At 59.7% G+C, this 57671-nt stretch carries 42 protein-coding genes and 3 pseudogenes (1 of these 45 only partly in view); 10 read left to right on the top strand and 35 right to left on the bottom strand.

Annotation, left to right across the window (positions count from 1 at the left end):
* Positions 1-137 precede the first annotated feature (137 nt).
* The gene (locus tag AC56QX_RS08175) at positions 138-281 is read right to left on the bottom strand and encodes a hypothetical protein (protein ID WP_497115104.1); all 144 of its coding nucleotides are present in this window, start codon (positions 279-281) and stop codon (positions 138-140) included.
* Between the two features lie 225 nt (positions 282-506).
* Here AC56QX_RS08175 and AC56QX_RS08170 point away from each other — a divergent pair, with 225 nt between their 5' ends.
* Together AC56QX_RS08170 and AC56QX_RS08165 are read left to right on the top strand one after the other, a co-directional pair.
* Complete coding sequence (locus AC56QX_RS08170) at positions 507-1442, top strand: XRE family transcriptional regulator (RefSeq protein WP_497115102.1); 936 nt, start codon at positions 507-509, stop codon at positions 1440-1442.
* A gap of 191 nt (positions 1443-1633) precedes the next feature.
* Entirely contained in the window at positions 1634-2755 is a 1122-nt protein-coding gene (locus tag AC56QX_RS08165; protein ID WP_497115100.1) for a hypothetical protein, read from the top strand.
* 195 nt (positions 2756-2950) lie between these two features.
* Here AC56QX_RS08165 and AC56QX_RS08160 read toward each other — a convergent pair whose 3' ends face one another.
* Together AC56QX_RS08160 and AC56QX_RS08155 are read right to left on the bottom strand one after the other, a co-directional pair.
* Positions 2951-3310, bottom strand: a complete 360-nt coding sequence (locus AC56QX_RS08160) for a hypothetical protein (RefSeq protein WP_497115099.1) — start codon at positions 3308-3310, stop codon at positions 2951-2953.
* 710 nt (positions 3311-4020) lie between these two features.
* A complete protein-coding gene (locus tag AC56QX_RS08155) occupies positions 4021-5130 on the bottom strand; it encodes a nucleotidyltransferase family protein (protein WP_497115097.1) in 1110 nt (369 codons plus the stop codon).
* Between the two features lie 427 nt (positions 5131-5557).
* On the opposite strand from AC56QX_RS08155, the gene thyX reads away from it, so the two are divergent.
* Entirely contained in the window at positions 5558-6505 is a 948-nt protein-coding gene (gene thyX, locus AC56QX_RS08150; RefSeq protein WP_497115096.1) for an FAD-dependent thymidylate synthase, read from the top strand.
* A 17-nt stretch (positions 6506-6522) separates the two neighbouring features.
* Here thyX and AC56QX_RS08145 read toward each other — a convergent pair whose 3' ends face one another.
* The 5 genes from AC56QX_RS08145 to AC56QX_RS08125 all read right to left on the bottom strand — a co-directional run bounded on the left by AC56QX_RS08145 (position 6523) and on the right by AC56QX_RS08125 (position 12059).
* Positions 6523-7458, bottom strand: coding sequence for a hypothetical protein (locus tag AC56QX_RS08145; RefSeq protein ID WP_497115095.1), 936 nt, complete (start codon positions 7456-7458; stop codon positions 6523-6525).
* Positions 7439-9289, bottom strand: a complete 1851-nt coding sequence (locus AC56QX_RS08140; protein ID WP_497115093.1) for an ORC-CDC6 family AAA ATPase — start codon at positions 9287-9289, stop codon at positions 7439-7441. The genes AC56QX_RS08145 and AC56QX_RS08140 overlap by 20 nt, the downstream gene beginning before the upstream one ends.
* Positions 9286-10359: an HD domain-containing protein gene (locus tag AC56QX_RS08135; protein WP_497115092.1), complete on the bottom strand. Its 1074-nt coding sequence runs from the start codon at positions 10357-10359 to the stop codon at positions 9286-9288. Before AC56QX_RS08135 ends, AC56QX_RS08140 begins: the two co-directional genes overlap by 4 nt.
* Before the next feature lies 1 nt (position 10360).
* Entirely contained in the window at positions 10361-11428 is a 1068-nt protein-coding gene (locus AC56QX_RS08130) for a DNA cytosine methyltransferase (protein ID WP_497115090.1), read from the bottom strand.
* A 160-nt stretch (positions 11429-11588) separates the two neighbouring features.
* Positions 11589-12059: a gamma-glutamylcyclotransferase family protein gene (locus tag AC56QX_RS08125; protein WP_497115088.1), complete on the bottom strand. Its 471-nt coding sequence runs from the start codon at positions 12057-12059 to the stop codon at positions 11589-11591.
* Between the two features lie 614 nt (positions 12060-12673).
* Between AC56QX_RS08125 and AC56QX_RS08120 the strand changes: the two genes are divergently transcribed.
* From AC56QX_RS08120 to AC56QX_RS08110, 3 genes and pseudogenes are all read left to right on the top strand, one after another.
* Positions 12674-13279, top strand: coding sequence for a hypothetical protein (locus AC56QX_RS08120; protein WP_497115087.1), 606 nt, complete (start codon positions 12674-12676; stop codon positions 13277-13279).
* A gap of 596 nt (positions 13280-13875) precedes the next feature.
* Positions 13876-14468: pseudogene (locus AC56QX_RS08115) on the top strand (hypothetical protein); the annotation flags it as partial.
* Between the two features lie 201 nt (positions 14469-14669).
* Positions 14670-15053 (top strand): restriction endonuclease, encoded by a 384-nt coding sequence (locus AC56QX_RS08110; protein WP_497117712.1) that lies wholly within the window; start codon positions 14670-14672, stop codon positions 15051-15053.
* On the opposite strand, the gene AC56QX_RS08105 is transcribed toward AC56QX_RS08110, so the two are convergent.
* From AC56QX_RS08105 to AC56QX_RS08065, 9 genes are all read right to left on the bottom strand, one after another.
* Positions 15050-17131: an AIPR family protein gene (locus AC56QX_RS08105; protein ID WP_497115085.1), complete on the bottom strand. Its 2082-nt coding sequence runs from the start codon at positions 17129-17131 to the stop codon at positions 15050-15052. The genes AC56QX_RS08110 and AC56QX_RS08105 overlap by 4 nt on opposite strands.
* Positions 17128-18105 carry a PD-(D/E)XK motif protein gene (locus tag AC56QX_RS08100; RefSeq protein ID WP_497115083.1) on the bottom strand — a complete coding sequence of 326 codons (978 nt, stop codon included), beginning with the start codon at positions 18103-18105 and terminating at the stop codon, positions 17128-17130. Before AC56QX_RS08100 ends, AC56QX_RS08105 begins: the two co-directional genes overlap by 4 nt.
* Complete coding sequence (locus AC56QX_RS08095; RefSeq protein ID WP_497115082.1) at positions 18102-20876, bottom strand: Z1 domain-containing protein; 2775 nt, start codon at positions 20874-20876, stop codon at positions 18102-18104. The genes AC56QX_RS08100 and AC56QX_RS08095 overlap by 4 nt, the downstream gene beginning before the upstream one ends.
* A complete protein-coding gene (locus AC56QX_RS08090) occupies positions 20869-22368 on the bottom strand; it encodes an ATP-binding protein (protein ID WP_497115080.1) in 1500 nt (499 codons plus the stop codon). Before AC56QX_RS08090 ends, AC56QX_RS08095 begins: the two co-directional genes overlap by 8 nt.
* Before the next feature lies 1 nt (position 22369).
* A complete protein-coding gene (locus AC56QX_RS08085; protein WP_497115079.1) occupies positions 22370-23863 on the bottom strand; it encodes a DNA cytosine methyltransferase in 1494 nt (497 codons plus the stop codon).
* Entirely contained in the window at positions 23860-24234 is a 375-nt protein-coding gene (locus tag AC56QX_RS08080) for a very short patch repair endonuclease (protein WP_497115077.1), read from the bottom strand. Before AC56QX_RS08080 ends, AC56QX_RS08085 begins: the two co-directional genes overlap by 4 nt.
* A 459-nt stretch (positions 24235-24693) precedes the next feature.
* Positions 24694-28413 carry an SIR2 family protein gene (locus tag AC56QX_RS08075; RefSeq protein ID WP_497115075.1) on the bottom strand — a complete coding sequence of 1240 codons (3720 nt, stop codon included), beginning with the start codon at positions 28411-28413 and terminating at the stop codon, positions 24694-24696.
* Positions 28414-28571: 158 nt separating this feature from the next.
* The gene (locus tag AC56QX_RS08070) at positions 28572-31022 is read right to left on the bottom strand and encodes an ATP-binding protein (RefSeq protein WP_497115073.1); all 2451 of its coding nucleotides are present in this window, start codon (positions 31020-31022) and stop codon (positions 28572-28574) included.
* Positions 31019-31195 (bottom strand): hypothetical protein, encoded by a 177-nt coding sequence (locus tag AC56QX_RS08065; RefSeq protein ID WP_497115071.1) that lies wholly within the window; start codon positions 31193-31195, stop codon positions 31019-31021. Before AC56QX_RS08065 ends, AC56QX_RS08070 begins: the two co-directional genes overlap by 4 nt.
* A 215-nt stretch (positions 31196-31410) precedes the next feature.
* Between AC56QX_RS08065 and AC56QX_RS08060 the strand changes: the two genes are divergently transcribed.
* Complete coding sequence (locus AC56QX_RS08060) at positions 31411-33006, top strand: hypothetical protein (RefSeq protein WP_497115069.1); 1596 nt, start codon at positions 31411-31413, stop codon at positions 33004-33006.
* A 249-nt stretch (positions 33007-33255) separates the two neighbouring features.
* On the opposite strand, the gene AC56QX_RS08055 is transcribed toward AC56QX_RS08060, so the two are convergent.
* The 5 genes and pseudogenes from AC56QX_RS08055 to AC56QX_RS08035 all read right to left on the bottom strand — a co-directional run bounded on the left by AC56QX_RS08055 (position 33256) and on the right by AC56QX_RS08035 (position 40984).
* Entirely contained in the window at positions 33256-33903 is a 648-nt protein-coding gene (locus AC56QX_RS08055; protein ID WP_497115067.1) for an AbiU2 domain-containing protein, read from the bottom strand.
* A gap of 890 nt (positions 33904-34793) precedes the next feature.
* Positions 34794-35186: pseudogene (locus AC56QX_RS08050) on the bottom strand (dihydroxy-acid dehydratase domain-containing protein); the annotation flags it as partial.
* Positions 35187-35257: 71 nt separating this feature from the next.
* Entirely contained in the window at positions 35258-36046 is a 789-nt protein-coding gene (locus AC56QX_RS08045) for a hypothetical protein (protein ID WP_497115065.1), read from the bottom strand.
* Positions 36043-39474, bottom strand: a complete 3432-nt coding sequence (locus AC56QX_RS08040; protein ID WP_497115063.1) for a VPA1269 family protein — start codon at positions 39472-39474, stop codon at positions 36043-36045. The genes AC56QX_RS08045 and AC56QX_RS08040 overlap by 4 nt, the downstream gene beginning before the upstream one ends.
* A gap of 46 nt (positions 39475-39520) precedes the next feature.
* Positions 39521-40984: a tyrosine-type recombinase/integrase gene (locus tag AC56QX_RS08035; protein ID WP_497115062.1), complete on the bottom strand. Its 1464-nt coding sequence runs from the start codon at positions 40982-40984 to the stop codon at positions 39521-39523.
* Positions 40985-41159: 175 nt separating this feature from the next.
* Here AC56QX_RS08035 and AC56QX_RS08030 point away from each other — a divergent pair, with 175 nt between their 5' ends.
* Positions 41160-42545 (top strand): DNA cytosine methyltransferase, encoded by a 1386-nt coding sequence (locus tag AC56QX_RS08030; protein ID WP_497115061.1) that lies wholly within the window; start codon positions 41160-41162, stop codon positions 42543-42545.
* Positions 42546-42659: 114 nt separating this feature from the next.
* Here the strand turns inward: AC56QX_RS08030 and AC56QX_RS08025 are convergent, their stop codons facing one another.
* The 3 genes from AC56QX_RS08025 to AC56QX_RS08015 all read right to left on the bottom strand — a co-directional run bounded on the left by AC56QX_RS08025 (position 42660) and on the right by AC56QX_RS08015 (position 44768).
* Positions 42660-43328 (bottom strand): metallophosphoesterase, encoded by a 669-nt coding sequence (locus tag AC56QX_RS08025; protein WP_497115060.1) that lies wholly within the window; start codon positions 43326-43328, stop codon positions 42660-42662.
* A gap of 82 nt (positions 43329-43410) precedes the next feature.
* Entirely contained in the window at positions 43411-44247 is an 837-nt protein-coding gene (locus AC56QX_RS08020; RefSeq protein WP_497115058.1) for a metallophosphoesterase, read from the bottom strand.
* A gap of 161 nt (positions 44248-44408) precedes the next feature.
* Positions 44409-44768: a DUF6634 family protein gene (locus tag AC56QX_RS08015; protein WP_497115056.1), complete on the bottom strand. Its 360-nt coding sequence runs from the start codon at positions 44766-44768 to the stop codon at positions 44409-44411.
* Positions 44769-44970: 202 nt separating this feature from the next.
* Between AC56QX_RS08015 and AC56QX_RS08010 the strand changes: the two genes are divergently transcribed.
* Together AC56QX_RS08010 and AC56QX_RS08005 are read left to right on the top strand one after the other, a co-directional pair.
* On the top strand, positions 44971-45225 hold the full coding sequence (locus AC56QX_RS08010; RefSeq protein ID WP_497115054.1) for a helix-turn-helix domain-containing protein: 255 nt from the start codon (positions 44971-44973) through the stop codon (positions 45223-45225).
* A 93-nt stretch (positions 45226-45318) separates the two neighbouring features.
* Entirely contained in the window at positions 45319-45564 is a 246-nt protein-coding gene (locus AC56QX_RS08005) for a hypothetical protein (protein ID WP_497115052.1), read from the top strand.
* 859 nt (positions 45565-46423) lie between these two features.
* Here AC56QX_RS08005 and AC56QX_RS08000 read toward each other — a convergent pair.
* The 10 genes and pseudogenes from AC56QX_RS08000 to AC56QX_RS07955 all read right to left on the bottom strand — a co-directional run.
* A complete protein-coding gene (locus AC56QX_RS08000; protein WP_378984734.1) occupies positions 46424-46684 on the bottom strand; it encodes a DUF2312 domain-containing protein in 261 nt (86 codons plus the stop codon).
* A 98-nt stretch (positions 46685-46782) separates the two neighbouring features.
* A pseudogene (locus tag AC56QX_RS07995) lies at positions 46783-46938 on the bottom strand (GapR family DNA-binding domain-containing protein); the annotation flags it as partial.
* A gap of 162 nt (positions 46939-47100) precedes the next feature.
* Complete coding sequence (pyc, locus tag AC56QX_RS07990; protein WP_497115049.1) at positions 47101-50559, bottom strand: pyruvate carboxylase; 3459 nt, start codon at positions 50557-50559, stop codon at positions 47101-47103.
* Between the two features lie 300 nt (positions 50560-50859).
* The gene (locus AC56QX_RS07985; protein ID WP_497115047.1) at positions 50860-51978 is read right to left on the bottom strand and encodes a branched-chain amino acid ABC transporter substrate-binding protein; all 1119 of its coding nucleotides are present in this window, start codon (positions 51976-51978) and stop codon (positions 50860-50862) included.
* A 137-nt stretch (positions 51979-52115) separates the two neighbouring features.
* Positions 52116-52463, bottom strand: a complete 348-nt coding sequence (locus tag AC56QX_RS07980) for a DUF6867 family protein (protein ID WP_488479266.1) — start codon at positions 52461-52463, stop codon at positions 52116-52118.
* Between the two features lie 110 nt (positions 52464-52573).
* The gene (locus AC56QX_RS07975; protein ID WP_497115045.1) at positions 52574-53302 is read right to left on the bottom strand and encodes an ABC transporter ATP-binding protein; all 729 of its coding nucleotides are present in this window, start codon (positions 53300-53302) and stop codon (positions 52574-52576) included.
* Entirely contained in the window at positions 53302-54423 is a 1122-nt protein-coding gene (locus AC56QX_RS07970) for an ABC transporter ATP-binding protein (protein ID WP_497115043.1), read from the bottom strand. The genes AC56QX_RS07975 and AC56QX_RS07970 overlap by 1 nt, the downstream gene beginning before the upstream one ends.
* On the bottom strand, positions 54423-56018 hold the full coding sequence (gene livM, locus AC56QX_RS07965; RefSeq protein ID WP_497115041.1) for a high-affinity branched-chain amino acid ABC transporter permease LivM: 1596 nt from the start codon (positions 56016-56018) through the stop codon (positions 54423-54425). Before livM ends, AC56QX_RS07970 begins: the two co-directional genes overlap by 1 nt.
* A gap of 4 nt (positions 56019-56022) precedes the next feature.
* On the bottom strand, positions 56023-56925 hold the full coding sequence (locus AC56QX_RS07960; RefSeq protein WP_095201093.1) for a branched-chain amino acid ABC transporter permease: 903 nt from the start codon (positions 56923-56925) through the stop codon (positions 56023-56025).
* A gap of 444 nt (positions 56926-57369) precedes the next feature.
* Positions 57370-57671 carry the 3' portion of an ectoine synthase gene (locus AC56QX_RS07955; RefSeq protein ID WP_497115040.1) on the bottom strand. 85 nt of this gene lie beyond the right edge of the window, so 302 of the gene's 387 nt are visible here — the last part of the coding sequence; its start codon lies off the right edge, out of view; it ends in the stop codon at positions 57370-57372.

Below are 57671 nucleotides of genomic sequence, written 5' to 3'. Positions count from 1 at the left end.
TCCTGGCTGATAGGGTAGCGCTACAAGAAAAGTGGCTTCTCGCGTCAAGCCCGGGAGGATCGAGCTTTTGACGAGAAGCCACAGGCCGTCTTTGTCGGGGTATGTCGCCAATGTCGGATACGCCTCGCCGACGAGTCTCAATTGGCTTTCGTAGGCTTGCTGAAGGTCGCGGCCGACCCGTGATGCGGGACTGGACGGCCGTGATCCACCGGGCGGCCCTTGCCGTCGGGCGGTCCTTTGCCGTGGTCGGGCTGCGGGTCTTCTCTCTCTTTGTCGTTCATCTGCACTTTCCTTTTTCGTTTCGTGATCAACGGAGATCACACCATCCGTATGCACCCGGAGTGACCCGTTCGTGTTCAGGGCCGCGCCGATCTGCCGCAACAAAGATTCGGTCGCCGGCGCCAAAGCGACTTCCCTTGGAATCGGTGATGTGCGAGTCTGTGTCACCCGCACAGGCTGCGCCCATCTGCGTTGCCGTGTCAAGGCGTGTCATTCGCACAGGCAAGATGCTTTCATTCGAAGAAAAGTTAGTCCAAGCCGTAAAGAAGAAGCGCGAGGCCGAAGGGCTGAGTATCCGCGGCTTATCGACCGCCGTGGGAGTGAGCTTTTCCACGCTTGCCCGGATCGAGCGGGGCGAGGGTCAGCCAGATAACAATTCCAAGATTCGACTGCTTCAATGGCTCGGCCTGTATGCAGAAGAGGCCGGCCTTAGATTCGACAACGTGGCGTTGGTCCATTTTCGTGCTGGACGAAACGTTCAGTCTGGCACAGTTCGAATGCTTTTGCAGGCTGCCGACTGCCTTCGCCAATCGTTGGGAAGCGTAAGTTCCGTCGGTGATGAAAGCGAAATCGCGAACCATGACGCCGTGGCGCTCTCGAAGGAGGAGCTAGAGGAGACTGCAGAGCGGTTCCGCGCGGACCTTGGCTTGGAAAAAGATGCGCCCCTCGATAGCCTTCGTCTTGAGGTTGAGGACATCGCTATCGTCCCACTGTCCAAGAATAATTACGTCGACGCGCGAACCGTCAAGCACCTGAAGAGCAGTGCTAGCGTCGAATGGTCAGCGATGAGCGTGCCGCTGGATTTGGAAAATGATCGGTGGGCCGTCCTTCTGAACGATAGCCACACTGTGGAGCGCCAGCGTGTCACCGTGCTCGAAGAGTATTGGCACATCCTGCTGGGGCATAAGCTCACCAAAATTAGCAAGGTGGCCGAGGCGTTCGGCCGAACCTACGACGCGACCGAAGAGCACGATGCCTACTATCTCGCCTCCGCATCCCTGCTGCCAAGAGCCGCCGTTATTAAAGCCGTGTCCCAGAACCTCTCGTCGGGCCAAATTGCCGGGAAGTTTGGTACATCGTCCGAACTGGTAGAATACCGGATCAAGCGGCTCGGACTGTGGCGTGAGTACACTGGCAAGCAGATTAAACTAACTCCGGGCTGAAAATAGAGGCCGTCGGCCGCAGCCCCCTTCGATCAGTCGTCAGGCACCGCTGTGGAGCGGCCGCCGAAGTAGCGACGGCTTGAACCTGCCGCCGATTTTCCGATACCTGTTCCAAATGGCGTTTTTGACCTGCATGCTGATACGATCAGGCGAGGAGCGGAGCTTTCAGCAACACACGGAACTGAATATTCATGACTTCGGATGTCGAAGCAGCTCCTAGTGCCGGCGGAACGTTCCTATTCAAAGAGAGCGATGGGCCCAATGGCGGTCCCGGCAGAACGATCAGCTTCGCTGGCGTCGATATTCAGCCGCGGAGCTACGCGGAACTTGTAGCCGCGTCCTCCAATCTGCCAATTACGATCCAGCTCGATATGTACAACGGGGAAATCCTTCACACCGATTTCAACGGCATCGATCCGGGCACGGTGGTCCACGTCAGTACCACTCTTGAGAGCCGTTTCACCTCGCGAGCGATCGGGCTTGTGGAAGGCGGATGGCTGCCGTCGGCGCTGGCAACGATCAAGGCCGACTCCATAATTCTGGTCGACCGTAATGTCGTAACCGAAATCGTGAGCCGGTTTGAGGGCGGCGTGAAGAAGGGCCGCGAGCCTGATTTCCTCGACCTGTTCGAAGACAGCCCCATCCGCATCAATCCGATGCTCTGCGCTCTCGAGGGCAACAGCCGTCGAATCCCCGATCCCGATGAGGCCAAAGCGCAGATCGACGAAGCGGTCAAGAAGCTGAGACGGGCCTTGCCCAAGGCCGAAATCGTCGTGGGAACCAAGAGTCTGGAAGGAGCGCTCGGCCTGATCGAAGACACCCGCGCGAGCTTCCACCGAAAAAATGCCATGTTACTTGAGCTTGCGCCAACGCTTTGTGCACCGACTAGTCGCAAAAACGTCGCGGCCCGCATCGCGGCTGTGTTTGAGGCAGCAGACCGGTTCGACGTATCACGAAAATCTTTGCTGGTTCTCGCGATCGCAAGTTCGATTGCGGTACCGAACGGGTGCAGCCCTACCTTCACACTGTTGAACTTGCGACCCGGCTACTCAAGTGAGAACGCATACAACGCTCTTTCAGATCTGCGGTCGCTCGAGATCCTCATCCATCTATTTGCGCGATTTCCCGGCGAGATCGTGCAACTTTGCACGGCGGACCGCGACCTGGCGTTGCTGTGGTGCGGAATGCAGGCATCCGACTTCCAGGCGGTCGGTCGCGGTGTCGCTTTTGATATCGCGCCGGTCGAGGCGCTGCTTCCGCGCGGTGCCTTGGAGATCTGGCACAACGCTGTACGCACCGATCCGATTTCTTGAGGTCGTTAGTGATCGTGGTACTGGCAGCACGCTGACTTCTCGCATGCTCTACCGCGCTTGAAATCGGTTCACAGCACCCGTCCGTCGCCGGAATCACCGACTCGAAGGCATCGACGAACACAACCGGGTTGGCTCCGCCGTCGGAACCGTCGCGTGGATGGATTTAAAAGCGTAGCCAAGGTCTCGGTTTCGACCTCAGAAGTAATCGTAGGGATTGATATCATGTTGGTAGAGTTCGGCACGCACGAATGCTCGCACTCCCTCGCTCGAATCGAAAGACCAGGAGGGAACCCCCACTAAGCCTTTCTTGTCGAGTTGCCCGCCCACCCGGATGCGGTAGACAGTCCAGTAGCCTACACTGCCGTCTTGCCATGTCTCCTCATCAAACTTCGCGACGAGACTCTCGCTGCGGACTTTGAAGCGGTGTTCGGCCGGGAAATCGACCCCGCGCACCATCAGCGTGTCGTCCACCTGCGCTTGCATTTCTTGCCCTTTCTTGTCATCGCTTTCGACGACTGCATCGAATATATTGTTTATGATACGGCTGGCATGCACACGCCCCGCAATGCCTCGTAAAAACGTTGGTCTAAAGCAGACACGGCGTCAACCGTTATCAAGTTGATACACGGATCAATGTCCAAGAATCATGCTGAAGTTATCCATGTGTAGTTTTATGTATGGAAATATTTACTTCCCATTAAGTGAAATCGGAATTCAACGAAAGTTTCCTTGCGTTCCAAGGTCGGGGGCGACACCGGGCCCGACTACATTGGGCCCGTGGTCACCATGTCGTTGGCATAGATCTGCTGGGAGCCGAGAAACGTAAGGAGACCTCGCCTTGGCACCACAGCCGACGCGCTACCTTTGCCTCCAGCCAATGAAACAGTGCCGAACTGCTCACTCGCGCTTTGTTGCGCGTGGCGGACCCGCGCGACTAGGCGACGACGATGCTGGAAACCCATCGGGTTGAAGGCGCTAACCGAGATTTCGGTTATGAGCACTCCGCCAATAAGCAGGGCTTCGGGTGACCGTCCCCAAGTTTCGATCCAGCAGGCGAAGACGATGTCTGCGCCAAGCCCAAGGTGTGCGTCGACATGAATTTCGACGATGCGATCGCACTGACGGGCCAGGCACTCGAACCCGAGCGTCTTCCCCCTTCGTAAGCACGATAGCTGCCCGCACCAGAAGGGCCGAGCCGAGGCGACGGACCGCGTTCGACGACGACGTGGTTTCCGGTCCCGTCACATAGTCGACAGGTTGGCCATCTATGGCTTAGGCAGGCCGCCTGTCAGTCCGAAGTCCTCTGGAGATTCGCCAATCTCGATCAAGCCTTGCCGAAGTCCATCTTCCATAAGGCTGCGCTTGTTCTCCCCGACGTAAGACAGGCCGGCGGTTATTCCTTCGCGCCAGGAAGGGCCGCGACTCCATGCTTCCGCGAAAACCATTCCGAGGTCTCCGTGGCGTCGGGTTTGAACCAAGGCTTCGAAGAGAGATACAGCCTGCGCCGTATCTTTTTCTCGCTTGGTGTAGCCGGAAGCATCGTTCCGTCGCCGTGAACTAACGATCAGCTTGTGGACCGCATACCTCTCCGGTGCAGGGACCACAACGGGGACACCGCTTTTGTGGAGCATAACAGTGCGCACCGGATCCCGAATGAGGAAGTCGAGGAACCTGAGGGGCTGGGCTGCGGCCCCGCCGAGCGCTGGCATTTTTGTGGCGCGACCTGAATATTCGTCGCTTCCTGTGTTTGGAGTCAAAAACTCGACCTTGAACTTTTTCGCATTTTCGAACTGGGTGCTGGACCTGCCATCCGATTGGTGCGGGATGTCGCGAAACGTCGGATCGATCTTCTTGAGAACTTCCAATATCGGGGGAAGGCTGTCTTCGACGGCGGCGGAAATAGAATGGAACTGGGCGAAATCGGCATCGCCGGTCTGCATGGCCGTCGAAGGGAGACGGACTCCGAGGAGGCCTGAATAGCACTGATAGGCGACGGTCCCGACTAAAACGGCCCTGAGCCTGAACAGGCCAACATTCGAAAGCGCTTCCACAACGTCGCCTGTAAACCGCTCCGGGGAAGGCAAGTAGGCGTTTCTGACCAAAGTCGAAACCAGTTTGCGGCGGCTCTTAAGGTCATTCTTTAGCTCGTTGAACTTCGCAACCCGGCTGTTTATCTCTTCGTCGGAACACGGGCCGACGTATTTCCTGAAGGGCTTTCCGTCGACTTCAGTCTGGAAATACCAGAACTCCAGGTTTTTTGCCTTCTGCTTCACGAAAAGCCCGTCAGGCGAAAAGTCGGAGGTAAAGGCAGCGTCGAAGGTCCGCTGATCGAGTTCGGCGAACATGGTTCTGTAAACGAGATCGATCTCTTTCATGCAAGAATCTCCGGTTGTACATTTTTCGCAATTTATGTACAACCGTACAATTCAAGTCAGCAGGATTCAAGCGGTTGTAAAGTTTTTGCAGAAAGTTTACAACCGCGCTTCGTTAGGTCTGAGCGGGAGGCAGGCGGATCTCGTCGGACGGGGGCCCGATTCAAAACAAAGTCGCTTCGGGAATGGCGAACCAAGGTTCTCGATCTGCCATCGGAGGATGCCAGTCCGCTCCCCTGGCCGAGATCGCCAAGCGGGACGAATTTTGTCAAACTCGCCTGGAATGACCGGGGCGTTATGGGTCTATCGACGAAAACTCCTTCGAGGTCATCGAGTCTCGAGCGACTTTCTTTCAGCATATGTCACAACGCCCCTTTCATCTGCTGGCCTGCCCGCGATAAGGGAGGCTTGCTTTTGCAGGAGGCGAAATTTGGCCAAGTTGACCGCAGACCAGACGGCCGAGATCGAGTCGCTACGCTCGACTTCATCCAGCACTCTCCGCCCTGTGTCTCCCGGCCTCGAGCATTTGCTGCACAAGGCGTTTCCCGTCCTTAACCACGGCGTGATCCGCGTCGTTGACTATATGGGCAACGACGACGCGATCGTGCAGGCTGCGCGCGTTTCCTACGGTCGCGGCACGAAGCGGGTTCAGGAGGATGCCGGACTTATCAACTACCTGCTGCGCCATTGGCACACGACACCGTTCGAGATGGCGGAGATCAAGTTTCATGTGAAGCTGCCGATCTTCGTCGCGCGGCAATGGATTCGTCACCGGACGGCGAGCGTAAACGAGTATTCAGCCCGCTATTCGGTGCTCGACAAGGAATTCTACATCCCGGAGCCGGAGCATCTGGCTGCTCAGTCGACTTCGAACAGACAGGGCCGGGGCGCTGTCTTACAGGGAGATGAGGCCGCAGAAGTGCTGGCGTTACTGCGCCGCGATGCCGAGCAGGCCTACGACGACTACATGACCATGCTGAACGACGCGTCGAATTCTGGCCATGACGCTGACCGATCAGGCTTGGCGCGCGAACTAGCGCGAATGAACCTGTCGTTGAACTTTTACACCCAGTGGTACTGGAAGACCGACTTACACAATCTCATGAATTTCCTGCGCCTGAGGGCAGATGCGCATGCCCAATACGAGATCCGAGCATATGCGGACATCATGATGGACATTATGGCTGCATGGGTTCCGCTGGCCCATGCAGCATTTTTGGAGTACCGCCTGGGGGCGGTTCAGCTCTCAGCTTCGGCCGTAAAGGCTGTCCGCAGGATGATCGCGGGCGAGGGCGTCACCCAGCAGGACAGCGGGCTGACCGCCCGGGAATGGCAGGAAGTTGCCTCAGTTCTGCAGCTCGGAGACATCGCCAAGTAATTGCGGGGCGGAACGGTTCAGATGCTTTCGCCAAATAGCTGTGAGAGCGAGAGCACGTAGGCGTTGGAACCTACCGTAGAGTAGGACACCTCATTGTAGGCACCGACCTCCGCGTAACAGACTTGGACGTTGCGATGCTTTTGAGCAAACAGTCCGACACCGATGGTCGAAAGTTTGGTATGTAGAGGTGCCAGCACGACGTTGGACTTTTCGGAACTCGGTATCGCTTTTTCAAGCTCGTCAGCCACTGCCAAGGGATCACGAGCCGAGAACTCAAAGGTGGATTCCACGTTGGCATAGTTAGACCGAAGCTCTTGGAAAAACGCCGCGTTCTTCTCGAAAAGCCTCTCGTTGATTGACTCAGATTTGCGACCCAGTCCCAGGATCAAGTGCTTAGGCTCATAGGTTTCTATGATCGCGCGAGCCCTTGGAATTTCGAAGCCCATCAGTACGACCAGCCGGGTCGGCCGAGATGGCCAAATCGCGCCCGCGTAACCGACGACCGATCGGCATTGCGTGACCGATCCTGACAGCGGATCAGCCATGTCTCCCGCACTTACATAGACCAGCTGGCAGTTTTTCCGCCTTCCGGGGTCTATAGTGCGAAGAACCTCCAGGAGCATGAGAAGCTCTTCGCGACGGAAGGAGGTCACGTCGATCACCGCATCATTCAAACTTACCGTGCCCATCGCTCGGTTGATCGCATCTGCCGTGGCAAGCGGGTTCAGGGTCCGGAGATCTACCAACATGACATCGGGATGCAGCGCGACCACTTCATCGACTTTGACTTGAGCCAGATCGCTACGGCCTTCCGACACGAACATGAGTCCTTTGCTGCCCTTAGGCGCAGCACAAGCTACGACAGCCGACCTCTCTTCGAAGCTGAGGCGCGCCACCAATGGCCGGGGTCGCTCCCACAGCCTGGCGGCCAGATCAGATACCAGAATGCTCAAGTCGGTCCCCATCAAGATCAAGCGAATACTGGCTGCCGACCGCATCGTCCTGTTTGAGACGGCTCTTCACAAAATCGGCGGGATCGCGCATCGCAAGCTCAAGATCACTCGACATGATCGAAAGATGCGCTGCATAGCCTGAGATGTCCAATTTGTAGTGGGGACCGAGGCGCCGCGCCAGAATGAAGCGTGGGCGTCGTCCGCCAAGAGCTTCTTTGGCGGCATTGTCGGATCTCTGCAGATACCCGAGGCGCACACCAAGATGAAGAACGCGTTCGAGCTCAGTTCCGGGACGGTCGCGGAGAACCACTGAGAACACCCTCTGCTCTCGAGCCTTCGCATCGAGCAGCTTTCCTCGATACAGCCTTCCGAGGCCTTCAATCAGATTTCGCAACTTTTCATAAAGCAAGGTCTCATGTCCGTAGGCGTGCAGGCTTTCCAGCCCTTCGCTCAAGTCAGTCTGGGTTTCGGCTATATCAGCGGACTGCCGGGTCAGCGGCTCCAAGAATTCCGCCGACCAGTCCTTGATCACTGCATCCTGCATCGCGACCGGAATCGCGGTTATAGGATTCACACCTTCACTGACCACTCGGTCGTACATTCTGCTCGCTGGTTCAAGGAACCAACGCACGACTCCCGATGACAGGTCCACTAGCGACCGAAATCCAGCGTAGCTGAAGGTATGGGCCGAACGGGAGGATCCAGCAATCTCGCGCATGAACGTGGGGACCGAGTAGCGTCGGACCTCATCACGCGGCCGGGCGGGACCAATCCAGCCCTCGCCCTCGGCTTTTCGCGCCGCGTGTTCTGCGGCAATTTCCGTAGCGATTTCCTTAAGACGCTCTTCTTGGTCGACATCGTGAGGAAAAAACATTTCGACTGGAACGTCGATGCCGGCGTTCCGAAGACGCTTTGTTACGATCTGTTCAACCCGGCCGCTGTAGGCATCGTGTGAAGCCGTGTAGACCGCACTCAGATTTACCTCGGCATAGTCGTGCGGGCTCTCGATAATCCTGTTGTCGACCGTTCGCATGGTTGCATATGCCAGCTGTGTCGTGACCTTCAGGCAGATGTCGCCTGTACTGCGTGTCGACACCCACGAGTTCAGAACCCGCTGCATCGGAATCGGCAGATTATCGGCATCATCCAGCATCACGAACAAAGGGACCTTCGGCAGGCCTTCGAGCCGCCTCACTTCACGAGCAAGCGGCACTAGGAAATCGAGGAAGCCAGTAAGTGCTCCTTCGTACTCCGCCTCGCTCTGTCGGAACGACCCTCGCACCAGATACTGGCGAACTACGAAGATGTCTTTCTCACAGGTTCTCGCGATCCGACGGAACTCGGATTCGCCGTCCTCCGATCCCGACAATTCCGCATCAATCGAGCCACCTGCAATCCTAAAGAGTTCTTCGAAGCGCTTCAAAAAGCCGGCCGCCGAGCTCGATGATACTTCATTCGAGAAGCTGTCGAGCAGTTCCGCAATCCTGAGCATGATGTGCATTGCCAAGAGGTGCTCGCCGATCGCGTTCGCGGCATAGCCCTTATATCTGTTGATCTCAGGCGCTCCGAAATCTGCGGTTCTCAGTGGTACATGGACAGCAAGAAACGGAAGATCCTTGAGAACCGTGGCATTTTCCTCACGCAGTATCATGACGCGGGGCTCAAGGCTCCGCAGGAGCATGCTCTTTCCTGTTCCTCTGGCACCATGGATAAAGGTGTTTCCACGCTCCTTTAGACGTGGAAATTCGGTGAGTACCTCCACGAAATTTCTTGCGATATACTCGGCGTCCACATGCTCCGGGTTCTGAACACCAAACGGATTTCCGCTCATGAGACCGACTCCAGCTTTACCGCTGTACGATGCTTGTCGCGCAACATGTAAGCGTCAAATTGAGGCTGCAGCTCCTTGACGGCTCTCGTCAGGGAGGGATAGCCAACCTCCTCGAGGTCAACGGCTACAATGTCTATCTCCCTGTCGCCATCCATTATCACTAACTTCACCCGTATCCGATCGAAGCTGGCAAACCCGGCCAGAAAACGGTTGCAGTAGCGTCGCTCACGCTCGCACTTCTCTAACCGACGGGCGATGTAGTCGACGAACATCACCTCTTCGATTTGATCCTTGGCTGCGGGAATCTTGAACACTCTCGGCAGCAGGCCACGTTCCACGTCAAAACGGAGATGTATCGACTTGCCTATATAGTCGATGCGGGAATTGATACAAAAGCAGTAATAGTTGGCGAGCAACGACAGATCGGGCGTTTCAGGATTTTCAATCGCGACTTCGTCTGCACGATTGTAATTCTCGCTCAATTCGTCAGCCAACCGAAGGAGCGCCGCCAACCGCCAAGCATGGACCTTGAAACCTTGGATGCTCGGTTCCGGATCGTTCAGCAAACCAGTGATGGTATCCTGGTTTCCATCCGACAATTCCCCGCCGTGGGCCTGGGCGATCGTTGCGATAATCCGATTCTCGAAGGGGCTCAGACCGGCACCGTTCGAAACGTCTCTCAGAATTTCCAAGGCCTGTTGTTCGTGACCTTTCCGACGGATTGCATTTCCTGCGTCATGCAGAAGGATCGCAAGCAGAAGCACAAACACTTCGTAAGGCTCCAGCGATCCGTACGCTGGGGCATTGCTCTCACACCCAAAGCCGAGCATCTGCCCGGCAGCGGTGATGACGTCGTCGACATGGCTGATGTCATGCTTGGTGAATCTATCGCCTTTCTGCGCCAGGCCTGCCCCTGCAACCGCATAGTACTTATCAGCAAGGCGCTGCTTTATCGAAACGTAATGTTCGAAATACTTCCCGCCGCGGCGCGGAAATTTGTTCGCACTTGTCTCCGAATACCCTTTCAGGAGTTCTTCGAGAGGTGCCGCTGTGCTGATCAGTTCGGCCATGTTACCGACCTCCCGCCTGCGCCGACGAGGCCACCACAGCGTCGAATACGGCCCGAGCAAGTACGGGAGGGACTGCGTTCCCGACTTGCTGCTGTTGCTGGCCGATGGACCCGCAGAACCGATAGGAATCCGGAAACGACTGCAGCCTTGCGGCTTCGCGGACGGATAGTCCTCGGTCTTGCGTCGGATGTATCAGCATGTTTTTCCGGAAGTTCCCTATGACCACCGAGGGCGCGTCTTTCACGAGGCGCTTGTAAATGCCCGAATGATATCGACGTCGGTCGGTGACGGGGTCCCTCATCATGCCGGGAACATCGCGCCAGTTGCCGCCTTGGGGTATGTAGGCATAGCGGGCCACGATGGAGTCAGCATTCCGGCTCACCAGATGACCCGAACAATCTTGCTGGTCGCCTCGCAGGCTTTTCGCGTACTCCGAAAGCGGCTCGACAGCATACGCCAAGATTTCGTCCATCGCTCCGTTCTCGAGCCCCGGCAGGTCTCCGATCGCGTCCCACAGGGTGGGCGGCTCTGCGATGACGCTCGGTGTCGGGAACTGTGGTTCGACGTTTAGCGACGCTATTACGATGTAACGCGAGCGGCGCTGTGGGCACCCAAAATCGACGGCATTCAGCACCCCATGCTCCACATGAAATCCGAGGTCCTTGAGATGCTGTCGGAAAGATTCAGCAAAACGCCCCCCGTCTGTCTGAAGGATTCCGGCAACGTTCTCAAACACGACCCATTCCGGTCGCAAGGTTTCGACCAGCCGGAGGAACTCGCGGAACAGCCAGTTTTTCGGGTTTTCAGCGTGGCGAGTCCGCTGGTTAGAGGTAGAGAATCCTTGACAAGGCGGGCCGCCGAACAAAACCAATGGCTCATCGCGTTTGCCGACCTCGATCGTCGCCACCTTAGCGATATCAGAGTTCAGCACCGTCGCGTCCGGGTGGTTCGCCTGGTAGGTCAGGCAAGCGGATGGATGGCGCTCGACCGCGGCCCGGACATCGATGCCCGATTGCCTGGCACCCAGCGTCATTCCGCCACCACCCGCGAACAGATCAATTCCAATCATGCGCTGTTGAACTCTGAGCTTTCAGTATTGTCTACTTGCGTAGCAGAGAAAATTGAAACGCGCATTTCTCCTGTCCACAGTTGGCAAGAGCAACATGCCGAGCGATGAAACCATCCAATTCTCAAGGCGTGACACATGTATTTTGCGCCGAAGATGTGGGTCAAGCGGAGCGCCGCTCGCTGGCCAAGAGATCCAGCATAGCGATATAATCGGCTGGCAGCTTGTGATGCCGGGCTCCGTCGCAGATGTGCTTCAGATAGGCGGCGTTCGGCAGCGGCGGCCTTTCTTGAGGAGTTGCGATATAGGTGCTGACGATGGTCGCCACTTGGTCAATAACAACGGAGATCTCGACTCGATTGTAGGCGTTCAAAGAGGGCTCGCACCCCGCCCTGAATCCTTCGAAACCATCGAGTTTCTTGGCATCCTCGGCATTCAGCTTGTAGATCGCACCCCACGTATCCTTGCCAGCACTCGAGATGATCGAGGAGACACCGCATTTCCGTCTCTTGGACAGACGTGGAAAGCAGAGCTCGTGATCTCGCAGGACTGCGATGCCGGCTGCCTCGGCCTTCTCGCAGCGCTCCGCCATCTGGGTCGGATCCATGTTGGACCCGTACGCGAAATACAGCATGCTGCCCCCATCTCCCACAAGCGCTATGTCTTTCGCCTCAACCTTTCACCAGGCGCGAAGGAACCAGCGCCACCTGCCCCGAATGAGGGCATAGCCGATATCGTTATGACGCGGAAGCGAAAGCTGGAGGCATAGGCCGTAGCATAAGCGCGAAGCCGCAGCCGGATTGAGTCGAACTGGAACCAAAGCAAAGAAATTCACACGCGTCGATCGTCAGTCCAAACTCTAAGAATTGGCAGCGCACATGCGGCGGCCGATAAGCAATGAACAGGCGATGGCTCGAGAATTTGCTCTCGCTGTTTCGCCACACGTCAACCGCGTCTACGCGGGATATGACGTACCTAAGCAGTGAAGATGCTTGCCGCGGGTCGCCGAGGTCCTTGAGCGTGGTGCGAGAGCGGAAAGATTTCGTTCTCGCGATGGATGATCTTATCAAGAAGTTGAGGGGCTTGGCGGCGCATCACGATCTGAGGCATGTGAGACGACGAACCCAGATATGCTGTCGCGACAGGGATTCTGTCTGCTGCGTAAGCTGACGACCTTGCAAATCGCGATCAGGCGGTTGAGACCGTGGTCGTTCTCGCACGATCAAGCCCCCGAAACCAGGAAACCCGATGCTCAGCCTTACAGTCTTTCTAAATCTCCTCCCCGGCATCAAGCCATTGAAGGCCCGCCATCTAATCCTCGAGGGATCGCTTCTGACCCGTGAGCAGCGCAAGGATATCCGGATGCGGGATCTCAACGTCTTCGACACGGTGCTGGAGGTCGGCCCCGACGCGGCGACCGCAATCGTCGAGGCTTACAGGGCCGGCAAGCTGCCAATGCAGAAAGCCTCGCTTCGGCCTTCCGCAGTACCGGAAGCCGAATCCTATCTGGCCGAAGCTCCCCGACTTCGTGAGGAGATCGCGGAGCGGCAACGCCTGGAGCGAGCCGTCCGCGATCCGTCGGTCCTCAGGGAAGCGGACCTCAGCAACTACCAACTTCTTGACCGCGTGTTCTTCGCAGCCAAGGGCGCGGGGGAAGGCACTCTCGTCCTCGCAGGAATCTCGGTGACCAAGAGCCTCGCCGGGTATTCGAGCAATTCCGGCAAGACGACAGGATGGCGGGTTTCGTTCTCATGGACGGCCAGTGACGGCCAGAAGCGGTTAATCGAGAAAGTGCCGCCGGAGGCCGACAACCGCCGGAACGACCCCCAGCGGAACTGGGGATTGTACGAGTAACCCCTGGCCACGGTGACACTTGCACGGTTCGCTAAGATACCTACATTTTCTGCTAGCGTTCCAAAGGAGGATGCTACGATGAGCTACCTGATGCTCCGCATCTCTTTAGCTCTGACCATTTTTCTAATGGCAGATGGCGTTGCCCTCGCCAACAAGATCATCGGCAACGGCTAGTGCCATAAGGCGCAGGCAACGGCAGCCGCTTCTCCTGCGCCCACGCGAATGGCAGCTCTGCGCCCAATTTCAGACCTTGGTGGTTGCGCTGCTGCTTCCCAAGAGCTGCCCTTCAATGATAGCCAGCTTCGTGTTCGCGCAAGAGCGCTTGTGGAGCGATGGAGCTGTAACAGGCTCTTGCTGATCCAGACTGTTGAGCGCAGCGGCCACGCAATCCGCCGTCGTCATGACGACGCTTTCAGGTTAGGCTTCCAGGTCTGCGTCGCCAACACGCCAGGGATGGACACCGGATGGCGGATACCGAATGCCTCCGTTCATGAGGGTCCGTCCGAAGCAAACGCCATTATTGGTTATGACAATACAACAAGGCCTTCGTCTCGACTTCAGCAGCAAATGCCCCCAAAATCGCTTCAGGGGGAATCGTGAAAGTCGTTCCAGTTGATCAGCTATCCAGTTCCGATCTGCATGTAGACGCAATCTACCAGGGCAGCCGCAAAGGCAATGCGGGCGATGATCCGCTCCCAACGCTCATGCGCGTCGACAGTTATGGCGGTTTTCGCTACCGCGGCAAGGTGAAGGGCAAGCTGGAGATGCTCGTGCTGATGACGAGCATGAACGATGCGGACTGGCCTGACGATCTTGATACCGAGACGGGCATCTTTACCTACTACGGCGATAATAAGAAGCCGGGGCGCGAGCTGCACGACACCGGGCGCGACGGCAACCTGATCCTGAAGACGATCTTCGAAGATTCTCGAGCGGGCACCGAAGGACGAGGCGTTGTCCCGCCGATCTTCCTTTTTCAAGCGCGGGCGTATCGCGCGATGTCAGATTTCTCGGATTGGCGGTGCCCGGCGCCAGCGATCTTGATGCCTCTGAGGAACTGGTCGCGATCTGGCGCAACGTCAAGGGCAGCAGATTCCAGAACTATCGGGCGCGCCTCACTGTTCTCGATGCGGCACAGATGTCGCGCGCATGGATCGACGGCATAATTGCGGGACAGCCGAATCACGGGCTTGCTCCCGATGCCTGGAAGACCTGGCGCAAGACAGGCAAGCGCAAGGCACTGATCGCAGGTCGTACCCTGGAGTACCGTTCGCGAGCGGAGCAGCTGCCTGATGACAAGGACGGCCAAGCCTTGATCGGCGCTGTCCGCGAGCATTTCAAGGGCCGTCCCCACGCCTTTGAGCATTGTGCCGCTGCACTTGCGCGACTGATGATTCCAGACATCGCGGGCCTGGACGTAACGCGACCATCGCGTGACGGAGGTCGAGATGCTGTAGGCCAGCTGCGTGTCGGTACCGGTCCGAGCGGTATCCTTGTGGACTTCGCCCTAGAGGCGAAGTGCTACTCGCCGCCGACCGCTGTCGGAGTAAAGGACATGTCCCGGCTGATTTCCCGTCTGAGGCACCGGCAGTTCGGTGTTCTGGTCACCACGTCATGCGTTGACCTCCAGGCGTACAAGGAGATCAAGGAAGATCAGCACCCGATCCTGGTCCTATCTGCCAAGGACATCGTTGAGCTGCTGCGAAGGAATGGCCGAGGCAGTGTGCCCGCCGTCAAGACATGGCTCGAAGAGGAATTTCCGAAAGAAGCCTAACTGGCTTCGGCGGTCGGCTCGGTAAGGCCGGTTGCTACAATCCCCGCGCGGTCGACAGCGAGCGCAGCTTCAAGTGCCGGCTTTGCCTGCTTCGGTGAAGGCTTCTGCCCCCAGCCGCCAGCCGCATAGCTGGCGAGTGTTCGGCAGATCGCGGCCACGCGGTAGTGTACCACACCGGCCTTCTGACCTTTCTCCGCCACATCGAGCCAGATCGCACCGTTGAGCTTCATGCACAGAGCTATGCGGTCGTAGTCCGCGACGGAATGCGTCGTGCCCACCGGTGCGATCATAGGACAATCTTCGGCGCTCACCGAGGCATAGGATAGCTCTGGAGGAAGCGGGTCGCTCAGAGGCGGAAGCTGCTTCTGAATTTCCTGCCAGCATTCGTCCTTCTTGTACCACTCGCTGGGGTTCTTCTGACCGGCGGACGTGCGCATGGCGATATCCATCTGCGGGGCCCAGGTTTCAATGAGCTGCTCCAGCTCCGGGCTGATGGCTTGGCGAGACCACAGGCGGTTGAAGTCGATCCTGCCTCCAGTTCTGTGGGAGAGACCGGCCACGACATACGCTGTGATCTGCGCTCCGTAGGCCGGAAACTTCATGCTTCGGACCTTCTTCTCGGTCGCGCGGTAGAGAACCGCCAGTGCAACCAGCTTTTTGAACCATGCGTCGCCGATGGCCCCCTGAGGCTCATCCTTGAGTCGCTGCATGAAGTGCTGGAAGTTCTTCTGGCCGCCAAGGCAGACCCGGTATGGAAGTCCACCCCACGCGGCGAGATAGCGGGCAACGTCCAGCTTGCTGAGACGCCTGTTCTTGGGCGTCTGCGTGCGGAAGGCCTGCTGTTCCGTCTTGCGGTACGCCGCCTTCTGCTCGGCTGCGATGTAGGAGCCGCGAGCCCGCTCATAGAACCAGCGGCCTTTGCCGTCGTCGAGCCACGTATTGTTAGCGATCGTCTCGATGTTCTGGTGGAAAGGATCGTTTGCCGAGAAATCGGCGAGTTGCACGGTGTTCTGGCGGTTGGCGGCCCGGGAAATGGAGGAGACCATTTCGCCGAGGTCGGCACCGCCCACCTTGATGATCTTGATGGGAACCGAGACGTTGTCGAGGCTGAGACTTTCCTTGCGGCGCGCGCGGTGAAGGGAGGCCGTCGTCTGGCCGCCATTCACGATCTGAAGTCCTTTCAAGGATGTGATTTCTGTTCCGCCAGCGCCGTTGTCGGCGAGTTCGAGATCATCGACTGTTGCCACGATCCCGTTATTGAAGGCGAGGAACATGGACGGCTGTTCGACGATCGTGCGGCGCAGCTCGGCGTTGACGCTCTTCCTGCCCTGAAGGCCGAGAAATGCCCGGACGTTGAGTTCGAGCAGGCGGACACCGTAGCGCTCATAGATTTTTGAAAGGGCCTCACCGGGTAGAACTGCAAGGTACGCGTCATAGCCGCCGTCATGGCTGGGCACATGGAGACAGGAAACGCCGTCGCCGGTAAGTGCCACCAGGTCCACCGCGATATCGGCCCGCGTTTCGCCTTCACCGAGGACGCGCTGAAGCCTGACGATGTCATATGCCTCGAACAGGACTTCGCGATCCCGCCACCGCGCTGAGCTGGCCAGACTGCCGACGATGCCATCGGTAAGCAGGACCACGCGAATGACGGCCAGGTCCTTGGCCTGCGTTTCGATCAGGCGGGCCAGATCACTTGCGTCTGTGTTTGACGGCTCCAGGTCCTTTGCCAAGCCGTTAACGCACGCGCTGACGAAACGAAGCGCGCGCTCGATGGCCTTTGTCACATCGGCAGTCGGCAGCTTTGCTGCGGGAAGCTCGCCGCTGTAGATGGTCGTGAACAGGTCAAGGCGCGAGCGCTCTTCGTCAAAGGCGTAGCCATCGATCCGATAGAGCGCGTTTCTAACGCGGCCTTCCTGGTAGAGCGGAAACGTCGATTCAAGGTGCCCGGCATCTTCCAGTCGTTCAAGGACGAGACGAGTGAACACCTCCTGGGAGAAGGGTGCGTCAGTCGTGAGGCCTTCGTCGACCTCGGCGACGATTTCTTGTGAAAATGCCGCTACTACATCATCTGTCATGCGGGGTCTCCTTGAACGAACGCTTCAAGGACGAAGGCCGTATCGGTGGCAAAGCCTGCGATGGCTCGCACTTCGAGCGAGTAGGTGGCGTCGGTAATGGCGACGGGAAGATTTGCACGGATCAGGCGCGGGAAGTTCTCCTGGACCTGGTAACTTTCGATGGCGCGGAGCTGAACCCTGGGCACGGCGCGCGCAACATCGTCATCGGGCATCAGGCCACGACTGAGAAGCGCATTCTCGAAGGCACGGCGCCCTGTATCATTCGGCAGACGGGCTGAGACATCGGAGATGAAATCCCGCAGGGGCTTTCCTTCCGGGGACTCAATCAGCCTGACATGCATGAGATCGAGGCGGCTGAGGCCGGAGGCATCAAGCTGGTCCAGAGCGGAAATTGTAATCGTCGATGAAGGTCCAAGCCCCGTCTTGATTTCCAGAGCATGGCCTTGGGCTACGAAGTCATGCAATCCGTCATTGGGCGCTTGCCAGGTCGAGAGGCCGTTAGCGTGGGATGTGAGTATCTGATCGAGAATGATGAGTTCTCCGATCAGGCCCACGGTTTCGGGTTTTGAGAGACCGTGGCGTCGATCGCGGAGGAACTGTCGCCAAGCTTCCAGGCGTGCGAGAAACTGATCCAGTGCATCATTGCGGTTTGCCAGTGCTGCAGCACTGACCACGTCGGCACAGATTGTTGCGAAGAGATCGCGTCTGGAACTGTCTTCGAGCGAAAGCACCAGGAATATGCCCGTCGTGTCGGGCATGAGGCTGAGGCGCATGCCGCCGAGTTCGAAGAGCGCATCCGGACGCAGTTCCGTCTGCAGCATCAGGCACGGTGCATTGTCGGTGGCTCGCATTGCGGCCAGGACATCGAGAGGAACCTCAGTCGAAATCAATTTGGAACGATACTGACGCGAAACTGGCGCGCTTTTTGCGAGCGTATCCCAGGCTTTGTTCAGTGCGACAAGCCAGCCGGTCATGAGACCTCGCGCTGACGGACGCTGTTGATCAGATACACGCGTTTGTCGGCCGCATCACTATCCGGGAAGCTGACAACGACGCTGATTACGGGGCGTTCAGTCTTCTCGACCTCTGCCTTTACGGGATCGATGGGATAGATGATCAGCAGGCCGTTCTGCGGCCGCGCACCGCGGGCTTTGCGGATGAATTCACCAGAGGGGACATCCGTCGGGAGCTTGGTGCGTGTCAGCCGTTCGTTGTTGGTCATGGTCAGCGCAGAATCGAATTCCTCATCGGTAAGATCGATGGCCTGATCAAGCGGGCTGAGGGCGGTGCCGATGATGAAACGGTCGCCTGGCATGGGCTTGCCGTTTCTGGATTCCCGGGGTGAACGCAGGATGCACTTGATGCGGCGGTCACCGAGATCAACGGGCTCTTCATCGCCAGTGGCAAGGTAGACAGTCCAGTCGGTAAGCTCGGCGGGGTTCATCGCCAGCTGATCGCTGATGTAGGTCGCCAGCTTCTTGCCATCGACTTGCTGGCTTTCCGGGGGGAAGGTCAGGTTTCTCAGGTAGGCAGCAATGTCCTGGCCCGAAATGCCCGTCCACAGTGTGCCCGAGGCCCTCTTGTCACCCGGTCCCGGACGGCGTGGATTGTCCGTTCCGGCACCGAGTGCGACGAGGAAGTCATCGGTCACTGAGGCGTTGCGCTCAATAGTCGTTGCGTCCTGGAACATGACCGTCTGGACCTTGCCCTCACCGGCGTAGCTGCTCTGGTGAAGCTCGGCGTGACGCTGCTTGTTCTTCGCGGTGACTTCGAGAATGTCATGCACCGCGACCTTGAGGCCGAATTGCTTCGGCGTCGCGTTCGTGATGGACATCTCATAGAACTGGCCCCGCAGTTCCTTCTGCGCGGTCGCTACGTACCGGAACCAGTCTTCCATGTCTGAAGTCGTGAAGAGCCGACACAGATCGGCGAACCCGCGGCGATAGCCGAACCAGCGTCCCATCTGCAGAAGGCTGTCATACTGGCGCGAAATGCGCAGGAAATAGCTGACTGAGAGCCCTTCGAGCGTAAGTCCCCGAGAGAGCTTGTCACCGCCCACGGCGATGACGGAGTAGCCAGTCTTCTTGTAGGCATCGTAGTCAATGTCGGCCTTCGTCTTGCCGTTGGCGGTGATGACCTGGATCTTGTCCGAGCTTTCCGGAAGCTCGGTCAGAACCTGTTCCCAGGTCACGGGCAATGTATTACGCCCATAGACCGTTGTTCTGACTTTTTCGGTCGTCGGCAGGTAGTCGAGTTCCCACACCGACTTGAGGCGCTGGAGTGTTTCGCAGTCGCCGTTTGAAATCATGGCGCGAGCTTCGAAAAGGTACTTTTCTACCTGTCGGTGAACCTCGGAATGAACGTCGACGTATCGCGACACATGCACAAGCATCGAGTTGTGTTCGGTTTCCTGCCCTCTGGCGGCGCGTGCCGCGCAGGTGAGCAGGAAGGCATCGATTGCCCTTTCCAGGCTTTTCGGAATGACATCCTGGCCGTTGAACAGGGGCTTGAGCGTCTTGTCGTGCTTTTCCGGTATCCAGTTTTCTTCGGTCTGCTCAAGCGGCCGGACAAGAGGCAGGCCAGGGTTGTCCGCATCATCGTTTGTACCGAAGACCGCGGCTGGGCCGAAATAGTCATCGGGCGGCGTGAGCGAAACGATGAAGGTCGAGGGGAAGAGGTCAGGGCCGAAATTCTTCGCCGATCGTTCGTCATGGATGAAAATGTTTGCAAACGGCGTTGCCGTGTAACCCACGTAGACGCGGCGCTCGAAGGACATCAGCAGGCGACGGATTTCACCGTTGACCCGTTTGGGCTCGTATTCTTCCTTGAACGTCCCGTCTTCGAGGAGCGGCTGGTCGCCCGTATCGACTGACGCCTGGTCGGATTCATCGTCGATGACGAGGACTGGGGCGGCCTTCGCAGGCCCCGGCAGACGCGAAATCCAGCCGTTGAGGTTTTCCAGCACCTTCGCGTTCTTCTTGACGACGAACACACAAGGCTGGTTGACGGGAGAGAAGCTGAGCTGGTCGGCGATGCGCTGATTGAAGTCTCCGTTCGGGTCAGCCATCGTCAGGCTGTCGACTGTCAGCTGCGCATTGAAATTACCGACGCCAATGATGCGCATCGGCTGGTTGGGCTGTCGGGTCCTCGGATTGGTATCGTAACCCAGGAAGTCGTTGTCGAAGCGCTTCTGCGTCTGCAGGCGCAGAATCTTGTGCATGCCGGCGAGGACGATGATGATCCGGTAGCCGGCGTCTGCAGCGCGGTTGACGACGCCAGCATAGCTGGCGGTCTTTCCTGATTGCACGTCGCCCACGACAAGACCGCGCCAGTCCCAGCTGCCGGGCCGCTTGGGATCGTCCATTACTTCGAGGATTCTCGCAGTGCTGTCCTGCAGCTGCAGAATGGATTCTTCTGGCCATCCGTCTTCCTCAAGCTTGTTGAGGTAGCGCCGCATGAAATCTCCCGGCTGGCGTCGCTCGCCGACATACCAGGCGGCCGGTCGTAATGTGTCGATCAGCGAGAGCGCTGGCCCTTGTTCTGTGACGAAGATAGTCCAGAGCAAGCGCGTTGCCGCCTCAAGCTGTTCGGGGGAGATGATCTGCTTCGTGGTCAGGCTGAAGATGGGCGCATCCAGGCCGATGATCTTCGCGATGCTTTCGCGCGTGATCTCGTCGCCAACGTCCTTTTGAATCTGCAGAATTTTCCGCGCTCTCAGAGCGAGAGCCTCGACAACATCAGCCATGCGTACCCCCCAGTCTTCTTGTCAGTTCCGTTCGCAGCTGTGTCAGGTCTCCCGGAAGATTGAGTAGAAGTGCATCGATGCGCTGGTCTGTCGTCATGCTGGCAGGCAGAGCCTTGCCGAGTTCGACGAGTTGTTCCGTCAGCTGTGCAATATCGTCGGCGTCAAGGGTAGGGACTTCGGCCCCTTCAGATTCCGACACGTCGAGCCAGATGCGTTCCACGGGAACGCTGCGCTCGATGATCGACAGTACGGCGTTAAGCGGGCGCAATCCGCCGGTCGCGGCCGCACGACATGCGACAACAACGGGATGATCCCGATTGATGCGGTACTGAATGCCTTTGGCGCTCGGCACAGCCAGCCAGACTGCGGGTACATCGTGGCGCGTGCCGTGATGGTGGGGACCCCGGCCGCGGAAAGCGAACACTTCTCGAGCTTCTTCGCGGGAGCGTCCTGCGATGGCAGTCAATCGGGCACGTAGTGCGCCGGGCGGACGCGCCTGGGACTTGCGCACATCAATTCGCCAGTCGCGATCAAGCCCGGTGGGCAGGTCGACTTCGATGCGAGCGAGGCGGCTCGCTTCGTCGCGCGTCCAGGTTCGAACGCCGCCGAGACCGAGCCAGCTGCCTGCGACAAGCAGGCGCTTGCCGCGATAAACGTAAAAGCCCTGCCGGGCGCCCCAGCCACCGGGGCCGCCTGCGAGTTCATAGTCCCGATCGTTTTCGAAACGGTCACGGTGCGGAAGCACATAGGGTTTGACAGTGAACGACGCCCCCGCGTGGCGAATGCGTTCGGAGGGCATCTCCTGCGTTGAGGGGTGTGTTGTCTGGAAGGGGTCCCACGCCTTGATTGCGCGTCCGTTGAGCGTGATTGAAAGGCGCGACGCATCACCGCTGATGAAGCGGTGAAAGACCATGCCGAGATGTGCGCGGATTTCTTCGATGCGCAGGTAGAAGGCTTCTTTCTGGAGGCCCGCGAGACCGCTCAGTTCGTCGACCCGGTCCCAGATGATGAGGGTGCCGGACGGGCGCTGCGCGAGTTCCGCCACGAACGGACGTGTCGGAAGCGGATCGGGTACGATCGCTATCCAGCCACGCGTGGCGATCGTGTCGACATCAAGTGTGATGGCACTAAGGGTCGCGTCGGCCTTGGTGATGACGGTCATTCGACGACACTGCGAGAGGGAGGCGGTCTTGAGCCCCATGCCGAACCGGCCGAGATCGGATGCCTCACGGGGACTGTCGGGTCCCTGTCCGCCGAGTTTCAGTGCCTGGGCGAGGCGCTTTTCATCTATGCCTTTGCCGTCGTCGAGAATTGCGACGACTGGCGTTCCGTCATTCCATTGGAGGTCAATCTCGATGGAGCGCGCCTGCGCGGTGATGCTGTTGTCGATCAGATCGGCGAGCGCCGTTTCAGTCGAGTAACCCAGGCCTCTCAGCGACGTGATAAGGGCCGGTGCTTCGGGGGTAATCTCGATGATACGTTCAGGCGACATGTCACGCCGCCTGCCGGTCAGAAGCCTCTTTATTCTTGCCGGTTCGACTGGTCAGCTGCTCTTTGAGGACGCGGGCAACAGCGAGGCCGAGTAGCGGCGGGACGGCATTGCCGATCTGACGAAAGGCAGCATTCATCGCGCCGGCAAAGACGAAACCGTCTGGAAACGACTGGAGCCGTGCTGCTTCGCGCACTGAGACAGTCCGCTTCTGCGTGCTGTCGTAGTGAATATGCGAGTAGGTGTCCTTCCCCATGTGCGCGGTCAATGTGCGAGAGGGCTTCGACGGATCAAGCTTCCACCACTTGTTCGGAAACTTCTCCGGATCATACGGCGGGACCACCTGCGCACGCAGATCCCTGTAGGCGTTTGACTCCTTGCTGATGTGCGTCAGCCCCTGCGCGATCAGCGCGTCCTGGAACATCTGTTCAGCAAGCGCGCGTGCCTGCGGATAGTCGGCACCGTGCTTCATGCCCGCGAAGATCGGGAAGTCACGCGGGGTTAGGCGAATGAGGTGGCCGTTGGCACCATCGGCGGTTTCGAAGCCGGGCCAGTTCCGCATTTTCAGTGCATACGCCGACGGGCCGGTAGCCAGCTCCCGATAGGGCAGAACTTCCGAGAGCTTGCGGCGTCTTATGACGGCAGGATTGCTGGCGTGTTCCTTGATCCTCGGCAGGTCATCGAGCGCGGCTTTCGCGCCGACGGCGTCGGCTAGGTCCGCCGAGGGGATATGGATTCCGTGGAATCGGTGGCTTCCAGGGTCAACATGCTTAAGGGCTACACGACGAGAGCCTTCGTACCCGCGCGGCAGATCTAGGAAGTGCAGCGGTTCCGGAAACTTCGGTGCTTTGCCCAGGACATCGGCGAGTGCGACGATGAAGAGACGCTCCCGGACCTGGGGTACGCCGTAGTACGCCGCGTTGAGGATTGTGTAACCGGTGCGATATCCCGACAACTCGAGGGTCTCACAGATTTCCTCGGGCACGTTGTGACCACCGAAATTCAGAATGTCCGGCACATTTTCGATGAGAATGATCAGCGGCTGCGTGTCTTCGACGAATTTGAGGAAGCGGCGGTAGAGCGAAGCGCGCGGATCTTTCTGAAACGCGTCTTCGTGGCCGGCAATCGAGCGTAGCTTGGAGCGCCCAATTCGCGCGAACGCTTGGCACGGCAGGCCGGCGGCAAGAACGTCGAAGGACTCTGAAGCTGATGTTTCGAACCCCAGATCCTTGACCAGCTTCGCGGCCGTTACATCTTCCATATCGCGCGGCTTCGACCAAGCGTCATCAGGCTTGCGGTCGCCGCCGAAATTAAACGCATAGCTTCGCGCGGCTTCAGCATCGAGTTCGATATGCGCGGAAAGTTCGAAGCCGGCAGTCTTCAGTCCGAGTGATAGCCCCCCGCAACCCGAGCAGATTTCGAGTGCGCGCGGGGTTGCCCCGGTCTGCAGGCGAACGAGCTTGTTTCGGCGAATCTGCTGGTGGTCGGATGCGATCATGATTCCAAATATGCCTGGAGCTTCGATTTCAAGCCAGGCAGATCATCGACCTCGCATTCCCATACGACTGCTACCTTCCACCCCAAGTCCTGAAGCTCCCCTAGCACGCGTTCGTCGCGGGCGACGTTATCATTAAACTTTCCCAACCAAAATTCAATGTTTGACTTGGGAGTATAGCAGCACTTGCAGCCTTCGTGGCGGTGCCAGAAGCAACCGTGGACGAAGACGACTGTATTTCGTGACGGAAAGACGAGGTCGGGCTTTCCCGGCAGATCGCGGCGATGGAGTCGGAATCGATAGCCCATCGCATGGGCCAGCTTGCGAACGGCCATCTCGGGCTTCGTGTCCTTGCCTTTGATGCGGCCCATCATGGCCGACCGTGCTGCGGGTGTGACTATGTCCATGGCGTAGATGATAAGCGAGATGCCTTGCGTCCTCGATCAGAAAATCGACACCCCGTTCTTAAGTTATAGAAACTTCTGCCGCAGGCGGCAGCCTTCTCTCAGACCGGGGAATCCAAAGGGGGGGTGCCTGACGAGGTTCGAACGTACTGCTGCTTCGAATGCAAACCTACGTCTGCTTTCCCGGCCATCCCAAAAAGTTGCCAGGTCGCCTCGGCCCAATAGCTGGCTGGCGGCAATGCGCCTCTATTCAGCCGTCCAGGCGCCTTGAGGAAAATCCCCAAAGCTGCCGTTGAGTGAGTACCGCCCAATTCGTCCGGTGAGGATCAAAGTGCGCCGGAATGGTCGTGTCAGGGCCTAGTCAGCCTATCCAGCCCAAAGGTCACGCGTTTCGCATCGTTCCTCGCCAGCAAGTGCGGCGGCGCGATCTTAGTACTCCCGCTCTGATGCGCGCCGTGACAGCTCGTCCAACTCGTGCCCTTGCGCGACACCGGTTGCGACGATAGCGGCCACCAGTCTTTTGCCTTCGTATGGCCAATCCCCTCGTTCCGAAGGGAGCAGTCTCTGCAGCGCTGCCACCAATGCCTCTAAACCCGAAGCATCGAGATCCGCGATCTCGCAATCAAGATGCAGATCGTGCCCTATGGAGAGTGGCACCAGGCTTCCAGAGACCACCTGCATAATTTCCGCGAATTGCTTGGGAAGGGCGGATGCGAAGCGAATGAGCGCAGAAGACATCTGTGGCTTTCGCACGGTCCGCTGCTTGGGCCATACCTTGCTCACGAATAGCATCACGAGACCTCGCCAGCGTTCGTTCTCCTTGGCCCAATCGCTCACGAAACGGAGCGCGGTGCGGCGAACATCGTCTCCGCCCAGCACCAGTGCATCGCGCAGGTCGGTGTTGGACACGATCCGCTGCGAGCCTTCCGCCGCCCAGCCGCTCAGAAGGTAGGCGATCAGGTTGCCCTCCTCACGGCCGCCGTTGCCCACCCTGGCCACCATCTGCGACTTGAGCTGCGCGATCAGTTCGGGAGGCGGCACCCGACGCATCCTTGCGAAGCCGGACCAGAACGCATCCGCATCCGGACCGCCACCGGCCGCCTTCGCCAGGACGCGGTCGTCCGTCCATAGGGGCTCGTGGTGATGGAGCCAAGCGGTCTGCTGCGCCACGAGGTGCAGTGCGTGGCGAGCGTGGTCCCCTGGCAACGAAAGGACCTTGTCTAAGCGGTCGATCCATGCCGCGGGAACGGCGTGGCTGCCCTCGGGCAACGGTATCTCGAGCAGGGCGAGCACCAGCCTTCCGATCACGGAGTTGAGGGACTCGAACGACCAATCGCGACCCGGCTTCTGCTTGTACCCGGAGGGATGCAGCGCAGCCGCGGCGACCACGGCGTCCCACACGACGTCGAACTCGCCAATGGCCTCGTCCTCGAACCGTGGCGCACGTGCAGCGAACCACTCGACCAGCGGATACCAGAGCTTGGCGATTTCGTCTGAAGGCATGCCGCCGATCAATCGGACGACCACCGTGTCCATGCGCGCAGTGGTTTTCTGCTTGGCAGTCGCCCTCAGGAATGTCGACCAGTAGTGCCATGCGGTTTCCACGCCGCGCCGCATGGCGCTGTGGAGGGCCATGACCGCACGCGCAGGCCGCTCCATCGCGTAGCCGGCGAAGGGGTCGTGCTCTTTGAAATCGTGGAACCGCGTCTCCGGCGCTTCTATCGGCAGCAGCTCGCCGACGGGCACGTCGAGGATGCTCGTCGGGTCCGTGTCGGTCGCTATAGACCGGACCTTCCCCACTCGCGGCTGAGCGGTGTGATCGGCGAAACGCTCCTGCCACGAGGGAGCGACCTCCAGCAATCGAGCCCTTTCGTCCGCGACGTCGAAGCCGAAGGCGATCCCATGCTGGGTGAACCAATGTATGGCGTTCAGCCTATGGATCGCTGCTCGCTCCTCGGCCTCCTCCGGCTTGTGATCGGCGAGGTAAGGGATGGGCGATTTTAGGAGCCTTGTCTCGATCGCGCGCTTGCCGTCGTCCGGTAATTCGTCCCAGCGATCCCGTATCGCGAACAGGAGGTCGCGCTCGTGCCGGTAGGACCAGAAGGTCTCGTCGTCGATGCCGGTGAACAACGCTTGGGCCTGATCGATGGTCCTCAGCGAAGGCCGGCCAGCCGCCCATATCCGCAGGCGCTCAAAGACGAGACTGTGGTAGGCATCCCAAACTTCTGCCTCCTTGGCCGCCGCGACGGGATCCGCGGCCTCCAGTCCTTCGATCAGATGGGTGTACCTTACGAGCGGCCCCGACAACCCGTACCCGCCGGTCAGCCTTTCGCCGTCGTCGGGACGGGTCGTGTCGATGCTGAGCCATGCCCCGATGTCCGTCTCCAGTTGTTCCGCCTCCACCAGCAGCGCACGCCAGAGCGACACGGCCAGGGGCAGCGTGGCCGCGTCGAACATGAACTCCTGGTGAGGCTCAGGGTACTCGACATCGAGCGCAATGAAATCGGCGGGATCGTCATCGACCGACATCGGCGGGGCGACGCCGAACACGCGCTCCACCATGACCCTGGGCCTGGAAAGCTCGATCGCTTCGCGCACCAGGGAAGCATTCCAGCCTCCGGCGGCCCTCTGGGCGATCTCCAATGCGGCCTGGGTCGTCTCGACCCGGGGCCGGCGCCACTGGGCTACCAGGTAGCGCCAGTAGGGCACCAACGCGCTGTCGCTGTCCCTGAGGCGATACCGCAACTCGTGCTCGACCTGCTGGACCAACTGCGGGTGCACCGAACGCTGGCCGACCGCCCACCATAGCGTCGGTGCCTCGGCCATCCGCCGCAGGATGAACAGCATCAGTCCCCAAATGCGTTGAAGAGCGGCCGATTCCCCGAACAGGCTTCCGACATCCCTGGCGGTCACTCCACCCACGTCGCGCGAATTCGGCACGAACGCGCTCCAGGCCTGAGGGGGCACCTCCCGACGCTCCAAATGATCGTCCGGGTCGATCGGCGGCGGCGGTTCGTCGCGATCGAGACCGAAATGCTCGAATGGGTCGAGCTCGTCGCTCTTCGGGTCGCGACGCTTGATGCGCGCGGGGCCGAGGTACCGGACCTGCGGGTCGAAGGCGTAGAGCCAAGTGGACGGCATGGGCGGATCGGCCGCTATCACCTTGTTCATGCCGACGATCGTCGACGCTAGGTGCGCAATCCGTCCCCGGAAGATCGGCGAAGCTGTCGACGGGCCGTCGGCCGCGTCCAGGATCGTGCGCTGGAACCAGGCATCGGGATCGGCGGCCCGTTCCGCCCATGCTAGGAGGGTGTCCCAGAGCTTGGCGTAGTCGTCGCCGAACGCGACCGGGACCACGCCTTTCTGGAGCCATTGCTCGCTCGCGTGCCGCTCGTCGCCGAACTGGAAGGCGTAGATGTTCTCGACGGGCGACTGCTCCTCGCGGAGTGCCTCGAGGAGGTACTGGACCGGAGGATCGTCTGCGGAATAGCCGACGAAGACGATCTTGAAGCGGTCCATCAGGTGGCGGATGTAGTGCGTGGCCCACCCGTCCGAGAGATAGGCCTTGCCGAAGTCGCTGCTGGAGAGGACGACGGCTTCGGACATGCCGGTGTAATCCTCGTCGACCCGTCCGTGGATGTGGATGACGCCTTCGAAGTCGGCCGGCCGTTCGGGAACTGGGAGGTTGGTCGGGCCCCAGCTCTTCATCTCAAGGTCGCACGCCTCGAACAGGCGGTCGAAGTTGGTAGTGACCAGCCTTGGCCTTCCATCGGAGCCCCTCGAAAGGTCGATCAGCGCCCTATGGCCGCGAAGGTCGACCGCCGACCCGGGCCTTAGCACCCTGGAGACGGATCTCCGGACGTCCTGAGGCTCGAACTCCAGGTCCAGCGAGGTGAACATTTGGTCGACCGGGACGAAGGGCTTGGCACCGGACGGCAGCCTGGTGCTCGCGGCATCGTGCAACCGGCGAGCAGGGCTTCCCATCAACGAGCCGAGATCCTCGATCACGTCGCCTGCCAACTTCAGGAAATCCGACAGACCGGCGAACGCCAGCGAGACACCCGCGCCGCAGAAGAAGAGGACTTTTCCCTCTTCCCGAGCAACCAGGAGCTCATCAGGAATGTCGGGGCCGTTCTCAATAAATCTCACGCAGCTTCCTCCTCTCGTGGCGACCAATGGAATCGAGGCCGGCATCGCAGAGCCGTTCGAGCAACCGTCCGCGACGCGCCCGAACTCAGATGCGAGTCAATGCCCTGACCAACGGTCGAAGATCCCATGTCCCGCGCGTCTGAGGCCTATGCTGGGACCTACTTCGGCTTGACCTTGAGGTTGAAGTTGATTGCTGTGCAATCGCAACGAAGGGCATCCGGCGCCGTTCTCGGCGTAACGTAGAGCCACGTCCCGCAAACCGAACATCGCAGGGTGCCGAGCAGGTCCTTGAATGCCGAAACGACGGGGATGAAGTCGTTCTTTCCGAAGTTCGCCCACGCGTTGAAATGCACCGCAGGGTTCACCGCCCATTGCTCGACGTTGCTTGCCTGACTCGCCTGAGCAAGAGCTGCCTTTCGTTCTCCGACAGAAGCCTTGGCGGCCTCGTTGGCCCATGACTGGGCAGCATCGGCAGCCTTGCCGTACAGCTCCTTGCTGCGCGTCAGCACGGCTGGCATCAGTTCGCCCAGCTCATACTTTCCGTCCGCGTGGAACACGGTACGTGCACCCAGGTCGTCGGCCAGCACCCATGCCACATACTCCAAGTGACGTCGCAACGCTGCCGCAGCTACGTCCGCCTTGCCTCTCGCGAGTGCGGCCTCGATGTCCTCCCAGACATCCGTGCTGCTCTCGGCGAGCGGTCCCGTGTCGACGCTCCATCCATACAGGACGAGCGATGTCTTGGCGCTGACCAAGCCATCCGATCGCATCTGCTGTGCCCACAGCCGGTCGTGGGTCGTGATGACGAACTGCGTGTCGGGGAAGTGGGCCTTGAGCAATCTGCAGAACTGGCGGCGGTGATCCGAGTCGACCGACATGACCACGTCGTCCAGCAAGGCGATGGTGAAGTCCTTGCCGAACAGCCGCTTCATCAACGCGAGGTATAGGCACACGCCCATGCCGTCTTGGTGGCCCTCGCTGTGGTAGGCACCCGGCGGATAGAGCCCGCGATCGTAGAAATTCACCTTCAGATCGACGCGGCTCTCGCTAGGCTTCAGCTCGGCAGTAAAATTGGCCTCGTCGCCTTCGTTCAGCATTCGGTAGAAGCTGCTGAAGTCGGCCTGGATGTCGGAGTAAAGCGCGTTTAGCTCGTCCTCCATCGCGGTGCAGTATTCTTCGTAAGCGATCTTGGCCATCGCGCTGGCACGCATGGCGGCCGCCTCGGCGCGCATGCTTGCCCGGTAGTCCTCCAGACGCAATTGGGCAGTCGTCAGGAAGGTCTGAGCCTCGACTGCAGCGCTCTGGTCGGGCTTGGCCTCGATCGTCCGGCGCAGTGACGCAAGACGATCGACGACATCGGATGGAAAACTATGCCACTCCTCGGTCAATCTTGCCTTCAGTCCGATTAAGCCGTCGAAGCTGCCCAGGTCGGATTTCAGACTGCCGAGCTCCTTGCCCCAGCCGTTGAATGCTTCCAGGGCGGCATTGTCGTCCTCGCCCTTCGCAAGGCGATGTGCCTGCCGCAGAAGTGCCAAGAGCGCCTCGACTTGGCTTCCAATGGCAGCGCCGTGGCGCAAGAGGGTGTGCTGCAGAGCGCCAGCATCGTCCGACTTCGTGAGCTTGGCCCGCAGATGCCCTAGGAGGTGTTCTTCATCGGGCCATTGATGGTCGCAGAGCGGGCACTCAGGGCCATCAACCAGCGACAGGCCCTTCTCAATGAGGACCCGCCGTTGGAGCGACGACAATAAAGCCGGATCTCGCTCGAGGCGCTCGATACCTGAGAGAATGGCTGTGCTGTCGCCGACTACCAGAGCCGAGACGCCGATGCTTGCCTCCTGCAGAGCGTCTAGGTCGCGCAATGCGGAGGACTTGTTGAAGGCCGTGACCTTGTCGGGGTCGGCGATGCCATCGTCCACCCTGGTTTCGGGCGTGAGGTCGACTATAGAACGGAGACCCAACACTGTACGGCGTTTGTTGACTGACTGAAGCAGCTCCGCAATGGCATTTTTCTCGCTGCCGAGGTGACGCTGCAGGGTCGAACGACTGGACGCGACCTGACCGCTTGCCGACTTAAGAGCATTCGCAAGCTTGTTCTGAGCGCTGTTGAGCGCGGTCCGCGTCTGCCCGATTTCCTCGAGCTTCAAGATCGTCTGGATCTCCTCCGAGCGCTTGCTCGGCTCGACGAGGATGAAGCGAAGGATGTCGCGCCGGGCCAACGTGATCTCAGGGTGCTCGGCGAGCTCGTCCAACACGGCCCTGATCTCGGGCTCGTCGGGAACGATCTTGGGTTTGCTTGGGGCGGACACCTTCCTGGTGATCGTGACGCGCTTGTTCAACGAGGGGATGAAGCCCTTGAGCTCGACGAAGGCTGCGTCCGGGAAGCGCACCATGTCGACGTGGGGTCCATGCTCGGAAACGCTCAAGCCCCTCGTTCCCCTGCCCGCCAGTCGCCCGATCTCGCCCGTCAGTCCGAACTCTATGGCATCGATGATCCCGCTCTTCCCGGATCCGTTCGGGCCGGAGATCGCATAGGTGGATCGGTCCAGATTGACATCCATACGACGGATGCCCCGAACTTCCTCGATATGGACGGCCTCGAGCTTGATCATTTGATCTCGCCGCCGGGCGGGGCGGTGAAAACCCGGATGAACTCATCCGCCTTCGGCCTCTTGCCGCGGCTCAAGAGCTGGCGCAGTTCCACGACCTTGTTCGCGTCGACCTCATCGCGCTGAGCAAGGGCGGCCAGGAATTTATCGGCGATCTGCTGTTGAAGACTTGCCATCTCGAAACCAAGTTTATTTCTCAACGCAAGTTGTAACCTGACGCGCGGGAGCTTCCAACCAAGTATTCACGTCGGCTAAGGCGTTACTCTGGATTTCGCTGGGTCGCCTAGGCCGCAACCGTGCGTGCCGCCCTAGGTCGGCGGCCGACAATTCGAAATCCGCACTGCCCAATGCTAGTGTACCGGCGTTGGATAGCGAGTCGTGCGGAGCCGGAATGAAGCTGAAACGACTAGAGAAGATGCGAGTTGGTGGAACGCGCGCGAAGATGCAGTTGAGCATTCCCGTGCCCAAGACACCGGACGGGCGCTTCTATCGCTACTCGCCAAACGCCGACGCCCATCCCAGACATTTCGTGATGGGGGATCGGGTGCCCGAATTCGTTCCCGACCCGTCCAAGCAGACGCGCATGAGATATGTCCCTGGAACTCTCGGGACTGTGTGCCCCTACAGCGGGATACGCGCCGACGATGCGGAATTCATGCACCCCGATGATCGTAAGGCTGCCCTCAAGGTGATCGAGCACGCCGCGCTCCAAGACATGAAAGATGCGTTGTCCGATATGCTGGCTGGCATCGCGAGGGGCAGCAAGTCGCTCACCTACAAGCCTGGGCCGAAACGAAATCGCCCGCGCCCCAGGTTCGGGCGACGCGACCTCATGCGCTTGCTCGTCTGCGATTGCTGCGGGCGCGACTACGGCGTCTTCGCCATCGCGCTCTTTTGCCCCGATTGCGGGGCACCGAACCTGGCGCTGCATTTTTCTCGAGAGGTCGAACTCGTAGATCAGCAGGTCGAGCTCGCAGAGGCATCGGGACAGGATCGCCAGGAACTTGCTTACCGACTGCTCGGGAATGCACATGAGGACGTTCTCACGGCATTCGAGGCCACGATGAAGGTCGCCTATGTCTACAAGATACAGAATCGACCTCCGGGCTCCCCGGCTGTGAAAGCCGTCGGCAACGACCTCCAAAACATCGAACGAGGTCGAAAGCGTTTCGAGGAATTCTCGTTCGACCCGTTCGCAGAACTCGATGCCGCCGAGTTGTCCGCGCTATCGCTCAACATCCAGAAACGCCACCTTATTGGGCACAATCTGGGGGTGGTGGATGCGAAGTTCGCCGCGCAGGCGCAGGAGGCGAAGCTGGGCGAGACGGTAGGCTTGGTGGCGACGGACATTCGGACGTTCGCCGCGATGTGCCGCCGCGTCGTCGGCCGCCTCGACGACTTGTTGGCCGATCAGAAACTCTTGCCTGCAGCCGATCAAACCGAGATCGTCCCGGCATCCGCGCCCGCAGCAGCGATTGGCGATCTCACTCCCGAGGGCACAGCCGTGGGAAAATGGATCTGTGCAAATTCGACCACTGGCCTGCCGGAGTTGGTCGACGAGCAGGCGTTGATCGCCGCATTTCCATCCCTGTCGGAGGACCAGTTGGCTGAGGCCGTGGCCGACCTCGCCGAAGATGGCTATGTCACGCTGTCCCACCTGATCTCTGCAAGGCTCCCGCGGGTGCATGTCGTCGAAGACCTGTTCCTCATATTCGATCCGCACTGCCTTGGACACGACCCGGTCGCCGATGCTCGGACCCTCATCCCGCTGGTCCTGTCCAAGGAAAGCGTATCGTTGCCCGAACTGCATTCTGAGAGCGGCCTCGGCCTTCGAAGGTTCAATCCCGCGATCGGATTGATCATCGCCGAGGTAGGCGAAGGGCGAGTGTCACGTTCCTGGCTCGAAGGGTACGCAACGCCATACTTCGTCGTCGCCGATGAGGATCGTGTCGCCATCAAGCGGCTGGCCCGTCGATTGGCGGGGTAAGAACTCGGCTTATTTGGTATACGCGATTTCGAAGCTAACCATCGCTCGAGCTTGAGCCCCGATTGCCCCCACGGACACTGTGCGGCAACGATCGCCTCTATCCTCCATGCAACCCTAAGAAGGGGTGGCGCGACTGCTCGTGTGAGATCCTTGCTATAAGCCGCCAGTCGGCTGCCGGCCCCGCTTGGCTGCACAGCATCATTTCAATGGACGTTCACCGGCACCCAGCTCTGAACTTCGGCTAATGGGTCAGTCTAGCTGCCCCGGAAAGTTTCTGCGGCGGCCAGTCTCGAGATTGCGCACCATGTTGTCGACGCCAATCGTGTAGAATTCGGCGACACTGATGGCGGCTCTCTGTGTCAGCTTCCACTGGTGCTCGGTGATCACTCCGATCACGGCGTTCACCAGCGAGATTACGTCTTCCGCTTCGAGCGGATAGTCGACGTAGATTCGCGACGGCTCCTTGAAATAGCGCTTGTCGAGATGAGCGAAAAACTTATCCCGGCGTCCCATGATGGCATTGATCGTGTCGCGCCGCGATTCCAGCTCATTGAGCTGCTTCTCTAGGACCTCGACCGACGGCGGTCCGGACTTCCACGTGATGTTCGCTTGATTCGTCATGCAGAAGCTGAGGAATGCGAACAAGCTTCCCTCTGCTCGGCGCGGTTCCTCCAGTAGTCGCGCTGTTGCAAGATGCAGGTCGGTTTCGGCTGCAAAAATCAGGGGATGCAGGACCGGCTCGATCTTCCAGAGTCGGTCCCCATGCATGCCGTGCTGCCGAAGAAGCTCGCGATAGACGGCCAACTTGGGTACGAGGCCCGGCGGCTCCGTGCCTTGGACCAACGTGACATAGCGGGAAAGCCGCTCTTCATAGTTCGCTTGAATCTCGGCCTTCACGGTCTCTCCTATCCCTCCCCACTGTATTTACTCGCCAGGTGCCGTTGAAAAGGTTGACGCATCTTGGTTGACGTCGTGATCGGCGCTCTAGCTGAATCCACGCCCGCTTCTGGTCCAGTCATATGGAAGTGGCCAGTCTCTATACGGCCCCAGAACTGCTGCTCGACATCTAGGCTACTGATGTCGGCTTTTGATAGCCCAGCGCCTAAAGCGGTCAGGCTGGATACGGCCCCATACTCGCCATCCTGATGTCTCTTATTGTTCCGAACGACTAGCCGAAAGCAGGCCAGCAGCCGTCGAACTCGGCCAGCATAATCCAGCTTACGGCATATGCCCGTTAGTCAATATCGGCATGCCGCTTCGACCACCTCGGTCACCGACAAGGAGGGAATATTGTAAGGACTGCCTAGCGATCCTTGGTACGGCTGGATAACCGGAAAAGAGGTTATATTCGTGCGCACGCCAATGGCCTTGGCGACCCACGATAACGAGCTCCGGCGGGCATCCATCACCAAAATGCGAACGAAGTAGCGCGGAGGGAATTCGGTGCTGCAAGGATGATCTTGCGGGCGAAAAGGTCACTCTTGCCGCCATCGATGGCAGGATCGATCTGGGGCGTTCCTAACGGCTATTGGCTCGACGATGCGCCAGACATGACAGAACGAAGGCTCCATCGACAAAATATGCGGCCGACGAGTGGATCGTCTTGCCCCAAGGCCCTCTCTACGCAATTCGCCGATGGCTTGGCCTCCGGGTTCCGCGCATTGAGCCGAGCTTCCAAAAGAACATGCCGACGAGACCATCAGGGGACAAAAAATAACCGCCTGACGTGATGGTCAGGCGGCTTAGGCTGTGGGAGGACGGGTGTTCTGAAGTTGACGCTAGCCCCTAGCCCCCATGATCAATCCGGGCGTGGTCTTGTCACAACCGCCCATCAACACGACCCCGTCGACCGGATGGCAGCGGATCAGCTCTTCGGTTTCCATGGCGAGCATGTTCCGATAGAGCATCGTCGTCGGCTTGACGAAGTTCTCGGAAAGCGAAAGGGTCGGAAGCTCGATCGGAAAGCCGCCAGCCTGGTAAACTCCTCGCTTCACGTCGTCCACGCGGGTTTTGAAGTGCGCGTGGCACGGATTGATGTCGGACCATGTGTTGAGGATTGCGATGACTGGTTTTCCCGCCCAGTCGTCCGCTGAATAGCCCATCTGCATGATGCGGGAACGATGGCCGAAGCCCTTTAGATCGTCGGGAGCGAACCACCGAGCGCTTCTGAGAGTGTCGGGAGCCTATTTCATGTCTTCACGTCGTCCTTGTCAGCGAAGCCGAGAGCTTCGCTGGGTTTCTTACCAGAATGTCATGCCGATACCTTTTCCAAACCCGCTAGCCGCTCCAGAAGTCTCATTTCCTCAGGCAGTACTAGATCGAGGCCGCCGTCTCTCTTCAGCCGCCCGCTGCGATAGATCAGGTCGAACTCATCAAGCTGGTCGTTGTCCTGCAGCCTGGCTACGAGCTTGCGGATCATCTTGGCATCATCAGGCCCGATCGCCGATTGCGCCTGAGGACCTTGCACCTTCGTAGCGAAGGATCGCCCCTCCCGGAGTGCATCGATATCAATTTCCGGATACTTCCGAATGGCCTCGCTCATGATGTCGAGTTCCCGTTTTGCCTGACGGCCCTTCGCGATCATCTCCCGCAGTTGCGCGCGGTCATGCATGTTCTCGATGCCGTCAATTATCTGATCCGTCTTGCGGGTGGTTGGGGCAGGCCTCTTTGGCCTGCCCGGTCGATGGGCTTCCGCAGCCCGCAGTTGGACATATTGAACCAACTCCTTCCAGCTACGGATGGTCGACGGGTGAGGACCAGTCCACTCCGTCGCCCCCTTGTCGAGCCTTGCGCGGAGACGGACGTACAGCCCGATAATCCGTGGGTTCAGCTTGACGAAGTCCGGATCGAATATCTGCGGATCCTCCTTGGCGGCCCTCGCACGTCTGGCCGCTGCCCCAGACAGAATCTCGTCGCATGCCTCCACAACGCGGGCGAGCGTCGCCACGGGACGGGGATCGCCCGTCCGCTTTGCTTCTTCTTGCAGTCGGCCCATCAAGGAGTCGGCAGTTACGCCCTCGGTCTCTATCTGCTGGATCATGCTGCGAACTCGATTTGCCGGGCGGCTTTGGGCATGCTGGCGATGGCGGCGCGGACTTCTGTACGAATGTTTTCCAGCGTCGGCTGATCGAGCTTGACCGCTCCTTCTATCAGTTGCTGGAACTCGCTCGGCTCGGGATAGCGTTCAAGCAGGACATCGCCGATTTTGATAAAGGCATCGGTCTCTTCACGATCCGGGAGCGCTGCCGTAAGTTCCGCGAGACTGTTCACGCGCAGCACCATCTTCAGCAGCTTCTTCATATGCGCCTCCACCCCCTGTGGCACCTCCGCCACCGATGCGGGAAGCAACCGCATTTCCTTCACCTGCGTGTGAAAAAGCTCGAATTCATGTACCTGGGTGAAGCCGTAACCGAGAGCCGCGGGGTCGAACCCGGGTACGACAGGAAGCAGCAGACTGTCGGCCGAATTACCCTCGGCGACGGCCATCTCGCGCACTTCCTGCACCATTTTCTGAACCTTCAGCTCCTTTGCCAGCTCCTCACTCAGTCTGTTTTTGAATCGGCTCTCCGAACGCTGAATCGTGCGCAAGGCGCGATCTTGCTTGCCCGTCTGCGCCTCCTTGTCTTCGATCGCCCGACTGACTTCCTGGGCGCGCTGCTCTGAGAGGCGCAACTCTGCCATGAGGTTGTTGATACGGTTCTGGATGCCCGGCAGGAACTTCGGTCCGGTGACACGATAACGGCATCCGGAACAGGCGCGCTCGCGCCACACAGGCAAGAACCGTTCGCCCGACCCCTTCTCGCCTCCTGTCGAGCAGGATCCCCCCGGGCATATTCCGTGTAGGAAGATTTCGAACGGTGAAAGGTCCTGGCGCTGGCCGTATTCGCGCAGCATGCCGACACCGACGTGGTGCTCGACGAAATCTGGAACGACAGCGTCTTTCGCATACTCCTCGATCGCATCCTTGTCTCTTGCCGCAAGCCTATCGTGCGCCTCACTACGCGCTTCCATTGCTGCCTGAACGCTCGTGTTGAGCTTGGCGCTACGCATCCCGTTATAGTGCCAAGTCATCATCGCCGTAACATGTCCAACCAAGTCGCGCACAATCTCAAGGCTGACACCCGCCTCCAGCAAATTTGATACCATCGTGACGCGCAACGCATGCAAGTCGAAGACCAACCCGTCATCGGTTATGAGCGGATAGTCGTAACCGAAGAGCTTGTTCACATCATCTTGGCAGTGGCGAAGCAGGTCTTTCCAATACCCCAACACCTTGAACTCGCTGATCGCGAGGTCCTGTGTGTTGCCTGGGTCGCGGAAGAGCGGAAAAATATCGGCGAAGAGTTCCGGATTGGCGCGGGTGATCTCCCGGGTCTTGGACTTGATTGGCTTCACGGTCTCGTGGAGAGGATTGTATTTGGTCTGAAGGGCAAGCATCCGGTAGAATGCCTCAACGATCGCGGCATCGGTCCACGGGATGACGAAGGGAGACCCGGACTTGTTAATACCGACTCGTTGGCCGATGATTTTGCGGGACTTCTTTCCGGGCAAGTCAACGAGTTGAAGGAAGCAATCCTTACGGCCCAATGTAGCCGTGGGATGGGGGTTCGGGACCATCTGCATTGATTCGCGGTCGATGATCTTCTCGTCGCCTTCACCGCTGTCTACCCATCGACCGCTTACGTGGCGCATGCCAGAGTTCAAAAGGATGTCGACCACTATCGCCTCCGCCGGCCAGAAGACATGCTCGTATTCACCCGTATCCGGATTCCTGAGCGTATGGTGACATCGGGTCGGGCCGAGGCTGCGGGCGAACGCGTAGTCTCCTTCCCGGTTCTTACGGACGATCAGCTCCCAAGCTTCGAGTTCCAACGGTTTCCGGTGAGTGACATCGGCTCGCTTTGAGTAGCCGCCGCCAATCTTATCTTGTTTGGTGTCGAACGGATTCCCTGCTTCGAAGCGGCCGTGCAGCGCGGCGAGCGCGAAGCCTTGGCGCATCTTGGTGATCGCACGATTGGGAAGGTCTGCGGGTTTGCCCTTGAAATACGCATTTAGGAAGTTCCAGAACGTGTAGGTGTTGCGGCCACTCAAGTCGTGGACGTGGTCCGTTCGCGAGATCGTCTGGAAATCCTTCGGTGCTTCCCGAGGCTTGAGCGTCATTAAGTAGATCAGCCAGAGATCGAGGGCGTTTTCGACCTGTGTGATGGCTTTGTTCCCGAATGCGGGCAATAGCTCCCGCAACTGCGCAGCCCACGACTTCACGTGCGAGGGAATGACTGTGATGGGCCGTTCCAGCATCTTGGATGCTAGCTGCGTGTTGTATGAGGTCGGATTCAGAGTCCAGTTAAAGGCATCGACACCAACCTTGGCGAGGCGCGCCCCGTTGATGAAGAGATGGGCCTCCTCGCGTTTCTTGACGCTTTGTCCCCCGTGCTCCACCGCCAGCTTGTAAACTGCGTTCAGCGATGCCGACAGAAGGTTTGGAGCGTTCAGACTCGGGATTCTTTCCTTGAAGGCGGCCATGGGATACCAATTGAACGATCCCTGACCTGCCTCGAACGTGTTTCCGCAGAGGGCCGCCGCCGCAAATGCCTGGAGCGCCACGGCCGCTCCCGTCTGCCGCTGCCCTTGATGGTAGCGGAAAACGGCATCGGCGAAGTCTCGGTGATCCGACGTGACCGACATCCTCCCGACCAACGGAACAAACCGGGTCGGATACAGGTAGATTATCCTTGACGAGTACCGGGCCGGCCAAACCCATATCTTCCGCTGTGCAAGGAACTGCGAGAACCACCTCGGCGCAAAACGGATCTTCTCGTCGACACTGGCGTGCCTGACGACACGTTGTTCGAGCTCTCCCATCTCGCGTTCGGTATCAGCCGCCAGTTGGTCAAGGAACGCCACCGCGTCGGTTGCCTCCAGCACGCTGCTTCGAAGCGCGTCCCAGCCCACCTCGCTGCCTTGCGCAACAAGCATCCATTCATCGACATTCTCGTGATCATCCACGATGACCTCGATAATTGCCTTCTGGGCATCGCGCGGCATCGCAAGAACCTGCTCCAGAATCGTTCCTTCCCCGCGCTTCATGCGCTCCCTCGCCTGGCCGTCTGATTTCAAGTCAGAAACGAGGTCGAGCGCCGCTGCGGCCAGGAAGAGAGCGGGCTTTCTGAAATGGACGAACTTCTCGCCGCCCTGCGTCAGCATCCCGAACAGCTGGTCCTCACGCTCGAGCGCGTTGCTTCCCCTAAAGCCCAATTTTCCGAACTTCTGGACGATCTCGCCGTACGGCCGAACGAGAAGGTCCTTGAGTTCGGATCTGATCTCTCGGTCGAACTCGTCCCAGAGCCGCTTCAGTTCGTCTGCATCGGGCACGCGAAGAAGCACGATCCGGTCGGTACCGTTGAAATAGGCACCCGGTGCCTTGTCCGAATGCATGAGGTTGTCGTCGTTCCGAAATTCAAGATTCATCGTTCGATCGCCCGTCGGTTATTGCTGGGTGGAGAAGTTTTCGCTGTCAGACCCGCTCTGCGGTGCTTTTGCTGACCTTGTTCATCGCGTCGTAAATGTCTGTCGCGCTCTTTCCGTAGTCGCGCTGGCTCGAAAGGCTGACGTGCCTGAGCATGAGCTGGACAACGTCTTCCTCCAGCCCGAGAACATTTCGAGCGTACCATTTGTAGTAGTGGCGCGTTCCGTGCAGCGAGGCTCCGGAGGTGTTCGGTTCGATACCTGCCCGTTTGCATGCTCGCGCGAACGCTTTCTCCACGTTCGACATCTGCAGTGGTTCTCCCAGAAACTCGCGGTTCACCGCGTTCACGAAGAGGTAGGGGTGCGAGCTCTTTGAGGTGGCTATGTCGGCGTGGAACTCGCGAATCTCGTCAAGCAATCCAGTGAACTGCGCCGCGCGCCTCCGACAGGTCCACGTGCCGTGAGAGACCAACCATTCGGCATTGAACGTCATCATGCCTTTCCAGCCGACCTTCTTCCCCTTTCCCTCACCGTCGGGGCGGGGTTTGAGGCCATATTTCGAGGCGAGGTATTCGGAACGGGTTTGGATCGCGCGCCGTGAGTCGAAATGGCCGACATATTTGGACTTCCGAGGATCGGCGAAGATCGCGACGGGACCCACAAGTTCCGTGCGAAAGAACTTCCGCGCGTCCGACGGGTTCAAGAAGTCGCACACCCACATGTTCAGCGGTTCCGATATGCGGGGACCTACGAAGGCCAGGAATATCCAAAGCGCCTTCAGCATAAAGTTCTTTTCGAGATCGATGATGGCATCGATCTCTTCAGACGAGAGTGTTGTGTTGTTGCCGTTCTTTGGGACGTTTGCGCTGGCCGCGATTCGTCGCAAAGCGGAAGGCGGAGCCGGGACCATGTCGTCTCCAAGCATAATGTTCCAACGTTCCCGATCCGCCTCGAGATGGGCCAGGAAATCGCCGGGCGCGGATGCGCGCTTCATCGTCACCCAAACTTTGGACGACGACTTGAAGGCAGCACCCATGGTCGATGCCTTGCCCGTGAAATCGCCGCAAAATCTAGCGAATTCCAGAAGGTCCCTGAATTCGGTTTGAACCCAATCAAATCGGACGGGCTTCCAGTGCGTGATCCGCCGTCGGGACGGGTCGAGCGGGTTTTCCGCCCTCGCCCGGAGATACGCCCAGACTATATCGTCAATGATGCCCTCTAGTTTTTGTTCGCCGACCGTCAACTGGGCGAACTCGTGGAGCCTTCCCACGGTGTTGAGCTTGCGGCGAATATCCGCCGTAGGGATGTACCCGTCGATTAGATTTCTCACCCAGCCCAGCGTCTCGTCTGGGACAACGACCTGGCCGCTCGCGAACCGGATAGCTAGAACGGGATGCAGCACTCTGTCCGGCCTCGTGCGAGCCTTATCAGCATGAACGTCCCGGTAGACGGAGACCGGCACGTCGAAAACAAAGTATCCGGGCTCTTCTTCGCCGACTTCGGACTCGTCCATGGCCCCTCGTCCAACTGATCGTCACGTCGGGAGGGTTACGGCGCCGGGGCTTAAGGAACCACCGGCACACGTCGTTAACGAGCCCTTTCCGATGCAGCCGTCAAATGACACACGAAGTCACATTCTTTTAACTCTCCGACGCGTAACGACCCTTCGAGAATGCGGGGGAATTTTGATGCTTTTGGAGACCGTCGGGCTCGATGTCGGGGGCTCGCCAACAGAGCAGGCCAAGCCGGAAATTGGAAAAGTCCCGCCACTGAGAGTTGTGGAACTGTACGCCGGGGCTGGTGGCATGTCCCTGGGATTGCAGAGAGCCGGCTTTGAGGTGGTCCGGGCCTATGACCACATGCAGAGCGCGGTCGACATCTATAACCGGAACGTAGGTTATCACGCCGTCATGGCGGACCTTGGAAATGTCGCGTCGATCGCGCCCGAGATTTCGAAACTGAAACCGGACATGATAGTCGGAGGGCCGCCCTGCCAAGACTTCTCTCCGACGGGTGCCAGGATCGAGGGCGAACGCGCTAACCACACCAGAACCTTCGCGCTATACGTCTGCTCCGCCGCCCCCGAATGGTTCATGATGGAGAACGTTCAGCGAGCGCGCAATTCCGCAGCCTGGGTAGATGCCCGCGACATGCTGAAGAACGCGGGATACGGCCTGACCCAGCTGGTCGTGAACGCGGCTTTATACGGCGTGCCGCAAAAGCGGAAGCGCCTGATCGTCGTGGGACGTCGCGGCGAGAGGGACGGCTTTCTGTTAGCTTCAATCCAGCGGGCCGCCGCGCCAGAACCGATGCCGCTCAGGGCTGTGTTCGGCGACCATTTCGGCGACCACGTCTACAGCCACCCTCGCGCTCCAGACCGACGCGGCGTTTGGTCGGTCGACGAACCGAGCCCTACGATACGGAATGCCAGGAGGCCGCAGCCCGCGACCTACTCGCCTCATCGGAACGATTCCAACTACAGTGAGTTGACCGGATTATATTTCCGACCGTTTCACGATGCGCGCGGTGTCTACACGTTAGATGAGCCAGCTCCGTCCATCGTCCGGACCTCTCGCGAGCGGCCGCGTTCCAGCTATATTGACAACCCCCATCCTGACGATCCGACTCCTGCAGCTTCGGCTTACATCCTCACCCAGAATGATACCTCCCGCATCCAAGGATTTCCGACAGATTGGGACTGGAGCGGCTGCCTTAGCCGAGATGTGGACCAGATGATAGCGAACGCTGTCCCAGCACCTATGGCCGCGATGCTCGGAAAGGAAATCCTGCGAAGGGAACGCGGCGAAAGCCAACCCGACGTGCCAGGAAACTTCGGGCAATGGCTGACCAAAGAGAAAAGAATGGCTTCCCAAATGGTCGCGAATGCAAAATGGAGGGTGAAACGAGCCCGCCAGCTTCTCGGCGGTCGGGACCTTCGGTGTCTGGGCGCGGAAGCGTATGCGCTAGAGACGGCGTTCGAGCGGGAAGGCTTGGCGAAAGCGAAGAGGTCGGAAATCCGGCGGGCATTAAGGCAGTTCCGGGAGTGGCAAGAACACCTGCAGGCGGGTATCTGATCGGGGGTTCTCCGCGCGGTAGCCATCCCCATCGGTCGTTTTGGATGCCGAGCGCTCCGTCAACCTCAAATCCGTGACTGTCCGACGACCGGGTGATGCGCCCGGATGTATAGTCTATCTTTCCAGCGATAGAACGAGACCGGGATCAAACGCCTCGTTCTCGCTGTCATAGCCTCGTGGGTTGCATAGGATGCGGGTCCTCCCGACATGGTAGTCGCAACTATCATGAGTATGTCCGTGAACCCATAAGGCTGGCCGTCCTTCCTCGATGATCCGCGTGAGATCCGACGCATACGCTGCGTTGAGGAGGTCGCCCGCGAACCGGGTTGGAATGGAACCCCGATGCGGCAAGTGATGTGTGACAACCACAGTCGGGATGGGGTCCGATTTCAGAGCGGATTCTATGAAGTGGCGCGATCGCTGATGAAGCCGATAAGCATCATCCGGCAGGAAGCGTCGCCAGGGATTCTGTTGCAGCGCGATCTGTCGGTGATCGCTCATCCGTTCGCGGGCATATGCCATTGCCAGCCGCTGAGAGCCTTCGATGCGGTAGTCGGTCCAGAGCGTGGCACCGAGGAAGCGAATACCGCGGATCACGACGAAATCATCCTCCAGGAAATGGACAGCAGGGAAGCGTGCGGCGGCCGCGCGACCGTCCTCCAGCCCCTCGCGGAGAGCACCCTTATAAAACTCGTGGTTTCCGCCCACATAGACACACGGCATCGCGCTCGAGATATGCTGGCCGAGCCAATAGACCCCTAGTTCCGACCGCCGCGCGACCATCTTCGCGGGTCAATCGCGTCTACGTTCGTCAACGACCGCACTCAGCTCGGACCCTCCTAGAGGTTCACCCCACTCTGGGTCCTCACGGCAGGTCTTCTGTGTCGATCACAAGGTCCCACCGAAAGCCGTTGTCGCGCTCACCTGCTACCTTGAGGTAGCCCAGAGGGTTACAGACGATCCGCGTCCGGCCGACCCTGACATCGCTTGGATGATGCGTGTGACCGCAAATCCAGAGCGGGGGAGCCGCATCCGAATTCAGGATTCCCTCGAATGCTTCCTTCGCGCAGGCGAACAGAAAATTGGTTTCCCGGCTGACGTAAGCCGAAGGAGTACAATTTGGATGGGGCACATGATGCGTAACAACGACAGTTGCGCCGTCGAAAGGGATCGCCAGCTGTCGTTCGATCAAGCCGCGCGTCAGCAAATGAAAACCGAGCATGACCTGCGGCTTCAGTAGCTCGCCGTCGCCCAGCCAGATTGTGGAAAAGTCCGCCGATTGCGTGAGTGCCGATTGCATCCGCCGCCGAAGGCCGATGTCGTTCACTAGGTCCATCTTGAAATCGGTCCACAGTGTGCCGCCGACAAATCGCACCCCTCCGAGTTCCACGATGTCGTCGTCAAGAACGTAAAGCCGACTCCGCCACGAACGCGATGCTTGAGCCACTTGCTTCATCAGAAGATGGTCGGAAGGCTTCGTTCGCGGCGGCCGGACTGCACGATTGCTGTGGAACTCGTGATTGCCTGGTACGAAAACAATCGGCAGTCCGTACCGCTCGATAAGCCACTGCGCATATTCGGCGAGCTCATCGGCAAGGCACAGGTCGCCGGCGCAAACGATGACATCGGCCTCAGGTGCCCTATCGACAAACGTAGGATTCTGCATCTCAAGATGGAGGTCAGACCAAATCCAGAGTTTCATGTCCGTCTCCAGTCATCTCTGTCGCCCGAACGCCCCGCCCTCTCGATCCGCGCCGGGCAGTGCAAAGGCTTGAATCCTTGTCTGCCGGGTTCCCGCTCGGCGAGACAGGCAACCACTGGGGGCGGGAGTGCGACCTCCTTTGCTCGGATGGGCATGCCATCTCAGTTGTCCTTCGACACGTCGCGTGAAGGATTCCCCAAGCGGTACCAACGGGACATTGATCGAGCTAGGCGCAGCTCTTCGGAAAAAAGCCAGATATCAGAGGTTATAATCGGTCGCTCGCAACCGGGCAGAAGTGGGTGCCCGGTCGAGAAGCCGACTAGGCAAGGCACGGGGCGGACAGCCTGTCGCCAGTCCTCCAGAAGCGGAGCGTCTGACAACGTCTTCTCGCTATACAGGCGTCGGCAGTCGAACGGCGAGGCCACCAGCCAGAGGTCGACGACGAGTTTCTCTAACCTTTCGATTTCTCGCCTGATGCCGTCGTAGTCGATATCGCCATTCTTGTTTCCAAAATAGTACACGGTTGGCTCTCCTATCCTGCTTTCCAACGCCGTCAGACCTGCAATTCCTGGGGAACGAAGGATTCGATCCGGGATCCTGGCGATTCGCAGCGCGCACGCACGATGTCTCTTTTTGTGCATGATTCGCCGGCTCTAGTCCATCAATATGTCACTCCATGAGCCAATTGTTGACAAAATATAACGAGCGCGGACTTGCTGCTCCATGGATTCAATTTCTGACACCCTGCGGGCGTTGCGTGCAGCGCGGGCGCTAGTGAACCTCAGCCAGGAGCAAGTAGCTGAGCGCGCAGGAGTGAGCCGCAGGACGGTCGTTCGTATCGAGTCAGGCGGAAAAGGAATCGCACTTGATGCGGTGGAAAAACTTCGGCTCGCATTCGAGAAGGAAGGCGTAGAGTTTCTTCCGTCAACTCCGGAGCGGGGGCCAGGTGTCGCTCTACGCAGGCAAAAGCTGTTGTAGCTATGGACAGCCTAGCGCTCGGCTGACCAAGACGGCGAGGTTGTGGTCGACGCTATCAAACTTTCGAACGAAGCGTCCCATCGAGATACCTTTGTGCCTGACAAGATCCCAGGTTCTGGTCACGCGGGGAATGCTTCGAAGCGAGAGCGACAGCAGCGACTGCCAAAACACGACCGGATTTTGCTGGGAGCCATGCTTTCGACTGAGGAACGGGGTTCCTATGAAACTCTGCGTGACTTCATCAGCCGAAGCGGACATCACCTCAAAGCGTCAGCGGATCCCGATGTGGTGGCCGAATACGAAGAACTCCTCTCCCGTGCGGCAGGAGCCTTCGATTAGGAGCGCCTCGAGCAAAGCGCATGCCTAGCCGTAGGAACCACAAATCCTCTCCGATTGCGTCGAGGACCATCGTCGCGAAAGATTGAAAAAGGGTGCTGTCACTGGGCGCTGCAGGCCCGCTCATGCGCCTGTGGCATTCGCATACGATGCCGACGAAGTGCACCGAGCCGTCGGCTCGTGGATAGGGAAAAGCGTCAATCCTGACCTTTCGAACCCGCAGCTCCTGTTGGCGATTCATTGAGGGAAGCGTTTTCGGTCGGAAGTCGCAGCCGGTCATCCCTGTGCAGCAGCGGCCAGCTCGCATTGCAACGCAGGGCAAAAGGCGAGAAGCAGCGGGACGGCACCTGCTACGGCCAGCCATCTGCGGTTCGGGTGCAGTTGTCATCTGACCTACATTGCCGGAGGTGCAGCAGCCGTCCGTCATACGCTATCGAGCGCTTCCGCCACCATCACCTTCACTGTGATGGCCCGCCCCGATCCTTCGAGGGGCCCCGAAGTCCGCTCTCGGCCAACTCGTCCTTTAGCCGATGCATCGCTAGATCCACGATGAAGGTCCGAGGCAGTTCCGGAACTCACTTGCATGCCATTCTGCTAAGCGCCACCGACCCGGTAGAACGGAACCGCGGCCTCCAATTCACCACCGAGGAAATAGCAACGCAAAAGCGAGATGTCGCCACACGGCAGCTCTCGCCGACACCCATCGCCCTCAACATCAAGTTCACGAAGATCGTTCCCTAGGGCTAGCGCCTTCGGATGCTGGCATCCGCTCAACCAGCATCTTGAACTGCAAACCAGCAGCTATGGGCATCCCAGGCCACGCAGAATGGCGCGACAAGATCGCTCCACAGGTGAGCGGAACTTACACCATGCCGAGCGCGGCCTTGTACAAATCGAGGATCGCTTCCTCTTCCTGCCGCTCGGCCTGATCCTTCTTGCGAAGCCGGATGAGCTGCCTGATAGCGGCCACGTCGAAGCCCGTTCCTTTCGCCTCCCCGTACACCTCCTTAATGTCGTCGGAGATCGTCTTCTTTTCTTCTTCGAGTCGCTCGATGCGCTCGATGATGGCGCGCAGTTGTCCGGCGGCTACGGTCTGGCTGGTTTCGGCGATTTCGTCTGCCATGTCGGTGACCTTCCTTGATCGTCGGCGTGTCGTCTAGCTCGACGAACTGTCGCCCGCTTAAGTGATTGATTTCGTTTCTAGGCGACAAGCTTTAGGGGGGACCGGAAGCCGGTGCCCTTGGCCTCGGCGAAGACTTCCTTGATGTCGTCGGCGATCGTCTTCTTTTCTTCCTCGAGGCGCTCGATGCGCTCGATGAGGGCACGCAGCTGGCCGGCGGCAACAGTCTGGCTGGTATCGGTGATATCGTCGGCCATGTTTTTCTCCAAAGATTGGTTCTATGCCGCGACTCGGGGAGAGACGCCGGCGAATTTGAGCCGGTTCGATGCCCGACCGGCGGCGGCGGGTCAAGCTGTTATCGAACAGCTGACCAAGGGCTGCCGACAGAAGCCGACAGCCTGCCCGTTCTTTGCGAGCGCTTAGGCGAACGCGATCAGCAGATCCTTGGCATCGATCTGGTCGCCGGCCTTGACCAGCACCTCGGCGACGGTGCCGTCACGCTCGGCATGCAGCGCCGTTTCCATCTTCATCGCTTCGATGGAGAGCAACACGTCGCCCGCCTTCACCGCCTGGCCGGCGGCGACCGAAAGTGCCGAGACCACGCCCGGCATCGGCGCGCCGACATGCGCCTCGTTGCCAGGCTCTGCCTTGCGGCGCGCCTTGGCGGCGGAGGCGCCATGCGCCCGGTCCGGCACCTTCACGCGGCGCGGCTGGCCGTTGAGCTCGAAGAACACGGTGACCATGCCCTTGTCGTCGACATCGCCGATGGCCGGGCACCGCACGACCAGCGTCTTGCCCTTCTCGATGTCGACGAAGATCTCGTCTTCGGACTTCATGCCATAGAAATAGGTCGGCGTCGGCAGGACGCTGACCGGGCCGTAGGTCTCTTGCGCGCCGGCGAAGTCGGTAAACACCTTCGGATACATCAGCCACGAGGCGAATTCGTATTCCGAGAGCTTGCGCTCCAGCTTCTCCTCGATCTCCTTGCGGCTGGCCTTGAGATCGGCCGGCTTGAGCAGCGATCCGGGCCTGGCCGTGATCGGCTTGTCGCCCTTCAGCGCCTTCTTCTGCAGCGCTTCTGGCCAGCCGCCGGGCGACTGGCCGAGATCGCCGCGCAGCATCGAGACGACCGAGTCGGGGAAGGCGATGTCCCTGGCCGGGTTCTCGACATCGGCGACGGTCAGGTCCTGGCTCACCATCATCAGCGCCATGTCGCCGACGACCTTGGACGACGGCGTTACCTTGACGATATCGCCGAACATCAGATTGACGTCGTGATAGGTCTGCGCGACCTCGTGCCAGCGTGTCTCCAGCCCGAGCGAGCGCGCCTGTTCCTTGAGGTTGGTGAACTGTCCGCCCGGCATTTCGTGCAGGTAGACTTCCGAGGCCGGCCCCTTGAGATCGCTTTCGAAGGCGGCGTACTGGTTGCGCACCGCTTCCCAGTAGAACGAGATTTTGCGAATCCATTGCGGGTCGAGGCCAGGGTCGCGCTCGGTGCCCTTCAGCGCCTCGACGATCGAGCCCAGGCAAGGCTGCGAGGTGTTGCCGGAGAAGGCGTCCATTGCCGCGTCGATGGCGTCGACGCCGCTCTCCACCGCCGCCAGCACGGTCGCCGCCGACAGGCCCGACGTGTCGTGGGTGTGGAAATGGATCGGCAAGTCGGTCGCCTCGCGCAGCGCCTTGAACAGCACGCGCGCCGCCGCCGGCTTCAAAAGGCCGGCCATGTCCTTGACGGCGATGATGTGGGCGCCGGCGGCCTGCAGTTCGCCGGCCAGCCCGACATAATATTTCAAATCGTACTTGGCCCGCGCCGGATCGAGAATGTCGCCGGTGTAGCACATCGCCGCCTCACACAGCTTGCCCTCGGCGCCGACGGCGTCCATGGCGACGCGCATGTTCTCGACCCAGTTCAGGCAGTCGAAGACGCGGAACAGATCGATGCCGCCGGCAGCCGCCTGCTTGACGAAATGCTGCACGACATTGTCGGGATAGTTGGTGTAGCCGACGCCGTTGGCGCCTCGCAACAGCATCTGCAGCAACAGATTGGGGGCTGCTTCACGCACCAGCGAAAGCCGCTCCCACGGATCCTCGGTGAGGAAGCGCATGGCAACGTCGAAGGTCGCGCCGCCCCAGCATTCCAGCGACAGAAGCTGCGGCAGGGCGCGCGCATAAGTGCCGGCAATATTGGCAATGTCGTGCGTGCGCATGCGTGTCGCCAGCAACGACTGGTGGCCGTCGCGCATCGTCGTGTCGGTGACCAGCACTTGCTTTTGCTCGCGCATCCAGCCGGCAAACTTTTCCGGGCCGAGCACGTCCAGCTTCTGCTTGCTGCCGCCGGGCACGTTGCCGTTGAGGTAGGGCACGACGGGTGCGGCCGCATCGGCCTTCGGCGTCGGCCGGCCGCGCGTCTCGGGATGGCCGTTGACGCTGACATCGGCCAGATAGTTGATGAGCTTGGTGGCGCGGTCCTGGCGCTTGACCTGCTGGAACAGCTCCGGCGTCGTGTCGATGAACTTCGTCGTGTAGGAATTGTCGGCGAAGCTCGGGTGGTTGATAATCGCTTCGAGGAAGGTGAGGTTGGTGGCGACGCCGCGGATGCGGAATTCGCGCAGCGCGCGGTTCATGCGGGCGATGGTCTCGGCCGGCGTCGGCGCCCACGCCGTCACCTTCTCCAGCAGCGGATCGTAGAAGCGAGTGATGACCGCGCCGGAATAGGCCGTGCCGCCATCCAGCCGGATGCCGAAGCCGGTGGCGCCGCGATAGGCGGTGATGCGGCCGTAATCCGGGATGAAATTGTGCTCGGGATCCTCGGTGGTGATGCGGCACTGCAAGGCATGGCCGTTCAGCCTGATGTCCCGCTGCGCCGGCACGCCCGATTCAGGCGTGCCGATGGCGAAGCCGTCGAGGATGTGTATCTGCGCCTTGACGATGTCGATGCCCGTGACCTGCTCGGTGACCGTATGCTCGACCTGGATGCGCGGATTGACCTCGATGAAATAGAATTTTCCGCTGTCGGCATCCTGCAGGAACTCGACCGTGCCGGCGCCGATATAATTGGTTTCACGGGCAAGCTTCAGCGCATGGCCGCAAAGCTCCTCGCGCTGCGCCATTTCGAGATAGGGTGCGGGCGCCCGCTCGACGACTTTCTGGTTGCGGCGCTGGATCGAACAGTCGCGCTCGAACAGGTGCACGACATTGCCATGGGTGTCGCCAAGCACTTGCACCTCGACGTGGCGGGCGCGCTCGATCAGCTTTTCGAGATAGACCTCGTCCTTGCCGAAGGCGGCTTTCGCCTCGCGCTTGCCTTCCGTGACTTCGCGGGCGAGATCGGCCTCGGCGCGGATGGCGCGCATGCCGCGCCCACCACCGCCCCACGAGGCCTTCAGCATCACCGGATAGCCGACCTCCTTGGCCAGTTTCTTCACCGCCTCCATGTCGTCCGGCAACGGATCGGTGGCGGGAATGACAGGCACGCCGACCTCGATGGCGAGGTTGCGCGCCGCAACCTTGTTGCCGAGGCGGCGCATCGTGTCCGGCTTCGGGCCGATGAAGGTGATGCCGGCTTGCGCGCAGGCCTCAGCGAATTCGGGGCTTTCCGACAGCAGTCCGTAGCCCGGGTGGATGGCATCGGCACCGGAAAGCCTGGCGACGCGGATCACTTCCTCGATCGACAGATAACTCTCGATCGGCCCCATATCCTTGCTGAGATGCGGGCCGCGCCCGACCTGGTAGCTTTCGTCGGCCTTGAAGCGGTGCAGCGAATATTTGTCTTCCTCGGCCCAGATCGCCACGGTTTTAAGGCCCAGCTCATTGGCCGCGCGAAAGACGCGGATGGCGATTTCTGACCGGTTGGCGACGAGGATCTTCGTGATGGCCAAGGACTGGGCTCCAGCAGCGGAAGGAACGGGAAATCGGAGCAATGATTAGCGTGAAAATGCTGCAGTGCAAACAAATTTGACAGATGATTCAATCGATTTAAATCGAATCTTTGCGACAAAGCCGGTCGCATTCATTCGAACGCGCAAAAAACGGCCGGTGCTGCCGTTCAAGGCGTGATCGTTTTCCGGCTAAGCCACATGTCGTTCCGCCAACCTGGCGCGCTTTAGGCGACAGGCATCGAAACGAAAAATGCCCGGCGCGAAGCGCCGGGCATTTCATATTGATCGAAGTCGACAGGCTTACATCTTCTGGATGTAGGTGTACTTGCCGTCGGCGCCCTTCTTCCATTCGTAGATGACGTAGCCGGGCAGCGTCGGGTCGCCCTTGGCGTCATAGGACAGGTCGCCGAGCACGGTCTTGAACGGGCCGTTCGCATGCAGCGCCTTGGCAACTTCCTGCGGATCGTTCGACTTGGCAGCAGTTGCTGCTTCCGCGAGCGCCTGCACGGCAGCGTAGGCGTAGAGCGTATAGGCTTCCGGCTCGAAGCCCTGCGCGCGGAACTTCTCGACGAGTTCCTTGTTGGCGGGGATCAGGCGCGGATCCGGGCCGAACGTGTTGAGCGTGCCCGCAACCGCGTCGCCCGCGATCGAAGCCAGCTCGTTCGACACGATGCCGTCGCCGGAAACCAGTGTCGCCTTGAGGCCCTGGTCAGCCGCCTGGCGGATGATCAGGCCGGCTTCGGTGTGCAGACCGCCCCAATAGATGATGGTAACGCCGGCTTCCTTCATCTTGGCGATCAGCGCCGAGAAGTCCTTGTCGCCGACATTGATGCCTTCATACATGACTTCCGTCAGGCCCTTGGCATTCATCGCCTTCTTGGTCTCGTCGGCAAGGCCCTGACCGTAGGTGGTCTTGTCGTGAACGACGGCGATCTTGGCATCCTTGAAGTTCGCGGCGAGATAAGCGCCGGCAATGCTGCCCTGCTGGTCATCGCGTCCGCAGGTGCGGAACACGTTCCACAGGCCACGCTCGGTGAACTTCGGGTTGGTCGCGGCCGGCGTGATCTCGACGATGTTGTTTTCGGCGTAGACTTCCGAGGCCGGGATCGACACGCCCGAGTTGAAGTGGCCGACCACGAACTTGACGCCGTCGCCGACGAACTTGTTGGCAACCGAGATACCTTGCTTCGGGTCGGAGACGTCGTCGCCGATTTCGAGCTTGATCTGCTCGCCGTTGATGCCGCCCTTGGCATTGATCTCGGCGACGGCCGCTTCGGCGCCCTTCTGCAGCTGTGCGCCGAAGGCCGCGTTCGGACCGGTGATCGGACCGGCGACGCCGAACAGGACATCAGCCCACGCATTGCCGCTGAACGCGACCAGCGCGGTCAGGGCAACGGCGGACAAAAGTGACTTTTTCATTTAAACGCTCCCATTAACGGAGTGGGCGTGGATGAAGCTTTCATGCGATGCCCACCCTTATCGCAGAAAGCATAGTTTGCCGATTTTCAGGCACTTGTCACGCCGATTCATCCCTGACGCGGCGTTAATGATGAACGTCAACCTTTCGGTTTCCAGCTCAAGATTGAAGCTCTTTCGTAGAGCCAATTATACTGCGTGACCATCTGGTTGGTTCGTGTGTATTGATAGCCGACAAAACCCAGTATCATCAGCACGATGGTGTCGACGATATAGTAGTGCAGCGAAAACATCGTGCCGCCGAACAGCGCGTGATGGATGAAGCGGATGCCGATGCCGAGCCCGAGCAGATAGGCGAACAGCTGGATGAAGCTGCGCCACGTCTGGGCGCTGGCCTTGCCGGTCATCCAGGCCGCCCAGCCGCCAAGCAGGCAGGTCACGAAGAAGAACTGCCAGATCGAGGGTTCCTCATAGAGAATGCCCTGCATGATGAAGTCTCCTTAGCATGATCCCGAAAAGTTGCAGACTTTTCGGACGAAGGTCATGCGACAAACAAACAACTTGGAACGGAATACCGGATGCACCTTCCGCTCCAAACTCAGTGGTGTCCGCCTTCGAGATAGGCGGCGCGCACTTCCGGATTGGCGAGCAGCTCCTTGCCGGTGCCGCTCATCGTCACATTGCCGTTGACCATGACATAACCGCGCGTGGCGAGCTTCAGCGCGCCGAACGCGTTCTGCTCGACCAGGAACACGGTCAGCCCCTGGGTGCGGTTCAACTCGCGGATGGCATCGAATATCTGCTTGACGATCAGTGGCGCCAGGCCCAGCGATGGTTCGTCGAGCAGAAGCAGCTTGGGTCGCGCCATCAGTGCGCGTCCGATCGACAGCATCTGCTGCTCGCCGCCCGACAGCGTGCCACCGCGCTGGGCGATGCGCTCCTTCAGCCGCGGGAACAGCGCGAATACCCTCTCGACGTCCTCGTCATAGTGCTTGAGGTTGTCCAGGCTGGCGCCCATCTGCAGGTTTTCCATCACCGTCATGCGCGGGAAGATACGGCGACCTTCCGGCGACTGGGCGATGCGCATGCGTGCGATCTCGTGCGTCGGCAACTGGGTAATGTCGGTGCCGGCGAAGGTGATGGTGCCCGCGCGGGCGCGCGGTGCCCCGAAAATGGTCATCATCAGCGTCGATTTGCCGGCGCCGTTGGCGCCGATCAGCGCCACGATCTCACCCTCCTTGACGGTGACATCGACTCCGTTCAGCGCCCGGATATTGCCGTAGTAGGTTTGCACGCCCTTGATGTCGAGCAGCGTTGTCCCGGCCATTATTTACGCCCTCCACGCGGCTTGGCTGTCGAGGCTTTTCCGGACGGCTTGGCCGTGGCCCGCTCGGACGGCTTTCTTGGCAAGTTGGCCTTTGCATCGACCTGCGCCGCCTTCGAAGCACCCTTCGACACTGTGACACGCTCGCCCTCGCTATGCCCGACGGTGTCGCTCACCGGTCCGGCCAGGTATGACGACGATGTCCCCGGGCCATGCGCAGCATCCGGCCCTATGTCGAGCTGCTCGATGACGTCTTCGTCGCCGACTTCGGTCAGCACGGTCTCGACCTCCTCGTCGTCGACGCCGAGATAGGCGGCGATGACGCGCGGATCGGTGCGCACCGACTGCGGGCTGCCGTCGGAGATCTTGCGGCCATATTCCAGAACCACGACATGGTCGGAAATCTGCATGACCACGGACATGTCGTGCTCGATCAGCAGGATTGAGGTGCCTGATGTATTCTTGATGTCGATCAGCAGTTCATTGAGCGCCGCTGATTCCTTCGGATTGAGGCCGGCTGCCGGCTCGTCGAGGCACAGAAGCTCTGGCCCGGTGCACATTGCGCGTGCGATTTCGAGACGCCGCTGTGCGCCATAGGGCAGGTCGCCAGCCGGATCGTCGGCGCGATCGATAAGATCGGCCTTCTCCAGCCAGTGCCTGGCAAGCTCGATCGATTCGGCCGAAGCCTTGCGGTAGCCGCTGAAGCCGAACAGGCCCAGGATCGTATAGCCCGATGCCTTCATCAGCTTGTTGTGTTGAGCGACCAGCAGGTTCTCCAGCAGCGTCATGCCGGAGAAAAGGCGGATGTTCTGGAAGGTGCGCGCCACCTTGGCACGCGCCGGGATCTCATGGTTGGGCAACCGCTCGAGCAGGTAGCTCGTGCCATCGTTCCGGTTGAGCGTGATCATGCCTTCCGACGGCTTGTAGAAGCCGGTGATGCAGTTGAACACGGTGGTCTTGCCGGCGCCATTGGGGCCGATCAGCGCTGTGATCTCGCCGCGCTTGGCGGCGAAGGACAGATCGCCGATGGCGACCAGGCCGCCGAACTTCATCGACAGATGTTGGACCTGGAGGATGGCGTCGTTCATGCCCGGATTGGCTTTCTGAATCGAGTTCGCATTCATCAGCCGTGTCCTTCCTTGGTAAAGGAACCGGAGACGGCCCTTCGCTCCTTGAGGAAGGCGGTCGGTTCACGGCTGCCGACGAAGCCACGCGGCTTCCACAGCATGACGATGACCATGGCCATGCCGAAGAGAAGCATGCGGTAGAGTTCGGGCGTGAAGTCCGGCCCGAATATCTCCTTGAGGAAGTCGAGTTCGCGCAGCGCCTCGGTGCCGCCGATCATCACCATCGCGGCAACTGCAATGCCGACCAGCGAGCCCATGCCGCCAAGAACGACGATCGCCAGGATGATGGCCGATTCCAGGAAGACGAAGGATTCCGGACTGACGAAGCCTTGCCGCGCGGCGAAGAACGAGCCGGCGAAGCCACCGAACATGGCGCCGGTGGCAAAGGCGGTCAGTTTGGTGGTGGTGGTGTTGATGCCGAGCGAGCGACAGGCGATCTCGTCCTCGCGTAAGGCTTCCCATGCACGGCCGACCGGCAGACGGCGCAGCCTGATGGTGACGAAGGCGGTGAGCAGGCACAGACCCAGGATCAGGTAGTAGAGGAAGATCTTGTAGTAGGCGCCCGACTGGGCGATGCCCAGCACCTTGGCGATGTAGTTGGGGTCCGACACGTTGAACGACATCAGGCCGAAGAAGCTGACCTTGGGAATGCCGGAAATGCCGGCCGAACCGTTGGTGACCTCACGCCAGTTGATCAGCACCAGGCGGATGATCTCGCCGAAAGCCAGCGTCACGATCGCCAGATAGTCGCCGCGCAGGCGTAGCACGGGGAAGCCGAGCAGCACCCCCCAGAGAGCGGCCATGGCGCCGGCGGCCGGCAACAGGATCCAGAACGACAGGCCGTATTGCGTGGCAAGCAGCGCATAGGAATAGGCGCCAAGCGCATAGAAGGCGACATAGCCGAGGTCGAGCAGGCCGGCGAGGCCGACGACGATGTTCAAGCCCCAGGCGAGCATCACATAGATCAGGATCTGGATGCCGAAATTGTCGACCCATTTCAGCGACCCCTGGAGCCCGCCGGTGATGGACCAGGCGTTCAGCGACAGCACCGCGACCACGAGGATCGGATACAGCACCAGCGCCGTGATGCCCAATCTGGTGAAGTTGGCATGGATGAAGGCGCGGAAGTAGTAGATCACGCAAGCCAGCACATAGATGATCGCCAGGGCGCGCAGGAATTGCAGATAGCCGGCCGGTTCTGCTCCCACCCATCCGGCGAGCGAGCTGTTGAACACGAACAGCAGCACCGCTACGACAACGGCCGCGACGAACCACGGCAACTGGAAGAATCGTGACGCCACGCTGGCCGGCAACAGGCCGGTGGCAACATTGGTTATCTTCTGGCTGGCCATGAAGGGCTGGCCATAGGCGACATAGAGGAAGCGCCCGACGGCCGTGGCGATCACCACGGCGGCGAGCAGGCCCCAGCGCGTCGTCACGACCAGTTCATTGGACATGTTCTGACCGGTCTTCAGACCGATGAACAGCACGAACAGGCCAAGCGAGATGGCGCCGGCATAGAGCCCTTCCTTGAGGGCGCGTTGGATAGGGGTGGCGACGGTGTCGCGCTCGGGAGATACGGTGACGGCCATGATCTCAGACCTTTTCGACTTCTGGCCGGCCCAGAATGCCGGAAGGCAGGAAGATCAGCACGATCGCCAGGATCGAGAACGCCGCGACGTCCTTGTAGTCGATCGAGAAATACGCCGACCACATGCTCTCGATGAAGCCGATCATCAGCCCGCCAAGCACGGCACCCGGCAGTGAGCCGATGCCGCCGAGCACCGCCGCCGTGAAGGCTTTCACACCAGGTGTGAAGCCGTCGGAGAAGGCAACGACGCCGTAATACATCAGGAACAGCGTGCCGGCGACGGCGGCAAGGGCGGCGCCCATGATGAAGGTGATCGAGATGGTGCGGTCGACATCGATGCCGAGCAGCGCCGCCATCTTGCGGTCCTGTTCGCAGGCGCGCTGGGCGCGGCCAAGCGAGGTCCTGTTGACCAGGTACCAGAACAGCGCCAGCAGCAGCGCGGTGACGATGACGATGATGATCTGCTTCAGCGACACGCTGACGCCGTTGATGCTGTAGACTTGGCTGACCATCGGCGGGATCGGCTTGTTGCGCGGGCCTTGCGTCACCTGGACGAAATTCGACAGCGCGATCGACATGCCGATGGCGGTGATCAGCGGCGCCAGCCGGAACGAACCGCGCAGCGGCCGGTAGGCCACCTTCTCGATCGTCCAATTGTAGAGGCTGGTGAGCAGCATCGCCACGATCATCATGATCAGCAGCGCGATGACCACGGGCACCGAATAAAACAGCGCCGTAAGGATGAGGAAAACGATCAGCGCCGAGAAGGCGCCCACCATGAAGATATCGCCATGGGCGAAGTTGATCATGCCGATGATGCCGTAGACCATCGTGTAGCCGATTGCGATCAGCCCATAGATCGATCCCAGCGTCAGCCCATTGATAAGCTGCTGGACAAAGTACTGCATGTGTACATGGCTCCCCTGGAATGTCGCCCATGCAGACGCATTCCTTTTCGTATTTCCCCTAGTCGTAAAGTTTCGAGCCCGGATTGCAACGTGATTTTTTGACCGCCCCGCGTGTTTCTGATTCACGTCGTTTCGACCGCCCGTTTTTTGCACCCGACCCCTGGACTATCGCGGACCCTATCATTGGCATAACGCAATGTCTTTGACGATTCGGCCGTATCATGCGCCGCGTTTCGAAGAAATCACCGTCAAAATTAGGTGATAAGAAGAATCGTTGCGTTCCTGACACGGTTCGTTTTTTCGCCACACTCCTTTCCCCAAGGTCAGGATTCCTCCTGACCGACCTCAAAGCCATGCTCGAAAGGATCGCGGTCGTCGGTGCGCATCGCATTCAAGCGACTGTGCCTGCCTGGCCGCCGATCGAGGAAAATTGCCCCCTCCGGATCAGTACGCCGACCCCCCGTCCTCGCTCAGCGCATGCCGCTCCGTGCCCTGAAGGGGAGGATTGAAGACACTCACCAGGATCATGTCGCCGGAGGCGTCGGCACGCAGATAATGCTCGTCATGGTCGTCGAGCACATAGATCGTGCCGGGCTCGATGCGATGCACCGCGCCGGACATGTCTTCGACCTCGCCAGCGCCGGCGATGCAGTAGCAGGCCTCGAAATGCCGCCGATACTGCAGTCGCGATTCGCTTCCGGCGCGCACGACGGTGTGGCAGACGGTGAACCCCATGCCGTCCTGCT

The organism is Mesorhizobium sp. RCAM 06353, from assembly GCF_059683585.1.
This window is presented reverse-complemented; position numbering and strand designations above follow the sequence as displayed.

Excerpts from the sequence above, each read along its gene's own strand:
- AC56QX_RS08175 (WP_497115104.1), bottom strand. The coding sequence starts at position 281 with ATGAACGACAAAGAGAGAGAAGACCCGCAGCCCGACCACGGCAAAGGA.
- AC56QX_RS08170 (WP_497115102.1), top strand. The coding sequence starts at position 507 with ATGCTTTCATTCGAAGAAAAGTTAGTCCAAGCCGTAAAGAAGAAGCGC.
- AC56QX_RS08165 (WP_497115100.1), top strand. The coding sequence starts at position 1,634 with ATGACTTCGGATGTCGAAGCAGCTCCTAGTGCCGGCGGAACGTTCCTA.
- AC56QX_RS08155 (WP_497115097.1), bottom strand. The coding sequence starts at position 5,130 with ATGAAAGAGATCGATCTCGTTTACAGAACCATGTTCGCCGAACTCGAT.
- AC56QX_RS08140 (WP_497115093.1), bottom strand. The coding sequence starts at position 9,289 with ATGAGCGGAAATCCGTTTGGTGTTCAGAACCCGGAGCATGTGGACGCC.
- AC56QX_RS08135 (WP_497115092.1), bottom strand. The coding sequence starts at position 10,359 with ATGGCCGAACTGATCAGCACAGCGGCACCTCTCGAAGAACTCCTGAAA.
- AC56QX_RS08130 (WP_497115090.1), bottom strand. The coding sequence starts at position 11,428 with ATGATTGGAATTGATCTGTTCGCGGGTGGTGGCGGAATGACGCTGGGT.
- AC56QX_RS08125 (WP_497115088.1), bottom strand. The coding sequence starts at position 12,059 with ATGCTGTATTTCGCGTACGGGTCCAACATGGATCCGACCCAGATGGCG.
- AC56QX_RS08120 (WP_497115087.1), top strand. The coding sequence starts at position 12,674 with ATGCTCAGCCTTACAGTCTTTCTAAATCTCCTCCCCGGCATCAAGCCA.
- AC56QX_RS08110 (WP_497117712.1), top strand. The coding sequence starts at position 14,670 with ATGATTCCAGACATCGCGGGCCTGGACGTAACGCGACCATCGCGTGAC.
- AC56QX_RS08105 (WP_497115085.1), bottom strand. The coding sequence starts at position 17,131 with ATGACAGATGATGTAGTAGCGGCATTTTCACAAGAAATCGTCGCCGAG.
- AC56QX_RS08100 (WP_497115083.1), bottom strand. The coding sequence starts at position 18,105 with ATGACCGGCTGGCTTGTCGCACTGAACAAAGCCTGGGATACGCTCGCA.
- AC56QX_RS08095 (WP_497115082.1), bottom strand. The coding sequence starts at position 20,876 with ATGGCTGATGTTGTCGAGGCTCTCGCTCTGAGAGCGCGGAAAATTCTG.
- AC56QX_RS08090 (WP_497115080.1), bottom strand. The coding sequence starts at position 22,368 with ATGTCGCCTGAACGTATCATCGAGATTACCCCCGAAGCACCGGCCCTT.
- AC56QX_RS08085 (WP_497115079.1), bottom strand. The coding sequence starts at position 23,863 with ATGATCGCATCCGACCACCAGCAGATTCGCCGAAACAAGCTCGTTCGC.
- AC56QX_RS08080 (WP_497115077.1), bottom strand. The coding sequence starts at position 24,234 with ATGATGGGCCGCATCAAAGGCAAGGACACGAAGCCCGAGATGGCCGTT.
- AC56QX_RS08070 (WP_497115073.1), bottom strand. The coding sequence starts at position 31,022 with ATGATCAAGCTCGAGGCCGTCCATATCGAGGAAGTTCGGGGCATCCGT.
- AC56QX_RS08065 (WP_497115071.1), bottom strand. The coding sequence starts at position 31,195 with ATGGCAAGTCTTCAACAGCAGATCGCCGATAAATTCCTGGCCGCCCTT.
- AC56QX_RS08060 (WP_497115069.1), top strand. The coding sequence starts at position 31,411 with ATGAAGCTGAAACGACTAGAGAAGATGCGAGTTGGTGGAACGCGCGCG.
- AC56QX_RS08045 (WP_497115065.1), bottom strand. The coding sequence starts at position 36,046 with ATGATCCAGCAGATAGAGACCGAGGGCGTAACTGCCGACTCCTTGATG.
- AC56QX_RS08040 (WP_497115063.1), bottom strand. The coding sequence starts at position 39,474 with ATGAATCTTGAATTTCGGAACGACGACAACCTCATGCATTCGGACAAG.
- AC56QX_RS08035 (WP_497115062.1), bottom strand. The coding sequence starts at position 40,984 with ATGGACGAGTCCGAAGTCGGCGAAGAAGAGCCCGGATACTTTGTTTTC.
- AC56QX_RS08030 (WP_497115061.1), top strand. The coding sequence starts at position 41,160 with ATGCTTTTGGAGACCGTCGGGCTCGATGTCGGGGGCTCGCCAACAGAG.
- AC56QX_RS08025 (WP_497115060.1), bottom strand. The coding sequence starts at position 43,328 with ATGGTCGCGCGGCGGTCGGAACTAGGGGTCTATTGGCTCGGCCAGCAT.
- AC56QX_RS08020 (WP_497115058.1), bottom strand. The coding sequence starts at position 44,247 with ATGAAACTCTGGATTTGGTCTGACCTCCATCTTGAGATGCAGAATCCT.
- AC56QX_RS08010 (WP_497115054.1), top strand. The coding sequence starts at position 44,971 with ATGGATTCAATTTCTGACACCCTGCGGGCGTTGCGTGCAGCGCGGGCG.
- AC56QX_RS08000 (WP_378984734.1), bottom strand. The coding sequence starts at position 46,684 with ATGGCAGACGAAATCGCCGAAACCAGCCAGACCGTAGCCGCCGGACAA.
- AC56QX_RS07985 (WP_497115047.1), bottom strand. The coding sequence starts at position 51,978 with ATGAAAAAGTCACTTTTGTCCGCCGTTGCCCTGACCGCGCTGGTCGCG.
- AC56QX_RS07980 (WP_488479266.1), bottom strand. The coding sequence starts at position 52,463 with ATGCAGGGCATTCTCTATGAGGAACCCTCGATCTGGCAGTTCTTCTTC.
- AC56QX_RS07975 (WP_497115045.1), bottom strand. The coding sequence starts at position 53,302 with ATGGCCGGGACAACGCTGCTCGACATCAAGGGCGTGCAAACCTACTAC.
- AC56QX_RS07970 (WP_497115043.1), bottom strand. The coding sequence starts at position 54,423 with ATGAATGCGAACTCGATTCAGAAAGCCAATCCGGGCATGAACGACGCC.
- livM (WP_497115041.1), bottom strand. The coding sequence starts at position 56,018 with ATGGCCGTCACCGTATCTCCCGAGCGCGACACCGTCGCCACCCCTATC.
- AC56QX_RS07960 (WP_095201093.1), bottom strand. The coding sequence starts at position 56,925 with ATGCAGTACTTTGTCCAGCAGCTTATCAATGGGCTGACGCTGGGATCG.